Annotated in this window: 55 protein-coding genes (1 of these 55 only partly in view); 37 read left to right on the forward strand and 18 right to left on the reverse strand. The window is 62.7% G+C overall.

Annotated features, from left to right (window positions below; translation table 11 throughout):
* On the forward strand, positions 1-462 hold a 462-nt coding region (locus tag AC1DD7_RS00005; protein WP_477513244.1), incomplete at its 5' end, for an HNH endonuclease signature motif containing protein.
* Positions 463-515: 53 nt separating this feature from the next.
* Here AC1DD7_RS00005 and AC1DD7_RS00010 read toward each other — a convergent pair.
* Positions 516-1,778: an RNA polymerase sigma factor gene (locus tag AC1DD7_RS00010; protein WP_477513245.1), complete on the reverse strand. Its 1,263-nt coding sequence runs from the start codon at positions 1,776-1,778 to the stop codon at positions 516-518.
* A 48-nt stretch (positions 1,779-1,826) separates the two neighbouring features.
* A complete protein-coding gene (locus AC1DD7_RS00015) occupies positions 1,827-2,246 on the reverse strand; it encodes a YciI family protein (RefSeq protein WP_477513246.1) in 420 nt (139 codons plus the stop codon).
* A 184-nt stretch (positions 2,247-2,430) separates the two neighbouring features.
* On the opposite strand from AC1DD7_RS00015, the gene AC1DD7_RS00020 reads away from it, so the two are divergent.
* Entirely contained in the window at positions 2,431-3,519 is a 1,089-nt protein-coding gene (locus AC1DD7_RS00020; RefSeq protein ID WP_477513247.1) for a fatty acid desaturase family protein, read from the forward strand.
* 123 nt (positions 3,520-3,642) lie between these two features.
* On the opposite strand, the gene AC1DD7_RS00025 is transcribed toward AC1DD7_RS00020, so the two are convergent.
* Positions 3,643-4,200 carry a hypothetical protein gene (locus tag AC1DD7_RS00025; protein WP_477513248.1) on the reverse strand — a complete coding sequence of 186 codons (558 nt, stop codon included), beginning with the start codon at positions 4,198-4,200 and terminating at the stop codon, positions 3,643-3,645.
* Between the two features lie 139 nt (positions 4,201-4,339).
* Positions 4,340-5,287: a 5'-3' exonuclease gene (locus tag AC1DD7_RS00030; protein WP_477513249.1), complete on the reverse strand. Its 948-nt coding sequence runs from the start codon at positions 5,285-5,287 to the stop codon at positions 4,340-4,342.
* A 181-nt stretch (positions 5,288-5,468) separates the two neighbouring features.
* Here AC1DD7_RS00030 and AC1DD7_RS00035 point away from each other — a divergent pair, with 181 nt between their 5' ends.
* The 7 genes from AC1DD7_RS00035 (at position 5,469) to AC1DD7_RS00065 (ending at position 16,241) form a co-directional block, all read left to right on the forward strand.
* Positions 5,469-7,457 (forward strand): FAD-binding monooxygenase, encoded by a 1,989-nt coding sequence (locus AC1DD7_RS00035; protein ID WP_477513250.1) that lies wholly within the window; start codon positions 5,469-5,471, stop codon positions 7,455-7,457.
* A gap of 106 nt (positions 7,458-7,563) precedes the next feature.
* Entirely contained in the window at positions 7,564-8,862 is a 1,299-nt protein-coding gene (locus tag AC1DD7_RS00040) for an SWIM zinc finger family protein (protein WP_477513251.1), read from the forward strand.
* On the forward strand, positions 8,859-10,319 hold the full coding sequence (locus AC1DD7_RS00045) for a DUF5691 domain-containing protein (protein ID WP_477513252.1): 1,461 nt from the start codon (positions 8,859-8,861) through the stop codon (positions 10,317-10,319). Before AC1DD7_RS00040 ends, AC1DD7_RS00045 begins: the two co-directional genes overlap by 4 nt.
* Positions 10,316-11,422, forward strand: coding sequence for an ATP-binding protein (locus AC1DD7_RS00050; RefSeq protein ID WP_477513253.1), 1,107 nt, complete (start codon positions 10,316-10,318; stop codon positions 11,420-11,422). Before AC1DD7_RS00045 ends, AC1DD7_RS00050 begins: the two co-directional genes overlap by 4 nt.
* A 3-nt stretch (positions 11,423-11,425) precedes the next feature.
* Positions 11,426-13,675: a DUF5682 family protein gene (locus AC1DD7_RS00055; protein ID WP_477513254.1), complete on the forward strand. Its 2,250-nt coding sequence runs from the start codon at positions 11,426-11,428 to the stop codon at positions 13,673-13,675.
* Positions 13,672-14,868, forward strand: a complete 1,197-nt coding sequence (locus AC1DD7_RS00060; protein ID WP_477513255.1) for a VWA domain-containing protein — start codon at positions 13,672-13,674, stop codon at positions 14,866-14,868. The genes AC1DD7_RS00055 and AC1DD7_RS00060 overlap by 4 nt, the downstream gene beginning before the upstream one ends.
* 116 nt (positions 14,869-14,984) lie before the next feature.
* On the forward strand, positions 14,985-16,241 hold the full coding sequence (locus AC1DD7_RS00065) for an MFS transporter (RefSeq protein ID WP_477513543.1): 1,257 nt from the start codon (positions 14,985-14,987) through the stop codon (positions 16,239-16,241).
* On the opposite strand, the gene AC1DD7_RS00070 is transcribed toward AC1DD7_RS00065, so the two are convergent.
* Entirely contained in the window at positions 16,229-16,813 is a 585-nt protein-coding gene (locus AC1DD7_RS00070; RefSeq protein ID WP_477513256.1) for a carboxymuconolactone decarboxylase family protein, read from the reverse strand. The two genes, AC1DD7_RS00065 and AC1DD7_RS00070, sit on opposite strands and share 13 nt — an antisense overlap.
* 121 nt (positions 16,814-16,934) lie before the next feature.
* Here AC1DD7_RS00070 and AC1DD7_RS00075 point away from each other — a divergent pair, with 121 nt between their 5' ends.
* On the forward strand, positions 16,935-17,192 hold the full coding sequence (locus tag AC1DD7_RS00075) for a hypothetical protein (RefSeq protein ID WP_431115143.1): 258 nt from the start codon (positions 16,935-16,937) through the stop codon (positions 17,190-17,192).
* A gap of 53 nt (positions 17,193-17,245) precedes the next feature.
* Here AC1DD7_RS00075 and AC1DD7_RS00080 read toward each other — a convergent pair whose 3' ends face one another.
* Together AC1DD7_RS00080 and AC1DD7_RS00085 are read right to left on the reverse strand one after the other, a co-directional pair.
* Positions 17,246-17,599: a TraR/DksA family transcriptional regulator gene (locus AC1DD7_RS00080; RefSeq protein ID WP_477513544.1), complete on the reverse strand. Its 354-nt coding sequence runs from the start codon at positions 17,597-17,599 to the stop codon at positions 17,246-17,248.
* Between the two features lie 93 nt (positions 17,600-17,692).
* Complete coding sequence (locus tag AC1DD7_RS00085; RefSeq protein WP_477513257.1) at positions 17,693-18,361, reverse strand: TetR/AcrR family transcriptional regulator; 669 nt, start codon at positions 18,359-18,361, stop codon at positions 17,693-17,695.
* Between the two features lie 92 nt (positions 18,362-18,453).
* On the opposite strand from AC1DD7_RS00085, the gene AC1DD7_RS00090 reads away from it, so the two are divergent.
* The 4 genes from AC1DD7_RS00090 to AC1DD7_RS00105 are packed head-to-tail and all read left to right on the forward strand — an operon-like array spanning position 18,454 to position 20,589.
* Entirely contained in the window at positions 18,454-19,026 is a 573-nt protein-coding gene (locus tag AC1DD7_RS00090; protein WP_477513258.1) for a hypothetical protein, read from the forward strand.
* Positions 19,023-19,715: a DUF4386 domain-containing protein gene (locus tag AC1DD7_RS00095; protein ID WP_477513259.1), complete on the forward strand. Its 693-nt coding sequence runs from the start codon at positions 19,023-19,025 to the stop codon at positions 19,713-19,715. The genes AC1DD7_RS00090 and AC1DD7_RS00095 overlap by 4 nt, the downstream gene beginning before the upstream one ends.
* Positions 19,716-19,774: 59 nt before the next feature.
* Positions 19,775-20,197: a DUF1801 domain-containing protein gene (locus AC1DD7_RS00100; protein WP_477513260.1), complete on the forward strand. Its 423-nt coding sequence runs from the start codon at positions 19,775-19,777 to the stop codon at positions 20,195-20,197.
* A gap of 2 nt (positions 20,198-20,199) precedes the next feature.
* Complete coding sequence (locus tag AC1DD7_RS00105; protein ID WP_477513261.1) at positions 20,200-20,589, forward strand: hypothetical protein; 390 nt, start codon at positions 20,200-20,202, stop codon at positions 20,587-20,589.
* On the opposite strand, the gene AC1DD7_RS00110 is transcribed toward AC1DD7_RS00105, so the two are convergent.
* The 3 genes from AC1DD7_RS00110 to AC1DD7_RS00120 form a co-directional block, all read right to left on the reverse strand.
* Entirely contained in the window at positions 20,561-21,154 is a 594-nt protein-coding gene (locus AC1DD7_RS00110; protein ID WP_431120224.1) for a dihydrofolate reductase family protein, read from the reverse strand. The genes AC1DD7_RS00105 and AC1DD7_RS00110 overlap by 29 nt on opposite strands.
* A gap of 106 nt (positions 21,155-21,260) precedes the next feature.
* Positions 21,261-22,142 carry an NAD(P)H-binding protein gene (locus AC1DD7_RS00115; protein ID WP_477513262.1) on the reverse strand — a complete coding sequence of 294 codons (882 nt, stop codon included), beginning with the start codon at positions 22,140-22,142 and terminating at the stop codon, positions 21,261-21,263.
* Entirely contained in the window at positions 22,139-22,630 is a 492-nt protein-coding gene (locus tag AC1DD7_RS00120; protein ID WP_477513263.1) for a nuclear transport factor 2 family protein, read from the reverse strand. The genes AC1DD7_RS00115 and AC1DD7_RS00120 overlap by 4 nt, the downstream gene beginning before the upstream one ends.
* Before the next feature lie 100 nt (positions 22,631-22,730).
* On the opposite strand from AC1DD7_RS00120, the gene AC1DD7_RS00125 reads away from it, so the two are divergent.
* The 6 genes from AC1DD7_RS00125 (at position 22,731) to AC1DD7_RS00150 (ending at position 27,943) form a co-directional block, all read left to right on the forward strand.
* Complete coding sequence (locus AC1DD7_RS00125; RefSeq protein WP_477513264.1) at positions 22,731-23,393, forward strand: TetR/AcrR family transcriptional regulator; 663 nt, start codon at positions 22,731-22,733, stop codon at positions 23,391-23,393.
* A gap of 98 nt (positions 23,394-23,491) precedes the next feature.
* Positions 23,492-23,911: an alternative ribosome rescue aminoacyl-tRNA hydrolase ArfB gene (arfB, locus tag AC1DD7_RS00130; protein WP_477513265.1), complete on the forward strand. Its 420-nt coding sequence runs from the start codon at positions 23,492-23,494 to the stop codon at positions 23,909-23,911.
* 117 nt (positions 23,912-24,028) lie between these two features.
* Positions 24,029-24,430, forward strand: a complete 402-nt coding sequence (locus AC1DD7_RS00135; protein ID WP_477513266.1) for a RidA family protein — start codon at positions 24,029-24,031, stop codon at positions 24,428-24,430.
* A gap of 37 nt (positions 24,431-24,467) precedes the next feature.
* On the forward strand, positions 24,468-25,367 hold the full coding sequence (locus tag AC1DD7_RS00140; RefSeq protein WP_477513267.1) for an EamA family transporter: 900 nt from the start codon (positions 24,468-24,470) through the stop codon (positions 25,365-25,367).
* Between the two features lie 121 nt (positions 25,368-25,488).
* On the forward strand, positions 25,489-26,535 hold the full coding sequence (locus tag AC1DD7_RS00145) for a homoserine dehydrogenase (RefSeq protein ID WP_477513268.1): 1,047 nt from the start codon (positions 25,489-25,491) through the stop codon (positions 26,533-26,535).
* On the forward strand, positions 26,528-27,943 hold the full coding sequence (locus AC1DD7_RS00150; protein ID WP_477513269.1) for an aldehyde dehydrogenase family protein: 1,416 nt from the start codon (positions 26,528-26,530) through the stop codon (positions 27,941-27,943). Before AC1DD7_RS00145 ends, AC1DD7_RS00150 begins: the two co-directional genes overlap by 8 nt.
* A 124-nt stretch (positions 27,944-28,067) precedes the next feature.
* Here AC1DD7_RS00150 and AC1DD7_RS00155 read toward each other — a convergent pair whose 3' ends face one another.
* On the reverse strand, positions 28,068-28,523 hold the full coding sequence (locus tag AC1DD7_RS00155; protein WP_431115132.1) for an Lrp/AsnC family transcriptional regulator: 456 nt from the start codon (positions 28,521-28,523) through the stop codon (positions 28,068-28,070).
* 199 nt (positions 28,524-28,722) lie between these two features.
* Between AC1DD7_RS00155 and AC1DD7_RS00160 the strand changes: the two genes are divergently transcribed.
* The 3 genes from AC1DD7_RS00160 (at position 28,723) to AC1DD7_RS00170 (ending at position 31,180) form a co-directional block, all read left to right on the forward strand.
* Positions 28,723-29,325: a helix-turn-helix domain-containing protein gene (locus AC1DD7_RS00160; protein WP_477513270.1), complete on the forward strand. Its 603-nt coding sequence runs from the start codon at positions 28,723-28,725 to the stop codon at positions 29,323-29,325.
* Positions 29,318-30,049 carry a B3/B4 domain-containing protein gene (locus AC1DD7_RS00165; RefSeq protein ID WP_477513271.1) on the forward strand — a complete coding sequence of 244 codons (732 nt, stop codon included), beginning with the start codon at positions 29,318-29,320 and terminating at the stop codon, positions 30,047-30,049. Before AC1DD7_RS00160 ends, AC1DD7_RS00165 begins: the two co-directional genes overlap by 8 nt.
* A 240-nt stretch (positions 30,050-30,289) precedes the next feature.
* Entirely contained in the window at positions 30,290-31,180 is an 891-nt protein-coding gene (locus AC1DD7_RS00170; RefSeq protein ID WP_477513272.1) for a trans-sulfuration enzyme family protein, read from the forward strand.
* 3 nt (positions 31,181-31,183) lie between these two features.
* Here the strand turns inward: AC1DD7_RS00170 and AC1DD7_RS00175 are convergent, their stop codons facing one another.
* Both AC1DD7_RS00175 and AC1DD7_RS00180 read right to left on the reverse strand, forming a co-directional pair.
* Entirely contained in the window at positions 31,184-32,437 is a 1,254-nt protein-coding gene (locus AC1DD7_RS00175) for an MFS transporter (RefSeq protein WP_477513273.1), read from the reverse strand.
* On the reverse strand, positions 32,434-33,324 hold the full coding sequence (locus AC1DD7_RS00180) for a dihydrodipicolinate synthase family protein (RefSeq protein WP_477513274.1): 891 nt from the start codon (positions 33,322-33,324) through the stop codon (positions 32,434-32,436). The genes AC1DD7_RS00175 and AC1DD7_RS00180 overlap by 4 nt, the downstream gene beginning before the upstream one ends.
* 124 nt (positions 33,325-33,448) lie before the next feature.
* On the opposite strand from AC1DD7_RS00180, the gene pdxR reads away from it, so the two are divergent.
* Positions 33,449-34,846, forward strand: a complete 1,398-nt coding sequence (pdxR, locus tag AC1DD7_RS00185; protein WP_477513275.1) for a MocR-like pyridoxine biosynthesis transcription factor PdxR — start codon at positions 33,449-33,451, stop codon at positions 34,844-34,846.
* Positions 34,847-34,900: 54 nt separating this feature from the next.
* Here pdxR and AC1DD7_RS00190 read toward each other — a convergent pair whose 3' ends face one another.
* Positions 34,901-36,649, reverse strand: coding sequence for a pyruvate dehydrogenase (locus tag AC1DD7_RS00190; RefSeq protein ID WP_477513276.1), 1,749 nt, complete (start codon positions 36,647-36,649; stop codon positions 34,901-34,903).
* 103 nt (positions 36,650-36,752) lie between these two features.
* Between AC1DD7_RS00190 and ligD the strand changes: the two genes are divergently transcribed.
* Positions 36,753-37,997 (forward strand): non-homologous end-joining DNA ligase, encoded by a 1,245-nt coding sequence (gene ligD / locus AC1DD7_RS00195; protein ID WP_477513277.1) that lies wholly within the window; start codon positions 36,753-36,755, stop codon positions 37,995-37,997.
* Here ligD and AC1DD7_RS00200 read toward each other — a convergent pair whose 3' ends face one another.
* The 3 genes from AC1DD7_RS00200 to AC1DD7_RS00210 all read right to left on the reverse strand — a co-directional run bounded on the left by AC1DD7_RS00200 (position 37,998) and on the right by AC1DD7_RS00210 (position 41,246).
* Complete coding sequence (locus AC1DD7_RS00200) at positions 37,998-38,609, reverse strand: dihydrofolate reductase family protein (RefSeq protein ID WP_477513545.1); 612 nt, start codon at positions 38,607-38,609, stop codon at positions 37,998-38,000. It abuts the gene before it with no gap.
* Positions 38,610-38,721: 112 nt separating this feature from the next.
* Positions 38,722-40,437, reverse strand: coding sequence for a thiamine pyrophosphate-binding protein (locus tag AC1DD7_RS00205; protein WP_477513278.1), 1,716 nt, complete (start codon positions 40,435-40,437; stop codon positions 38,722-38,724).
* On the reverse strand, positions 40,434-41,246 hold the full coding sequence (locus tag AC1DD7_RS00210) for a cyclase family protein (protein WP_477513279.1): 813 nt from the start codon (positions 41,244-41,246) through the stop codon (positions 40,434-40,436). Before AC1DD7_RS00210 ends, AC1DD7_RS00205 begins: the two co-directional genes overlap by 4 nt.
* Before the next feature lie 340 nt (positions 41,247-41,586).
* Between AC1DD7_RS00210 and AC1DD7_RS00215 the strand changes: the two genes are divergently transcribed.
* From AC1DD7_RS00215 to AC1DD7_RS00240, 6 genes are all read left to right on the forward strand, one after another.
* A complete protein-coding gene (locus tag AC1DD7_RS00215; protein ID WP_477513280.1) occupies positions 41,587-42,915 on the forward strand; it encodes an MFS transporter in 1,329 nt (442 codons plus the stop codon).
* A gap of 49 nt (positions 42,916-42,964) precedes the next feature.
* Positions 42,965-44,104 carry a thiolase family protein gene (locus tag AC1DD7_RS00220; protein ID WP_477513281.1) on the forward strand — a complete coding sequence of 380 codons (1,140 nt, stop codon included), beginning with the start codon at positions 42,965-42,967 and terminating at the stop codon, positions 44,102-44,104.
* Positions 44,101-44,418: a zinc ribbon domain-containing protein gene (locus AC1DD7_RS00225; protein WP_431115118.1), complete on the forward strand. Its 318-nt coding sequence runs from the start codon at positions 44,101-44,103 to the stop codon at positions 44,416-44,418. The genes AC1DD7_RS00220 and AC1DD7_RS00225 overlap by 4 nt, the downstream gene beginning before the upstream one ends.
* On the forward strand, positions 44,415-46,031 hold the full coding sequence (locus AC1DD7_RS00230; RefSeq protein ID WP_477513282.1) for an ATP-dependent acyl-CoA ligase: 1,617 nt from the start codon (positions 44,415-44,417) through the stop codon (positions 46,029-46,031). The genes AC1DD7_RS00225 and AC1DD7_RS00230 overlap by 4 nt, the downstream gene beginning before the upstream one ends.
* 60 nt (positions 46,032-46,091) lie before the next feature.
* Positions 46,092-47,066 carry a LysR substrate-binding domain-containing protein gene (locus tag AC1DD7_RS00235; protein WP_477513283.1) on the forward strand — a complete coding sequence of 325 codons (975 nt, stop codon included), beginning with the start codon at positions 46,092-46,094 and terminating at the stop codon, positions 47,064-47,066.
* 143 nt (positions 47,067-47,209) lie between these two features.
* Positions 47,210-47,401 carry a hypothetical protein gene (locus AC1DD7_RS00240; protein WP_477513284.1) on the forward strand — a complete coding sequence of 64 codons (192 nt, stop codon included), beginning with the start codon at positions 47,210-47,212 and terminating at the stop codon, positions 47,399-47,401.
* A gap of 145 nt (positions 47,402-47,546) precedes the next feature.
* Here AC1DD7_RS00240 and AC1DD7_RS00245 read toward each other — a convergent pair whose 3' ends face one another.
* Entirely contained in the window at positions 47,547-48,542 is a 996-nt protein-coding gene (locus AC1DD7_RS00245) for an AraC family transcriptional regulator (RefSeq protein ID WP_477513285.1), read from the reverse strand.
* Positions 48,543-48,870: 328 nt separating this feature from the next.
* On the opposite strand from AC1DD7_RS00245, the gene AC1DD7_RS00250 reads away from it, so the two are divergent.
* From AC1DD7_RS00250 to AC1DD7_RS00275, 6 genes are all read left to right on the forward strand, one after another.
* Positions 48,871-49,665, forward strand: coding sequence for an SDR family oxidoreductase (locus tag AC1DD7_RS00250; RefSeq protein ID WP_477513286.1), 795 nt, complete (start codon positions 48,871-48,873; stop codon positions 49,663-49,665).
* Between the two features lie 110 nt (positions 49,666-49,775).
* Positions 49,776-51,053 carry a styrene monooxygenase/indole monooxygenase family protein gene (locus AC1DD7_RS00255; protein WP_477513287.1) on the forward strand — a complete coding sequence of 426 codons (1,278 nt, stop codon included), beginning with the start codon at positions 49,776-49,778 and terminating at the stop codon, positions 51,051-51,053.
* 50 nt (positions 51,054-51,103) lie between these two features.
* Positions 51,104-52,879 (forward strand): flavin reductase, encoded by a 1,776-nt coding sequence (locus AC1DD7_RS00260; protein ID WP_477513288.1) that lies wholly within the window; start codon positions 51,104-51,106, stop codon positions 52,877-52,879.
* Positions 52,880-52,895: 16 nt separating this feature from the next.
* On the forward strand, positions 52,896-54,473 hold the full coding sequence (locus AC1DD7_RS00265; protein WP_477513289.1) for a phytoene desaturase family protein: 1,578 nt from the start codon (positions 52,896-52,898) through the stop codon (positions 54,471-54,473).
* 30 nt (positions 54,474-54,503) lie between these two features.
* Positions 54,504-55,307, forward strand: coding sequence for a cyclase family protein (locus AC1DD7_RS00270; protein WP_477513290.1), 804 nt, complete (start codon positions 54,504-54,506; stop codon positions 55,305-55,307).
* A protein-coding gene (locus tag AC1DD7_RS00275; RefSeq protein ID WP_477513291.1) for a thiamine pyrophosphate-binding protein crosses the window boundary here: on the forward strand, positions 55,304-56,247 show its 5' portion. The gene runs 733 nt beyond the window's last position; the window shows 944 of its 1,677 coding nt (coding positions 1-944); it begins with the start codon at positions 55,304-55,306; its stop codon lies beyond the right edge, outside the window. Before AC1DD7_RS00270 ends, AC1DD7_RS00275 begins: the two co-directional genes overlap by 4 nt.

Below are 56,247 nucleotides of genomic sequence, written 5' to 3' on the forward strand. Positions count from 1 at the left end.
ACCACTGGACCTGATCCGCAACAGTCCCGGCTCAGCTCCGGTACCGCCACCTTCGTCGGCCCCATGCACCCGAACACCATCCGCAAAATCGCCTGCGACGCGGACATCCTTCCCGTCCTGCTCGGCAGCGACTCCCGCGTCCTGGACATCGGCCGCACCACCCGGATCTTCCCGCCCCACATCCGCAAAGCCATCACCGCCCGCGACGGCGGCTGCGCCTTCCCCGACTGCACCATGCCCGCCCCCTGGTGCGAAGCCCACCACATCACCTACTGGTCACACGGCGGCACCACCTCCACCGATAACGGCACCCTGCTCTGCAGCCACCACCACCACCTCATCCACAAAGAAAACTGGCGCATCGACATCACAACAGGGGTTCCCTGGTTCATTCCCCCACCCCACATCGACCCCCACCAAACACCACGACGCAACCACCACCACACACCCCTCAGAACATAAGAGTGCCCCGGTGCATATTGATGGCTAGTACAGCAGGGCCCCCGATTGCGCGCTTACTGGCGGTGCCTGGGTTGCAAGTCCTTGATTTTCCGTTCAAGGGCCAAACGTTCCGCGCCGTTTGAGCACAGTTCAAGAGCCTGGTGAAATGCCTCGCTCGCTTCTTCATGGCGGCCAAGCCGCGACAGCAGCTCGCCCTTGACCGCCGGCAAGAGATGCGAGCCCTTGAGTTCACCCCGGGCAGCCAATTCGTCAACGAGGTCCAGTCCGGCGGCAGGGCCAGAGGCCATGGACACGGCGACGGCACGGTTCAGATCAATGATGGGCGACGGCGTGAGTCGTCCGAGCGCCTCGTACAGAACCACGATTCGATCCCAGTCTGTGTCCGCCACCGAATGCGCCACAGCGTGGCATTCGGCTATGGAAGCCTGGAGACCGTAGGCGCCGAGTCCACGGCCGGAACCCACCGCCGTCGAAAGTGCTGCGCGTCCGCGCCGGATTGCTGACTGATCCCATCGACGTCGATCCTGGTCTTCCAGCAGGACCGGCTGGCCCTCTGCGTCGAGCCTCGCCGGGAATCGCGCGGCTGTGAGTTCCATCAGTGCCAGCAGCCCGAATGCTTCGGGTTCGGGCGCGACGCGGACCAGCACCCGGGCAAGTCGTCGTGCTTCACTGGCCAGCTCGGTGCGCATCCAGTTTTCTCCTCCGGAAGCGTAGGCCCCCTCAGTGAAGATCAGGTAGAGGACATTCAGCACCGAACCAAGCCGCTCAGGAACCTGATCGGCCTCGGGCACTGCGAACGGGATGCGGGCAGCGGCGAGAGTCTTCTTGGCCCTGGTGATGCGGGCCTGGATGGTTGGCACCGGGACCAGGAATGCCTTCGCGATCTCATCCGTGGTCATGCCGCCCACAACGCGCAGTGTCATGGCAATCCGAGCCTCCTTGGACACCACTGGGTGGCAGGAAATGAACATCAGGGCCAGGACGTCGTCATCTATGGCCTGGGGGCTGAACAGCGCATCCACACCGGCTTCTTTCTCTGTGAGATCACGTGCCAGAAGCGCGTATTTGTCGTCCAAGGCTGCCCGCCGCCGGAAAGCATCGATGGCACGACGACGACCCGCTGTGAGGAGCCATCCCACGGGCTCGGCAGGTGCGCCATTGATGGACCACGACACGAGGGCCTCTGCGAGTGCTTCCTGTGCCAGGTCCTCTGCCAGTGGAAAGTCTCCTGTATAGCGGGCAAGGGCGCCGACGATGCGGGCGGATTCGCTGCGCCACACCGCTTCGACGGCGGCCCTTGCCTCGTTGCTGCTCACGTCAGGTGCTGCTCACTGCAGGTGCTCCCCAAAGCAGTGGCGCCCGGTCTAGAGCTGTCCGGTCTGCTCGCGCCAAGCCCGCTCCTTCTGGATCCATTCGTTGTCTTGGGGGAATTCGTCGATGCTGGTCACCCGTCGGATCTCGGTCTTGGTGCCCTCGGTCATCGGAGCACGCTTGGCCCACTCGATTGCTTCCTGCTTGGATGCAACATCCAGGATGTAGTAACCGGCAAACAGTTCCTTCGTTTCACCGTACGGGCCATCAGTGACCACCGGGGTGTCACCGGTGAAGTCGACCACGACGCTTTCCTTTGCATCGTCCAGTCCTTCAGCAGCCAGCAGCACTCCAGCGCGGATCAGTTCGTCGTTGAACTTGCCCATCGCTTCGAGGATTTCGTTGAAGTCGATGTTCTCGAACTTGGCGAATGATTCGTCGGTTGCCCGCATGATCAGCATGTACTTGGCCATTGCACTCAATCTCCTGTGTTGTGGAAGGTCGCCCTTCGACCTTCTCATCCATGGGTCGAACAGTGCGAGGCGAAATCGACAACCATTCAAAAGAATTTTCCGGGGCCTTCCAGAGACCCCCGGCGTATCCTGAGGGGACAGTGGGAAAACGATGTGTTTTCCCACCGGACTGGTTCGAGGCATCATGGCATCATCACGCTCTTCCGATGACTTTTTTCCGGAACGCGGTGCCGCCGCCCGGATGGTCAACTCTTATGCAGCCCTCCTGAAATCCGTCCGGAGTGCGGGCTTGCTGAAGCGGCGCCGGGGTTTCTACATCACGGTTTTCGTGATTCTGATGCTCGCGTGGGCCGGAACATGGAGTGGCTTTCTTCTCTTGCGGGACACCTGGTTCCAGCTCCTGATCGCGGCCGGCATGGGCATTGTCCTCACTCAATTCGCGTTTCTCGCACACGAGGCTGCCCACCGCCAGGTGTTCAAATCCAAGAGCATGAATGAATGGTCCGCACGCCTCATTGGCACAGGGTTGGTGGGAATCAGTTATGCGATGTGGGCCCAAAAGCATACCCGCCACCACAACTTCCCCAATGTCATCGATAAGGACCCTGATATCCACACGGGCGCCATCGCCTTCCATCCCGAGGCTGCGGCGTCGCGGCGCGGAGTAATGGTGCGTGTTACGCGGAAGCAGGGATGGCTGCTGTTCCCCCTGTTGTTCTTCCTCGGTGCGAGCCTGCACGTTGATTCGTTGAAGTACTTGCTACGCCAACGAAAGGCGGATCACCGCTGGGTAGAAATCCCTGTGATATTGCTGCGTCTGCTCGTGGTGCCGGTATTGGTGTTCTCTTTGCTGCCGCTGGGCATGGCCTTCGCCTTCCTTGGCGTCCAATTAGGCGTCTTCGGCTTCTATATGGGCGCCGCATTCGCACCCAATCACAAAGGCATGCCTATCCTGCCCGCGTCCAGCAGGGCGGATTTCCTGAAACGCCAGGTCCTTACTGCCCGGAACATCTCCGGGGGACGGTTCCTTGACGCACTTATGGGCGGACTGAACCGGCAGATCGAACACCACCTCTTCCCGGACATGCCCAGGCCTTACCTGCAGCGTGCCTCCGGAATCGTCAAGGAATGTTGCCGGGAACTGGACATCCCTTACACGGAGACCTCACTGGCGGCTTCCTACGCAATCGTTGTCAGGTACTTGAACAACGTGGGACTCTTCGCTGGCGAACCCTTTGAGTGTCCTGTCGTGGACAGGTTCAGGCCCGGATAGGGTCGCCGCTGGTGACAAGGGCGACCACACGAAGGATCCCCCGGAACTGTTACTCGAACTGTCCGGGGGATCCTTCGCTGCCAAGTATTGGCGTCGTAATTTCCTTACTGCGGTTACAGGGCCTTAGTGGCCGCCGCCTCCGATAACTCCGGCTTCAACAGCTTTGGTGACGGCGTCTGCCTCGGCCTGTGTGAGTTTGCCGTCCGTGACGGCCTTGTCCAGCCTGGTCTTAAGGGCAGCGGCTCGCTCCTCCTGGGCGGCAGTGCGGATTTCTTCCAAGGCGGCAGTGACCTTGGATTCATCGATGCCCAGTGCTGCGGCCAGGGACTTGGCCAAGGCTGCTTCCTGCGCCGTCCGGTCCGGCTTGGTTCCTTCGGTGCCTTGAGTTGGTGGAGTGGTGGGCTTATTCGCTTCTCTGAAGGCCTTCAACGCGTCGGTGACCTTGGCTTCGTCCACTCCCAACTTGGCGGCAAGGTCCGCTGCGAGCTGACCACGATCGGGGCCGTGGCCTCCAGGCCTTCCGTGGCCCTGTGGGGGCGTGGTGGCATCGGCTGACGACGTTGCGCTCGGCGTCGGCGTCGGCGTCGTGGTGGCTGAAGCAACGCTGGTAACACCCAGCCCCGCACCTAGCGCCAACGCTCCGGCTGTAATGCCCAGCGTGATTCTCTTGGTCTTTGACATGGTGCCTCTCCTCAATCTGCCGCCGCCGTAACGGCTGCTGAGCCGTCCGAACGGCTGGTAACTTCCAGACGATCTGTAACACCGTCCTGTTACTACAATGAGTTGATCACCCAAGCCCACGCTGTTCTGAAGCTGTCAATCAGCTGTGAAGGTGCGGTTGGGTGTCCAAGGCCGCAAGCAATCGCTTGACTGAACCGCCCAGGTTCCACTCAGTAGCCAAGCGCTCAAGCTCAGCGCGCGCCTCGCCTGTCACGGGGCGCAGCTGGGCGGCTGCCTCCTCAAGGGTGGGCACCTTCAAGTCGCGAACCACATTGACGACGGCGGGCGCCACCTTGAGGTACTCGGCCGCCGTGGCAAGTTTGGCGCGTACGGAACTGGACAGTCCGCCGTCGGGATCCTCTGCTGCCTCCAGGAGGCCCTCAAGGGAGCCGTATTCCGCGAGCAGGGACGCGGCCGTTTTCTCGCCGATGCCGGCAACGCCCGGCAGGCCGTCGGATGAATCGCCGCGCAGCGTGGCGTAGTCGGCGTACTGTTGCGGCAGCACGCGGTACTTTCCAACGACGACGACGTCGGTGACCACCTCGAGATTCTTCATGCCACGGGCGGTGTAGATGACGCGGACGTCCCGATCATCGTCTACGAGTTGGAAAAGGTCCCGGTCACCCGTGACCACATCAGTGGGCAGCTGCGCCTGGCTGGCATACGTGCCCACAACATCGTCAGCTTCATGCTCATCGACGCCCACCACAGCAATGCCTGCAAGGTCCAGCACGTGGCGGATCAGCGGGATCTGCACTTCGAGAGGATCGGGAACGATTTCGACGTCGGGGCCCACCGGCACGATTTCGGCCACCCTGTGGGCCTTGTAGCTGGGGATCAGCTCAACCCGCCATTTCGGGCGCCAGTCGTTGTCCCAGCAAGCGACCACGTGGGTCGCTTCGTACTCCGTGGTGAGGCGGGCAATCATGTCCATCAGGCCACGGACGGCGTTGACGGGTGTGCCGTCGGCGCGGCGGATGGAGTCCGGAACACCGTAGAAGGCGCGGAAATACAAGGAGGCAGTGTCCAGGAGCATGAGTCGAGGCATACCTGATCCTGACACGCCCTGCCCGGAATCATAGTGAACCTGGGCCAAACCTCGTCGGCGGGCGGACAAAGACTTGATCCGCACTGTGAGCCGCATTACGATGATGTGAGCGATAATAGAACAAGCTGTTCAACTATAGAACACCTCAGAATTTAGACCCACAAAGAAGTGAGGAAAGCCCGTGCAGTTCCACCACCACGGTTACGTATCCGGTGACCCTCGAGTTGAGCCGGCCGCCGGCGTCGGAATCAACCGCCCGGCCGAGCTTCCTGATGAAGTTGACGTTCTCATCGTGGGCACCGGCCCTGCGGGGATGCTGACGGCGGCGCAACTGGCCCAGTTCCCGGATATCACGACGCGTATTATTGAGCGCCGGCCCGGGCGTCTGGCGATCGGTCAGGCCGACGGCATCCAGGCCCGCAGCGTCGAGACCTTCCAGGCTTTCGGGTTCGCCGAACGCATTACCGCGGAGGCCTACCGCATCACCGAAATGGCGTTCTGGAAGCCGGACCCCGCTGACCACACGCGCATTGTGCGAGCGGCCCGGGCGGTGGATGACCCCACGGGCATCAGCGAATTCCCGCACCTGATCGTGAACCAGGCCCGCGTGCTGGACTACTTCGCGGAATTCATGGCCAACTCACCGACGCGCATGACTCCGGACTACGGCTACGAATTCCGCAGTCTCCAGGTCACTGGTGTTGGTGACTACCCGGTCACTGTCACTCTCGCCCACACCTCCGGACCCAACGAAGGCCAGGAGAGGGTCATCCGTGCCAAGTACGTCGTCGGTGCCGATGGTGCGCGCAGCAAGGTCCGCGAGTCCATCGGGTGCCACCTCGCAGGTGACCAGGCCAACCACGCCTGGGGTGTCATGGACGTCCTGGCCGTCACGGACTTCCCGGACATCCGCACCAAATGCGCTATCCAGTCCGGCGCGGGAGGCAGTATCCTGCTGATCCCCCGCGAGGGCGGCCACCTGTTCCGCATGTACGTGGACCTGGGTGAGGTTAAGCCCGAGGATCACGGCGCCGTGCGGAAAACGACCATCGAGCAGATCATCCAAAAAGCCAACGACATCCTGCACCCGTACACGCTGGATGTCCGCAACGTCGCCTGGCACAGCGTTTACGAGGTAGGCCACCGGCTCACGGACAGGTTCGACGACGTCCTGCCGGAGGAACGCGGCACACGGAGCCCACGGGTGTTCATCACCGGAGATGCGTGCCACACGCACAGTGCGAAGGCCGGGCAGGGCATGAACGTTTCCATGCAGGACGGCTTCAACATCGGCTGGAAACTCGGGCACGTCCTGGAAGGCCGCAGCCCCGAGTCCCTGCTGGACACCTACTCCGCCGAACGCCAGGTGGTGGCGAAGAACCTGATCGACTTCGACAAGCAATGGTCCACCCTGATGGCCAAGAAACCCGAAGAGTTCGAAGACCCCGCAGAATTGGAGACTTTCTACACCAGCACCGCCGAGTTCCCTGCCGGTTTCATGACCCAGTACGCCCCGTCGATGCTCGTGGCCGAAGCGCAGCACCAGGAACTCGCAGCCGGCTTCCCGATCGGCAAGCGCTTCAAATCCGCGCCCGTCCAACGGGTCTGCGACACCAACCCGATGCACCTCGGACACCATGCGAAAGCGGATGGGCGCTGGCGGATCTACGTTTTCGCCGACGCCGCACCGGCAGGCGCCGAGGGCCCGGTGGCGGACTTTGCCCAGTGGATCGCGAACTCGCCGGACTCGCCGCTGGCCGCGACGCCGTCGGACGCTGACCGCGACGCCTGGTTCGACGTGAAGGTGATCTACCAGCAGGACCACACCAACGTGGACATCAACGCCGTCCCCGCGGCGTTCAAACCCACCGTTGGACCGTTCAAACTCACCTACCTCGAGAAGGTCTTCGGCACCGACCCCAACGCGGACATCTTCGAGCTGCGCGGCCTCAGCCGGAACGGCGTAGTGGTGGTCGTCCGCCCGGACCAGTACGTCGCGAACGTACTGCCCCTGACCGCGACGGCGGAGCTCGGCTCGTTCTTCGCCACCGTGCATTCCGGGGACACAGTGCATTCCCGGGCCACCGTGCATTCCGGGGCGACAGTGCATTCCGGGCAGCGGGAAAAGTCGAACACCACAGACGCCGATCTGGTCAGCCACCAGGCGTAAGGATGGATGCAACTGCCGGGAGCGGAACCAGGCTCCCGGCAGCAAATTCGCCCCGCCGCCACGGCGCTCTCCCAAAGCGTCGCAGGTGTCAGGCAGAATATCCCTCATGGGGCGTTGGAGCGAAGAGAGAGTCATCAACGCCGCCCCCGACGCATCGTCTTTGGCAGCGGCGCGGAAACTGGCACATCCCGGCCCGTGGTCGGACTCGGGGAGCAACGACGTCCTGGTTTGGGGCAAATGCCAAGGCAGCGGAAAAACGCCCTATCAAGTAAGCGTGGACATCGTCGCCCCTGCCTACCGATGCTCATGTCCCAGCCGAAAATTTCCCTGCAAACACGCCCTTGCACTGCTTCTTCTCTGGGCCAGGGGCGAGGCAGCAGAGGCTTCGACCGAGCCGGCGGACTTCGCGCAGGAATGGGCAGGGCAACGCGCAGAACGTGCCAACGCCAAGGATCGCCGGCAGTCAGGGGAGGCATCGGATCCCGAAGCGCAGGCCAAGCGCCTCGCTGAGCGCCAAACACTCATGGATGCCGGAATCGCAGACTTCGCCCGCTGGCTGACCGACTTGATCCGGACCGGGCTTGCCGCCGCCCGCAACCAGCCCTACTCCTGGTGGGACGGTGTGGCGGCCCGATTGGTCGACTCCCAGTTGCCAGGCCTCGCCGAACAAGTGCGGACCATGGCTTCGGAAGTCCACGGCAGGACCGACTGGGCAGACCATCTGTTGCTCCATGCAGGCCGCTGGTGGGCGCTGACCAAAGCCTGGGCCGCACGGGAGACGTTGTCCGCCGAGGAATTTGCAGATGTCAAAGCGGCCGTCGGTTGGGCCACTGCATCAGCCGACGTCAAGGATACTGAGGCATTGCCGGGCCCATGGCTGGTACTGGGAGCCCATCGAAGCGACGACGGTCGGCTCCAACAGCAGCGGACCTGGCTCCGGGGTCCCGATGGCACGGTGGTGGTCATCCTGGATTTTGCCGGGCAGGGCCAAGGGCTCGCGACGCCTCAACTCGCTGGCGCCCTGTTGGGGGTCTCGGTTGCCCGCTACCCCGGCTCGGCGCCGCAGCGTGCCATGTTCACCAGTCCCGTTGATTCCCAGGGACTGGCCACCAGCCTTGGTCCTGGCTGCACCATCGCCCAGGCCCTCGAGCAGCAGTCAGCCGCTGTTGCCCGCTCACCGTGGCGCGACCGGCAGCCTGTGCTGTTGGCCCGTGTCACCGTCCTGTCTGAAGACTACGGTTGGCTCGTGGAGGAGAACGGTAATGCGCTTCCCTTGATGGATGCTCCCCTCGATTCGCTGCTGGCACTCACAGGCGGCCGTCCGGTAGATATTTTCGGCGAACTCGAGGATGGCCGCGTGCGGCCGCTGACCGTCGTCGTCGGTGACGCGGTGGTGACTCCATGACGTGGTTGGACGAGCTGACATGGTTGGACGGGCTACGCACTGCCGCGCTCGTAGGAACAGGCCGGCATGCCGCGCCATCTCCCCCAGCCTGGCTGACCGCGCGCCCTCCTGAGGGCTTGTCCCGTGAGGAAGAGGTGCTGGACCAGGCTGCCATGGCGGATGTCGTCATCCGCGCGTCCCGCACGCCCGCCCAGGCGCCTGCCGCTACTCGGCCGCTGCCGGCGCCGCTTGATCCAGAGCCGCAGGCCGCCGGTGAAGCTGCCCGGCTGCTGGAACTCCTGCTCACCCAACCGCCCGTCGGACTGGAGTTGAGGAACCAACTGGTGGTGGACTGGCTGCGGTTGGCAGAAGAATCACGACGCCGGGTCCCGCACCGCCTGCTTCCGGCGCTGTTCGGGTTGGCAGAAACTAAAGCAGCTGTCTTCAGGCGCTTGGAGCCAGCCATCGGAACCCGCGGCCGCTGGCTTCAAAGTCGCTCAAAAACATCGGTTCCGAAGCCCGCCGCTGAATCGTCAGAGCCCGGAATCGAACTCGCCGCGGCCGGACTCGAACGTCTCCGAAGGAGTGACCCTGCGGCTGCACGCGAGAGGCTGGCGACTCAGTGGGATGCCCTCAGCGCCCGGGAACGAGCAAATCATCTGGCCCTGTTGGCCACGAACCTGGGCAATGATGACGAGGAGTTGTTGGAACGCGCCTTGGACGACAAAGCCAAGAGCGTGCGCGAGGTAGCAATCGGATTGTTGGACCGACTCCCTGGCAGTCTCCGTGCCGGGCGCATGGCTGCCCGGCTGCTTCCCCTGCTGCACCTGAAGGGGCTGTTGGCCAAGCGGATCGATATCGACCTTCCCCCGGATCCGGATGAGCAAGCTTTACGCGACGGGATCCCGTCCAACCAACGCGGTGGTGAACCTGACAGACTGGTGCGATTGGACACCATCATCAGGGGTGCACCGCTGGAGGTGTGGACGTCCGTGTCCGGCCGCAGCCCGGCCGCAGCTGTGGAGCTCCTGAAACCAGAGGCCCGGGTCCTGGAGGGCCTCATCACAGCTGCGGTGAGCCGGAAGGACCTTGAGTGGATCCGCGCGCTGCTGACCGTCCGGACCGACGTGCGGCTGCTGGGTTGCCTTCCCCCTGGTGAGCGGGAGCAGTGGCTGGAAGCGTACATCCGCAATGGCATTGACCAGCCCCTGACCCTGGTTCCGCTGTTGCGGGATCTGCCCCAGCCGTGGGGTTTGGGGTTGGCTGATGCGCTGCTCGTGCTGATTGCCGGCAAGAACGGCGGCCAATTGGCGGCCATGCTGGCGCAAGTGGTGCCAACTGCGCTGCCGCCGGAGGCCGCCGAACAGTGCCGACGCCTTCTGGAGCGTTCAGACGAGGACGCTGCCCGGCGCCGGGTGCTCCGCGACGCTGTTCAATACCAAGCATTCCGACAATCCCTCACGGAGGCCTTCCAATGACAGATGCTCCAAACGGAACCGATATTCTGCGGGCTCACGCCGAAAATGCTTACGCCGATGAACTGAGTGTGTTGGCGGCGGTTGACGACCGGCCCCGGCCACCCAGTTGGAGGCTCTCTCCATGGGCAGTCACCACCTACATCCTGGGCGGCACCCTGCCCAACGGCGCCGTGATCACGCCGAAATACCTGGGCCAGGAGCGCTTGGTGGAAATCGCTGTAGCTTCCCTTGCTACGGACCGGGCCCTGCTGCTGTTGGGTGTGCCGGGAACTGCGAAGACATGGCTTGGCGAGCACTTGGCCGCGGCTATTTCGGGCGCGTCCACCTTGGTGGTCCAGGGCACGGCGGGAACCCCTGAAGAAGCGCTTCGGTACGGGTGGAATTACGCACGGCTACTCGCCGAAGGTCCCTCACGGGCAGCCATGGTTCCGGGACCTGTGATGCGTGCAATGGAGGCGGGAAGCCTGGTGCGCGTGGAAGAACTCACTCGCATCCCCTCCGATGTCCAGGATTCCCTCATCACCATCCTCAGCGAGAAGACCCTGCCCATCCCGGAACTCAACGACGAAGTGCAGGCCCGCAAAGGATTCAACGTGATCGCCACCGCGAACAACCGCGACAAAGGCGTCAACGAGCTCTCCTCCGCACTCCGCCGCCGCTTTAATACCGTGGTCTTGCCGCTTCCGGACACCATCGATCAGGAGGTGGAGATCGTGACAACCCGTGTGCGCAGCTTGGGCGAGGCTCTGGAGCTTCCGGCGGACTTGGCGGCCCTCTCCGAAATCCGCAGGGTAGTGACCGTCATGCGGGAACTGCGTGCAGGGGTCACGCAGGATCAGCGCACCACCATCAAATCCCCGTCAGCCACCCTTTCCACAGCCGAGGCCATTTCCGTGATGACCAATGGGCTGTCCCTCGCAGCCCACTTCGGCGACGGAACCGTCCGGGCGGACGACGTCGCGGCGAGCTTGGTGGGTGCGGTGATCAAGGACCCGGTGCAGGACAGGGTGATCTGGCAGGAGTACCTGGAGACGGTGGTGCGGAATCGACCGGAGTGGAAGGACCTCTACCGGGCTTGCCGTGACCTTGAGTCGACGAACTAGGCGATGACTGACGTTCACATCCTGGGGATCCGGCACCACGGACCCGGCTCGGCACACTCGGTGGCCGAAGCGTTGGCTACCCTGCGCCCCGATCTGGTGCTCGTGGAGGGCCCGCCTGAGCTCGACCAAGTCATTGCGCTCATCACCGATCCAGGGATGGTTCCTCCCGTTGCTGGACTCATCTACGCAGTGGACGAGCCGCGGTTGGCTTCTTTCTACCCCATGGCCAGCTTCTCACCCGAATGGGTGGCCATCCGTTGGGCGCTGTCCACGGGGACCCCGGTGCAGGCCATCGATCTGCCAGCTGCGAACACGTTCGGACTCAAGGTAGCTGCCGAAGCCGCTGAGTCGATTTCCACTCCGTCTGATCAGCCGTACCGACCGGACGCAATCGGCATCCTGGCGGAAGCTGCCGGGTACAGCGATGCCGAGCGCTGGTGGGAGGATGCGGTAGAGCACCGCAACTCAAGCCCCGTGGAGCGCTTCGAGGCCTTGATTGATGCCATCGCCGAAATCCGGGCACTGGATGATCGATCCCCCGATCATCCGGACGTCGTGGAGAACCACCGCCGGGAAGCGGCAATGCGGCGGATCCTGAGGGCAGCCATTCGTGAAGGACATGGGAGTATCGCCGTAGTTTGCGGTGCCTACCATGCACCAGCACTGGTGCCCGCTGGCTTTCCCTCCGTTTCCGCGGATAACAAAGTACTCGCCGGCTTGCCCAAGGCCAAGGTGGCCGCCACGTGGGTTCCATGGACCTCGGACCGGCTCAGCCTGCGCAGCGGCTACGGTGCAGGTGTTACGGCGCCAGGCTGGTATCAACATTTGTTCGCGCACTGGATGGCCCAGGATCCGGGCGTTGATGTATCTACCACGTGGCTGGTTCGGGTTGCCCGGGCTTTGCGCAAGGAAAACCTGGACGCCTCGACGGCCTCCGTGGTGGAAGCGAGCCGGATGGCAAAGACCCTCGCCGCCATCCGCGGGAGGCCAAGCCCGGGGTTACCGGAACTGGACGACGCTGCACAGTCCGTACTTTGCGATGGCTCTCCCCTGCCTTTGGCCTTGATTCATCGCGAACTGACTGTTGGGCGGGATTTGGGCAGCGTGCCCGACTCCGTGCCCACGCTCCCGCTGGCGGCCGACCTCGCCGCTACCCAACGCACCTTGAGGATGAGGGCCAGCGCCATGGAAGAGGTCATGGTCCTGGACCTGCGAAAACCCAACCAGCTGGCGCGGTCCGTACTGCTCCATCGCCTGGCACTGCTGGGAGTTGACTGGGGCGTGCCCACTGACACAGGCCGGACCACAGGCACGTTCAAGGAAGCCTGGACCCTTCTCTGGAAACCTGAACTCGCCTTGTCCTTGGTGGAAGCCAGCCGCTACGGCACAACAGTTGCCTCCGCCGCGGCGGCGTTTGTGACCGAAGAAGCCCAGGCCGCCGATAGCCTTCCTGTCCTCAGCGAACTGCTGGCAAACTGTCTGCTCGCGGACCTCCCTGACGGTGTTGCCGGCGTCGTGGCTGCCCTTGCCGAGCGAACCGCGCTGCAGCAGGACGTTCCGCCCCTCCTGGAAACCATTGCCCCTCTTGCCCGCACATGCCGGTACGGAAACGTGCGCGGAGTGGACGTGAGCGATGTTCGAAAGATCCTGGAAGCCACTGTTGTGCGCGCCTACGTGGGTCTGCCCACAGCATGCGCAGCTTTGGACGACGACGCTGCCACTCTCATGCGCCAGGCGATCAATTCAGCCCAGGACGGGCTGTCCTTGCTACCAGACTTGCCTTTGGAGGATTGGCATGCGGCGCTGGCTGCAGTGGCACACTCGGACCGAATCCACGGCTCCGTGGCGGGTCGCGCTCTACGGCTCCTGCTGGACGCCGGACTGGTGGACGCCGACGACGTTGCGGCCAGGCTAAGCCGCCGCTTGTCTGTCGCTGCCCCGGCTCCCGAGGCCGCCGCCTGGTTGGACGGACTTCTGTCCGGCGATGCCACACTGCTGATCCATGACCGCCGTCTCCTTCAGATTGTGGATGAGTGGGTGGATGGCGTCCAGGATGAGGTTTTCGAGGACGTGCTGCCGCTCCTGCGCAGGACGTTCTCGGCGTTCAGCCGCCCTGAGCGGCGCGAGATCGGCGAACAGCTGAGCCATGCGGCCGCGCGGGACACCACAGCAGCTACAAGCGTTGACCTGGCTGTTGCAGGTCCGGCCGTTAGAACGATGGCCCGAATCCTCGGATGGGAGGAGATCGCATGACAGATGCCAACTCCGAGGAGGATCGGGGGCGCGACCGGCTGGGCCGCTGGCGTCTGCTGCTGGGCGGCAACGAAGCAGACGGCATCTCAACAGCCGACGGCGAGCGCGTGCAGCTCGCGGCCGATGATGCAAAGCGCGACCAAGCTCTTGAGGAGCTGTATGGCGAGGGCTCCACTCGACGCGGTGGGCTCGGGGCGTCGAGTCCGCGTGTGGCGCGGTGGCTTGGAGATATCCGCGGATATTTCCCCTCTTCCGTGGTCCAGGTGATGCAGGCTGACGCTATGGACCGGCTGGGGCTGAGGCAATTGCTCCTTGAACCCGAAATGTTGCGCACCGTCCAAGCGGATATCGGTCTGGTAAGCACGCTTGTTGGCCTGGGCAGGGTCATCCCCGAGCAGTCGCGCGAGACAGCTAGGTCTGTGGTTCGCCAGGTGACGAAGGATCTTGAGGATCGTTTGCGTGCCAAGACCGTCCAGGCTGTCTCGGGGGCGCTGAACCGGTCCGCCCGGACCAGGCGTCCACGGCACAGGGATATTGACTGGAACAGGACCATTGCGGCCAACCTTAAGCATTACCAGCCTGAATACCGGACGGTTGTGCCCGAACAACTCCATGGCCATGCCCGTCGCAGCACGGAGATCCAGCGGGAGATCATCTTGTGCATCGACCAATCAGGATCCATGGCGGAATCCGTGGTGTACTCAAGCGTCTTCGGTGCAGTGCTCAGTTCACTGCGGTCCGTGAGCACCCGTTTGGTGGTCTTCGATACCGAAGTGGTTGATCTGACCGAGGACCTGGATGATCCCGTGGATGTGCTGTTTGGGGTGCAACTCGGGGGTGGTACCGACATCAACCGTGCCCTCGCATACTGCCAGGACCAGATCACCAAGCCGACCGAGACCATCCTGGTGCTGATCAGTGACCTCTACGAAGGAGGGATAGCGGAGGAGATGCTGCGCCGTGCCGCATCGATCGTTGGGGCGGGAACCACCATGATCGCCCTGTTGGCCCTGAGCGACAGTGGTCATCCTTCCTTCGACTCCAGCCACGCCGCAGCCCTGGCCGGCATTGGTGTGCCGGCTTTTGCCTGCACGCCGGACCTGTTTCCGGAGATGATGGCGGCGGCCATCGAGCGCCGGGACGTCAGCGAGTGGGCAGCGTCCCAGGATATTCCAACGACACACGGGACTTAGCAAACCGGGACGTCGAAAACTCTTCCCGCTGGCCCTGGTCCCTAGCTCTGGCGGAGGCCGGGCAAGGGGACGAGAATGGGCTTGTGGTCACCCCTGCCAGCGCTGGCGGCGACACGATGAACGACGCCGCCAGAAAGATTCAACGTGTCTATCTCACGCTGACGCTGGGCAACACGGTGGCAGCTTCCTTCATCTGGGGTATCAACACGCTTTTCCTGCTGGATGCCGGCTTGAGCAACCTTGAGGCCTTCGCCGCCAACGCTTTCTTCACAGCGGGCATGGTCCTTTTCGAGGTTCCCACAGGCGTCATCGCGGACGGCTGGGGCCGCCGCACGTCATTCCTCCTTGGTACGATCACGCTGGCTGCGTCCACCTACTTGTACTACGTGCTGTGGCAGATTTCCGCACCGTTTTGGATGTGGGCAGTTGTGTCGGTGCTCCTTGGCCTCGGCTTCACGTTCTTCTCCGGAGCCGTGGAAGCCTGGCTGGTGGATGCCTTGCGCTTCTCCGGCTATGAGGGCGGCCTTGAAACTGTTCTGGGCCGCGGCCAGATGGTGCAGGGTGTGGCGATGCTGCTGGGTTCCGTGGCAGGTGGGGTGATCGCCCAAGCCACCAACCTTGGTGTCCCGTTCCTCATTCGGGTTTTCGTTCTGGTTGCCATGTTCGCCGTTGCGTTCGGGTTAATGCACGACGTCGGGTTCTCACCTGAGCGGTCCACCCACCCCCTTCGGGCCACCCGTGCAGTACTCTCTGCCTCGATCGAGAACGGCCTGAAAAACCCGCCCGTCCGATACGTCATGCTGGCCGCTCCCTTTAGTGCCGGCGTCGGGATCTATGTGTTTTACGCCCTGCAGCCATTCCTTCTTGACCTGTATGGCGACCCGAGGGCCTATTCCATTGCGGGCCTCGCCGCCGCGATCGTGGCGGGCTCGCAAATCCTGGGCGGTTGGCTCGCTCCACATGCCCGGCGTTTGTTCCATAAACGAACCTCGGTGCTGATCCTTGGTGGTCTGGCAGGATTCGTGATCCTGGTGGTCCTCGGCTTCACCCGTGTCTTTTGGGTGGCCCTGGTGCTGCTGGCATTCTGGGCCGTGGTGGGATCCGCGGCAACTCCCGTCCGGCAGGCCTACGTCAATGACATGATCCCCTCGAAGCAGCGCGCCACGGTCCTGAGCTTTGATTCGCTCATGGGATCCAGCGGCGGAGTGGTTGTGCAGCCGCTCCTTGGCCGTGGCGCGGACCTCTACGGCTACCCGGCCTCGCTGGCCATCGCGGGCATTATTGAGCTCATTTCCGTGCCGTTCCTGCTGGCCAGCCGTAGGCAGGGGGCATCCGCAGACCGTGCCAACACCGAAGCCGTTCAGTCACCTTGAACCGGAAGTGGCGTCAACAAGGCGTCCTGAAGCTCCGCGGTCACCCCTGGAGGCACATCGAGGTCCACGGCCAAGGCAAGAAGCGCGCGGCTGAAGTAGTTCCTGGCGGTGGCAGCCAGGGTGATGTCGGCAATCTCCCGGTCGCTGAAGCCCACATCGCGAAGGCGCTGAGTGTCGTCGTCGTTCATTGCAGCCGCATTGGTGCTGAGCTTGACCGCGTAGTCCATCATCGCGACTTCCTCAGGTGGCAGCCCGGCATCCCTGTAGTCCCGGGCAACAGCGAGCAGTTGCTCCTCATCAATGATGGCCAACGTTTTCTTCCCATGGGCCAACCGGCAGTGGGAGGACCCAATAGCCTGGGCGGCCGCGAGCGTCACAAGTTCGTATCGTCGCAGACCCAGCGATGAGACGATTGCCTTAACCAGCGACTGCCACGCCTTGTATGCCTCCGGGTTTATGCTCATGGCCTTTGTATGGCTCGGAACGTAGCCCATCGACTGCAGATCGGCTTGGTAGATTTCGGCGGTCAGACCTGTGGCCTCGGACTCGGATTGCACCTTGAGAATGGACATGGGCGCTATTCTGGTCCCCGGTCAGGGGAATGTAAATGAGGCGGCAGGTCCCTCGGAATGAGAGAGTGAGGCTTCACCGTGAATTGTGGTGGAACCCAGATACTGAAAGCGTGGACAAGCAATGATCTCCCTACGGCAGGATTCCCAAGGCTTCATCCGAATGAGCAGGCATTTTCCCGCCAGCGCCTCTGTGTCCATCACCTTTGCCGACGGCACCCAGAAGGTTTTCCCGGGCCAGCGGCTCAACGAAATCTTCGACGACGCTTTGGCCGCGTTCCGGGCAGGAAACAACCTCGACGCCAAGGGCTTCGACCGCGGACCAAAAAAGAAGGTCCAGCAGGGCATCGACTTCGTGCCCATCAGCCCTGACATGGCGTGAATTGCGCCTGGGCGGGTTTCATATCCGCCCGGGTTTTACTTTTTGCCGGGGGTTTACTGTTTACCTGAGGCGTGACTGACGCAATAGGGCGTCCACGGCCTGGCTTCGAGCCGGCCTTCCGGAATGGCGACACCACAAATCGCGCACATACCGTAGGTTCCGTCCGAAATCCGCTGCAATGCGGCCTCAATCTGCTCCAGGCCTACACGGCTCTGGTCAAGCAGCGCGGAGGCCTGTGAGAGCTCGAAGGCGATGGTGGTGCCTTCAGGATCATGCTCGTCGTCGACGTTCGAGTCCTGGCGGGCAAGGCTGACTGATGTGATGTCGCTACGCAGCGCCTTCAGCAGGGCAAGCTTCCGCTCGCGCTCCTCCGCCAGCAAGACCCGGAACCGCTCGACGTCGTGCATTTGCCCGGACACGTCCGCCTCCTTTCGCCAGCATCGGGAACCTTCCTTCACCTGCACAACATCTTATGTACAGCGTCTTCATGTACCGGGCCTTTATCTACCGGGGCGTCTGCCGGTTCCGGCGGAGATGCCTGCCAGCATCTGCCCAAGCACCGTTGCGTAGTGTTCTTCGCTGCCGTAGCGGCTCATGGGGGCGGCCACTGAAGTAGTAAGCGGGAAAGCCTGTGCCAGATCAGGATCCTTAAGGTCCTCTCGCAGTGACTCCCCCGCCCCTCGGGTCCTTGCAAGAACAAATGATGCCCAGCCATAGTTCAGGGCGATGATGCCACTGAATGTCGCGACTGCGGCGTCGCCCGTGATCCCACCACGAGCCAGAATCCGCAACGCCCATTCCCCGATCGGCAGCGCGTTGGGTCCTGGCAGTGGATGGGCGAAGAGTGACGCGACTGCCCATGGGTGAGTATTCAGCATGTCCCGGTGGTTCCGTGCGAACAGCCCCAGGTCCGTGATCCAACTTGAGCTTTCCGAGGGTGCAACCATGCGTCCCAAAACCCGGTTCAGCAACGCGTCCACCAGTTCGTCTTTGGTACTGAAGTAGCGGTAAAGCGCCATCGGGGAAGATTGCAACTCTGCGGCTACCGCACGGATGGTCAGTGCCTCGATCCCCTCGGCGGCTACACGCTCGGCCACATCCAGAATCTCTTCCACGGTGAGAGAGTTGCGGCGACGTCGACTGCGGCGCTCCGCTATGGTTCCGGGCATGTCTTCAACTTTCTCTCGGTTCCTATTGTGTACACCGTACACTAGGCGTAACGTACAACGTACACAATCACTTCCTCCCCAGGAGATTCACCATGTCAATCCTTCGATGGATACCTTCATTCCTTGGTTTTCCCCTGGGCGGCTGGTTGGCCTTCATGCTGGTCGGGTCGGCTGACAACCCATTGACTGCCAGTTCCGCGGGGGCCATAGCCGGCACGCTGGTTGGCGCCGCCCAATACTTTGCAATGCGACCCGCTGCCAGTTGGCTGTGGATAGCCGCGAGCACCGTCGGGATGAGCGTCGGCAGCGCGCTCGCCGCCATTGCCACGGGATCGTCGACGTCCTTGGGCGCCCTGGCCTTGACCGGCGTCATTGCCGGGGCTGCTGTGGGAATCGCGCAAGGAATGGTGTTTCGCCGAGGCTTGCATGTCGCCGCCTTGTGGGCGGTGACCGCAAGTGCGACGTGGGGGCTTGGCTGGGTGGTCACCGCCAACGTCATTATCGACGCCGACCGTGGTTACGTCGTCTTCGGCACCAGTGGTGCACTTGTGGTGACCGCCGCTACGGGCCTGGTACTCCGTCATATCCTCGGACGCCGAACCAGTCGATCTGCTCCCCCGGCCGCAAGTGCCGTCGTCGGGCAGGTTGCCAGGACGCAGTGGTGAGCAACTCCATCGCGGCGGCTGTGCTGCTGATCGTTATGCCCCTGGCCTTCAATGCCGCATTCGCAGGGCTGGCCGCCACGTTCGATTATCCGGACATCCTCCGCAAGCCATCGCACGAAATTCTGCAACGCTTCCGCGACGGAGGGCCACGGCTTGTACTGCTCTGGTGGTCATTCGCGATGACGGCCGTGTTACTGGCACCTGCATCCATCATGCTTTCCAGCGCGTTGGAAGGTGCGGATTCCACACTGCTGGCGCTTGGGTCAGCGGCGGGAGTGCTGGCCGCCGTCGTGCAGTTCCTCGGACTCATCCGGTGGCCGTTCCTGGTGCCTTATCTTGCACGTACGGCGGCCGATCCCAAGGCTAGCCAAGCCCGCATGGAAGCAGTCGACATCGTGTTCCAGTCGTTCAACCGCTATCTTGGCGTAGCCGTCGGCGAGCATCTGGGTTACCTCTTCACTGGCGCGTGGAGCATTTTGGCTGGTGTGGCAATGACTCAAAGCACCGCTGTTCCGGTCTGGCTGGGGACAGTGGGAATCGTGGTAGGCGGTGTGCTGGCGCTGTGCTCACTGGAATTTGTCGGACCCTTCGAATCCAAAGGGTTCAGGCTAGCTGCGGCGCTGACGCCCGTGACCTACATTGTGTGGTCACTGTGGCTGGTGATGGTTGGTGTGTTCCTGCTGCTCTAAGTAGCAGCCGGGACGTGCTGGTCTGGACAAGCCGTGGGGCGTGGTGCCCTAATAACGTCATGGGGAACTACGTGCATCATCCCGGAGTAGATAGCTACATCAACGCCCTCCCGGAATGGCAACAAGCGCTTTGTGGGGAACTGCGGGATGTGATCCACGAGGCCGAACCGGACATCGTGGAGACAATCAAAAGACGGGTTCAGCCCTACTTTGTCCTGGAGGGAAACGTCTGTGCGTTGCTCGCGGCCAAGAACCACGTCAACCTCTTTCTCTACGATGGCGCTATCGTCCCTGACCCTGCCGGGATCATCACGGCCGGGCACGATAACAAGACCGGCCGAATGATCAGCTTGTACGTCGGTGACAAAGTACCCACCGCACCGCTCATCGCCATGCTGCGACAGATTGCCGCCAACAATCGTGCCGGTGGGTGGCGGAAGATCAAAGCGGGTTTGCAAAACGACAGGAAGTTTGGGGACTGACCATGACGTTGAACGAAACGATTGCCCGCCTCCGGGCCGCGCACCTCATGGTCCGCGACGCCAAGGAGTGGGACGAGCTGTCCGAGAATCTGTGGACGGCCTACCAAGCCAACGACGACGAACTCGTTGAGCAGTTGCGTTCACCGTTCCTGCAGTCGTGGCGAACCGTCACGCGTTACGTGCTCCGGGACACCTTCGACGCTGCCGGCATCACGGTCGGCGAGCCAACGCATCCATGGGGAATAGCAACGCTCACCGCGGATGGAACTACCCGCGAACCACTCCTCTGCCGCGCTGAAGGATTCGAGCTGCTCACGTTTGCCGAAATACTGTCCAGCTATTCGGATTCGCTGGAGCCTCTTTTCACGGCTGCCGGACAGGCGGACCGCTGATCAGCGTGGGTATGTACTCCAGCAGCTGCAGTTGACCATCGAATGTCCTGCTGTTCACCATTTCAAGCGAGACATCAGGATAGCCGTCATAAATCCGCTCCCTGCCGGTGCGGCCTGTGATCACCGGAAAAACCACAATCCTGTATCGGTCCACAAGTCCGGCACTTAACAAAGAGCGGCAAAGGCTGAGGCTTCCCAGTGTGGTCAGGGTGCCGGTTCGGGTCCGCTTCAGCTCCTTGACAGCTTCAACGGCATCCCCGCTTACCAGCTCGGAATTCGGCCAAGCAAGAGGTTCTTGGAGAGTGGACGAGAAAACGACCTTTGGCAGGGCCGCCAGCCCGGTCAGGGCCGCTCCCTCTTCCTCGGAGAACCCGGAGTCTTCGCCCGCGGCTTGCTCCGACATGCTGGACATCACCCGATAGGTGTTGGCCCCCATAAGGGTGGTGAAATCCTTCTTCCCTTCTTCCTCGAGCCAGGCAAGGTATTCCGGGGATTCAAGTCCCCACCAACCCGGCCAGCCCTCCGCTGAGGCATACCCATCCAGGGAAATGATCAAGTCCACCATCAACTGCGCTGATGTCGCTTCTGTAGTTGGCTCGCCCACGGCTGCTCCTCACGAGATTTGGGTTGTGCCTAGCATTGTCCTCCCGAAGGGAGGTTTGCACCACGACTCATGTGCTCCTGATCTGGTCCAAACTCTCACGCAGTCCGATCACGTGAATTTCAGGGAAGGCGGCACGTACCACGGCCGGATCGAAGGCCGCAGCGCCTGATTCCATCCACAGCGCCGCTCTCGCCATCCGGGCCATGAACGGCGAAATCGGACGTGCCACGGCGGCCATCACCCGTAGGGCCGCCATTGGTATCCGCTGGATCGAGCCCTTTCCAGCATCCGCGAGGATAGCTTCCGCGAGCGTGTTGAAGGGGTGGGTTTCGGACCCCCACTCAATGGTCCTTCCACGCAAGGAAGGGTCGGAGAGAGCCAACAAAACAGCGGCAGCAGCATCAGGCGTCGACGTAAAAGTCACAGGTGCCCGTCCCGAACCGAAGACAAGCACCCTGCCCTTCGTATGGAGGGGCTGGCTCATTGAATCGAGGAACTGCTCAAAGTTTGCCCCCATTCGGATCGCCGTCCACGCCATGCCTGAGGCCTTCAACGCCTCCTCCGCTGCGTACTTCATGCGCAGGAAATCCAGAGGGGCATCGGGAGCTGCCCCATGCATCGACATCATGACCACGTGCTCCACGCCCGCCCGGGATGCGGCATCGATGAGCCGAAGTGCGCCGTCGCGGTCCACACTGCGTGGGTTGCCGCCCCTTTTCAGCCCAAAGCCCGACGCCGCGAACACAACTTGGCTGCATCCGGCAACGGCCCGTCCGCAGTCCGTGCCTGAGGCGAGGGTCCCGCGGACAAGCTCGACGCCGTCGATCGGCTTCCCGGGGAACGGCTGGGATTCACCCCTGGCCATGACCCGCACGGAAGCCCCGCGCCGAACCAGCTCCCCGGTCAGCCGCGAACCCAGGCGGCCCGTGCCGCCCACCACGAGGATCATGACCCCTTCGATGTCGGAAGTACGGCCCCAACCTGAAGACCCGCCCCAGCCTGAAGACCCGCGCCCGCAGTGGCCCGCACGGCGTCGTCGATGTCACCTGAAGAACGTTCCACAGGTTCGAGATAGAAATGGACGGAGGCGATCCGCTCCTGGCGCACTGTAAAGATCGCGACGCCGGCAAGTTCTACCGGCGTGGCATCGCGTCCTGTGCCCCGGGCGCCCCATTCCACCCAAACGGTTCCGTGCCTGCCTTCAGCGGCGTCGGCGATTGCCGGTGTGAGGTCAGGGATGCCAGCGAAAAGGCTGGTCCAGTTGGCGCGGACCTGGGCGCTGCCGGTGAAATTCCGTTCGGGATGAATCGGCGTGATGTTGACATAGTCGTCGACGAATTCGGCGACTAAGGCGTCAAGGTCGTGGCGTCCGGAAGCGGCGAACATCCGGCGAACGGGTCCTTCCGGAAGGCGCTCAAGGCCCTCCACGGTTGCCATGGTGACTCCTTGGTGCCCCGCGATTTTCCCCTCACTGGGCGGGCAGGGCTGGTATCTTGAATTCAATACAGTTATCTGTATTGATTGGAGTCTAGAAGTCATGGCAACCGTAATCAAGAGTCCCGATGGAACATCCCGGAGTCAACGCACCTACGATGCAAGCCGTCGCCGCCAAGCGGCCGAGGCATCCCGTCGCACTATCCTCGCGCGCGCCAGGGAACTATTTCTCCTGCAAGGCTTCGGCGCAACCACCATCGCCGAAATTGCCGCTTCATCCGGGGTGTCGGCGGAGTCCATCTACAAGAACTTCGGCGGCAAGGCTGGCCTCGTCCGGGCTCTCCACGAGCAGAGCCTCCTTGGCAAGGGCGGCGCGCCAGCCGAACAGCGCTCAGACCTCGCGCAAGTAAGGGCAGATGACCCGCGGAAACTGATGGAGCAGTTCGGGCGGTTCACCGCAGAAGTCAGCCCCCTTGCGGCGCCGATCAGCCTGCTCATCCGCGACGCCGCCGCAACAGGCGATGCCGACATGGCCAGTCTCCTGAAGGATGTCGACGACGCCCGCCATCGGCGGATGCTGCACAACGCGCGTCAACTGGTGGCCCGCGGCCTGCTCCGTCCCGGCATGTCCCCGGAAGAGGCCGCCGACATCATGTTCGCGTGCACCACCCCCGAACTGTTCGAGAGCCTCGTCCTGAAACGAGGGTGGAACGCAGGGCAGTACGGCCGGTTCATCGCCTCAACGCTGACTGCAAATCTGCTCTGACACGCAAACCTGCTCTGACACGCAAACCCACTCTCACGCGTCATGCCGAAGCACGGCCCGGCTGGGAAGACCCGCCCCCGACGTGCAACGCTTGTCCCATGGACCTGGAAATCTCGCCCTCCCTCACGATTCCGGCCTCGGAACTCAGCTGGCGGTTCTCGCGTTCATCAGGACCAGGCGGTCAACACGTCAACACGACCGACAGCAGGGCTGAGCTTTCCTGGAACGTAGCCACTTCGGAGGCGTTGACTGAAAGCCAACGGGAGATCTTGCTGCGTCGACTGCAGAAGCGACTCATCGACGGAGTCATCACTGTTACAGCCTCGGAGCAGCGCTCGCAGTTACGCAACCGCGAGAGCGCCCTGACCAAGCTCGCTGACATTGTGGTGGCGGGCCTTGCCCCAAGGACTGTGCGCAGGGCAACGAAACCCACACGCGGGTCCGCCCAGCGGCATCGCGCAGCAAAAGTACAGCGGGCGGCAACCAAGCAGCAACGACGGCGGCCCTCGCCCGAGTGACGGGTGCCTGAGTGAGAGCACCTGAGTGACGAGCACGTGGGTGACGAGGCCGGACCAACCGGGGCATTGGGGCGCACCCCCCTTTTGGCAATTGGCTGGGGATGGCAGCATACAGTCATGTCATCCATCCAGCGCATCCGGCCCGAGGGGCTCGTCTCCAGCCCGGCATTCAGCCACGTAGCCATCGTCCCTCCCAACGCCACCACCATCTACGTCGGCGGCCAGAACTCGGTCGACAGCGGCGGTTCGCTCGTCGGCGAGGGTGATGTTGGAGTGCAAGCTGCCCGCGCCCTGGCGAACGCAAAGACCGCGCTCGCGGCTGCTGGGGCAACCCTGCGCGACGTTGTGCAGTGGACGGTTCTCTTCGTGGACGGTGCCGACCTCGCCGCCGGGTATGGGGCCATTGCGTCCGACCTCGCCGCCGACGAGCCGCCCCTCGTGACAGCAGCGTTTGTCTCCCGTTTGGGCGTTCCCGGGGCGCTGGTGGAGATCAGTGCGGTAGCCGCCGTCGAGCGGTAAACAATCTGACTGCACTCCAAGTGCAGTATTATGCCTTATGACCAGATTCAAAGGCACAATCCCCCCATGGCTCCTGACCACCGCGGCAATGTTCTCCATCCAGCTCGGCTCCGCCCTTTCGCTGGGGTTGATGCCAACCTTGGGTCCCCTCGGGACAGCATGGCTGCGCCTGAGTATGGGAGCCCTCATCCTGCTGGTATTGGCCCGTCCACCCCTGAAGACCCTGCGACTTCGTGACGCTCCGGTGGTGGTTGGCCTGGGCGTTGCTACCGCAGTAATGTCGGTGACGTTTCTTGCCGCCATGGAACGCATTCCCATGGGGACAGCAGTTGCCATTGAATTCCTCGGCCCGCTTACGGTTGCAGCCTTGCGCGGCCGCGCGGCCCGTTCCTTGGTCCTGCCGGCAACGGCGCTGGCAGGCGTCGTGCTGCTCACCGAACCGTGGGCAGGAGACGTGGACCTGCTCGGAGTCGGCTTTGCGGTGATGGGCGCGGTTGGGTGGGCAATCTACATCCTTCTGACCCAGCAGGTGGGTGATCGCTTCAATGGAATTGGTGCCCTCGCCCTGACCATTCCGATTGCTGCTGTCGCCGCGGCACCGTTTGGACTGCCGCAAGCCATAGGCCACATCACCTGGGAAACGGTGGCCGTTGCCGCCGCCTTGGCAGTGCTGATACCGGTCCTGCCCTACATCCTGGAAATGTTGGCCCTCCGCCGCATGACACACACGGCATTCGGGACCCTCCTGGCGCTGGAACCGGCCATCGGCCTGCTGCTCGGGGCGATCGTCCTGCATCAGTTGCCATCGATGCTGCAACTCGCAGGCCTCTTGCTCGTCATTGTCGCCGGTGCCGCGGCCCAGCGCGGCGGACGCCGCCAACAGCAACCCGTCATACCGGCTTCTCTTTCAAGGCGGGGCCGCACTACGGGCGTTTGAGCATGGTTGGCAGCTTTTTTGGGCGTTTCGTCATCCTTGGCGGGCGATTCGCGTCTAGGGAACTGACACTCCTGGAACCGAGGCTTAAAGGACAGCACCACCGCCCTACCAAGGAGATCACGTGACTACCTACAACCTGGCCCTCATCGGTTTCGGAGGCGTCAACCGCGCTTTGGCCGAACTCATCCGTGACGAACCCCAGCGATTCGCCTCACTCGGATTCCAGCTTCGCGTCGTGGCCATCACCGATCTTGCCTTCGGCTCGCTCGTCCAGGGAGACGGCATCGACCTGGCTGCCGTGCTGGCGATGCCCCGCGGGTCCTCGTTCGAGGGACTCCCCGGGGGGAGCCCGGATCCCCGCAACGAAGGCGTCATCAAGAACAGCCCGGCCGACATCGTCGTCGAGGCTACCTTCACGAGCCCGATCGACGGCGAACCGGCAGTTTCGCACGTCAAGTGGGCCATCGAGTCCGGCAAGCATGTGGTGACCACCAACAAGGGTCCTGTGGCCTTGCATGGCCGGGAACTGGGCCAGCTTGCTGCCAACAATGGTGTCCGTTTCGAGTACGAGGGTTCAGTCATGAGCGGCACGCCTGTCATTCGACTCGCACATAAGATGCTGGGTGGCCTCGAATTGAACTCAGTTCAAGGCATCCTGAACGGAACCAGCAATTACGTTCTGGGCCGGATGGAGGTCGGGCTGGGCCTGGATGAAGCCATCGCCGAGGCCCAGGACCGCGGATACGCCGAAGCGGACCCCACTGCAGACATCGGCGGCTCGGACGTCCGGTTGAAGGTCGCCATCCTGGCCAACGAGCTGCTCGGTGCCAACATCCACCCCAATGACGTGGAAACCACCGGCATCCAGGACATCAAGAGTGAAGACGTGGCACAGGCCTTGGCAAGCGGCTACCGCTGGAAGCTCATTGGCGAAGCCCGCCGGGAAGATGATGGCCGCATCGTAGCGACCGTCCAACCCATCGCCCTTCCGGGTGAACACCCGCTGGCCGGAATTTCCGGCGCCACCAATGCCGTGTCATTCAGCACGGATTTGCTGGGGGCCGTCACAGTGTCAGGCCCTGGAGCCGGCCGCGTGGAAACTGCCTACGCCCTGATCTCCGACATCATCGCCGTCAACGAATTCGCCAAAGGAGCGGTCCGTGCCTGAGTCAGCCATCGCCGACGCCACTACCGCAGCCGCTATCACTGACCTCATGGTGTACGACAAGTTTGACGGTTCCGTCCTGGCGACCCTTCCCCAGTGCACCGAGGCAGACGTCCGCGTCGAACTCATCCGCGCCGCGGCCTCCGCTCCGGCAGCGGCGGCCATGCCCCGTCATGAGCGCGGGCGGATCCTGGATACCGCTGCAGACCTGCTCCAGCAGCGGGCGCAGAAAGTGGCTGGGCTAATCGTCGCCGAGGCCGGGAAGACCATCACGCAGGCGCTCAAAGAGGTCTCCCGTGCAGTGAATACGCTTAAGCTCTCGGCAGCGGAAACCCGCCGTAACGTTGGCGAAGTAGTTCCCTTCGACTCCTTCGCTGGCTCCGAAAACCGCCAGGGATGGTTCACCCGTGAGCCGTTGGGGCTTATCGCCGCCATCACCCCTTACAACGATGCCCTGAACCTGGTGGCGCACAAGCTGGGGCCGGCGATTGCCGGAGGTAACACCGTCATCCTCAAGCCGTCCCAGCTGACACCCTTGACGGCCATTCTTCTCGTGGACCTGTTGCGCGAGGCAGGCCTGCCTGCGGAGTTCGTCACTGTTGTCCTGGGCGACCGCACCATCGCGCAAACCATCATCTCGTCCAAACTGGTTCGAATGGTCTCCTTCACGGGCGGCTTTTCCACGGGCCGGGCCATCGCCGCCAACGCCGGCATAAAGCGCCTGTCGATGGAACTTGGCGGCAACGCTCCCGTCATCGTGTTCGACGACGCGGACCTTCCTGCCGCCGTCGAGGCCAGTGTTTCAGGTTCCTTCTGGGCCGCTGGACAGAACTGCATCGGCGCCCAGCGGATCCTCGTCCAGCGGTCAGTCTTCGACACCTTCCTTCACGCCTTTGTCGCCCAAACAGCTGCCCTGACCACAGGCGATCCCCGCAGGGAGCAGACCGACGTTGGACCCATGATCAGCGCCGCGTCTGCCGCAGAAGCGAAGCGTAAGATCGACGAGGCAGTGACCGCCGGTGCGCGACTGCTGACTGGCGGGATCCTGGATGGCGCGCTCCTGACACCTGCTGTCCTGACCGGAGTCCCGCGCAGTTGCGAGGCCTGGAGCGAAGAACTGTTCGCACCCGTGGTCCTGGTGGAACCGTTCGACTCCGACGAGGAAGCCATCGAACTGGCCAACGACAGCGACTACGCATTGCAGGCCGGGGTATTCACCAAGGACTTGGCCCGTGCGCTGGCCACCGCCAAGGCCATTGACGCAGGCGGAGTGATGATCAACGATTCTTCGGACTACCGCCTCGATGCGATGCCTTTTGGCGGCTCGAAATACGGCAGCATGGGCCGGGAAGGCGTCCGCTTCGCCTACGAGGAAATGACGCAGCCCAAGGTCATAGCGATCACTTCATGATGATCGTCTGGCGTTACCGTCAATAAAGCAGGCTGTACCGATCCGGCGTTGCGTAACCACTTCGGTTCCGCAGCGCCGGAAGCATTTAAGCCCAGCATGGTTCACGCTGCCTCAGTACGCTGTCTCAGCGAGGCGCCTGTCTGTCGATGACCGTGGAGAGGGACAAGGCTGTGGTGATATCGCGGACTCCAGGAAACTCTGAGACCTGCCTCCAGATTTCCTGGATTCGTGCAGCGTCGGGGGCCTCAACCCTGACCACGATATCCAGTTCGCCGCTGACAACATCGCAAGTGGCGATTTCAGGAATTGCCTTTAGTCCGGCAATCACGTCCCCGCCCCGCATCCTGTCATGTCGTTGGATCAGAAGCACCGCATTGACCGTGGGCGATCCTTCTCCGGCCGATTCCTTGATGGTGTACCCGTGGATATACCCGTCCCGTTCAAGCCGCTCAATCCGTTGCCGCACCGCGTTGCGGGAGAGCAGCACCTTCTCCCCCAGCTGGGCAAGGCTGATACGGGCATTTCGCCGCAGCTCGGCCAGAATCTGCACGTCTATCTCATCACGTGGACTCTTCGGCACGGACGCTCCTGTCTTCGGGGATGTGAACGTGGGTTTGGGCGTCCTTCGATGCAGGAATGCCGCTGCGGCTAGCGTGTCCAGCAAGTTGGCCGGTACAAACATATCCCATTGGGCTGTTGCTTCTTTTGGGCTGTTGCTTCGTTGGGCAGAGTTGGCAAGCATCTTGTTCTGTGCACTTGAAGTGCATTATGCTGCATCTATGGAAGAAAACATCGCATCGCTCGCCTCAGCTATTGGCGGACGGGTTAAACAGGAGCGCCAGGCACGTCACTGGACCCTGGACCAACTGGCCGAAGCTGCCGGCGTGAGCCGACGCATGCTCATCAACGTCGAACAAGCAACCATGAACCCCAGTGTCGGCACTCTTCTGAGGATCAGCGCCGCGCTCGGTGTGGGCCTGCCGGACCTGGTCCAGTCCCCTGAGCCCAAGGGCGTCAAGGTGACACGAAAAGGTGAAGGTGCCCTGCTGTGGAGCAGTGCAGCAGGCGGACGCGGAGTGCTCGTGGCCGGAACGGAACCACCGGAAGTGATGGAACTCTGGGACTGGACCCTCGGCCCCGGAGACAAGCACGCGAGTGAGCCGCATACGCCCGGCACCAAAGAACTCCTGCAGGTTCTGCAAGGCACCGTTACCGTCGTTGCTGCAGAGCAGACGGTCGTCCTCGAGGCCGGCGACTCGCTGTCTTTCCCGGGAGACGTAGCCCATTCCTACGGCAACAACGGCACTGACGCAGCAAGGTTCTCACTCGCTGTCTTTGAACGCGGAGTGGGATCGGCGCATCGGGAGGCGAACAATGCTTAGGGTTGAATCCCTCCAGGAAATTCTCCACGCAGCCCACGTTGAACCTGCCGTCTTCGAACTTCAACCGGACTACCAGGCCCTCTTGATCGCCGTCGATGGTCTCGTTTCGGGTCCCAGCGATGATGCCAGCGATGCCCTGTTATATCAGGCGGAAGCGGCAGCCCGCAGGGCGCTCAGCGAGCAGAAGGTCGAACACCTCCCGCATGTTGCCGCGTGGCGGAAGGCCTACCAATCCTTCGGAGCAAAGCCCAACCGCACCCGCAACAGCCTTGAGGCACTGCTTCGCCGCGCTGATGCCGGCCTGCCCAGGGTCAACGGGCTCACGGACCTCTACAACGCCGTATCTGTACTGCACCAGATTCCGCTCGGCGGCGAAGACCTTTCCAGTTACAGTGGGGCGCCACGGCTGATCCGTGCAACGGGCCAGGAGCCGTTCGACACGGTTGCCAGCGGAGAGCCCATTGTCGAACACCCCGATGAAGGGGAAGTTGTATGGTGCGACGACGACGGCGTCACTTGCCGGCGCTGGAACTGGCGCCAGGGCCGCCGCACGCAACTGCGGGACGATACAACCTCGGCGTTGTTCATTCTTGATGCCCTCGCACCCGTGACCACCGAGGATCTCCTTGCCGCCGGCGAGGACCTCACCACGCACCTGCGCCTCCTGGGACCGGAGGTCGTATCCGCCCAGCGGCTGATTGACGCCCGCACACTCGGGCACTGACCTCTGTCGCTTCAACCACGTCACAGCTTCATCCAAAGGAACCAAAATGAATCGAGCCCCCGACAAACACAACCGTGCCACCGTCCATGACTCCACCTGGGCCGTCCACGGAGGAAACAGCATCGATCAAGGTACCGGTGCGCTCCGGACTCCCTTGGTGTGCCGAAGCAGCAGCCGCCTTTGCCACCGGTCGCAGCCCTCCACGGAGTGTTCTTCGCCCTACTGAAATCGGGAGATCACGTGGTGGTTTCCAACGTGACCTACGAGGCGGTGTACCGCCTGTCCGGGGAACTTCTTCCGCAAAAGTACGGCATCGAGGCTACCTTCGTGGATGCGGATGACCTCCAGACAGTAAGGGCAGCCATTCGTCCCGGCACAAAGCTGATCCACGCCGAAACCATCGCCAACCCAACAACCAAGGTCGCCAATGTGGCGGAGCTTGCCCGCATAGCCAAAGACGCCGGCGTCCTGCTGACGGTCGACGCCACGTTCACGCCAGCACCGTTCTACCGCGCCCTCGACGACGGCGCGGACCTGGTCATCCACTCGCTGACCAAGTACACCAACGGCCACGGTGACGCCATGGGTGGAGTCGTCGTCGGGCGGCGCGAACTCGTCCAGCACATCAGGCGCGATGCGATCGTGGACGCTGGCGGCGTTATTTCGCCCTTCAACGCCTGGATGATCATGCGCGGTTCAGTAACCCTGCCGCTGCGTCTCAAGCAGCAGTTCTCAAGTGCCGAAAAGGTGGCCGCGGTCCTGGAATCCGAACCACCGATCGCTTATGTCCTCTACCCTGGCCTGGCGTCCCATCCGCAGCATGAACTCGCCGGCAAACAGTTCGGAGGCCGGGGTTATGGCGGCGTCATGGCCTTCGCCGTCGAGGGCGACTCACGCACCCAGAACACCTTTGTGAAAAACCTGCAGGTCATCACTTCGGCAGTCTCGCTGGGCCACGATGAAACGCTGATCGTCCACGTTGGCCCGGACGCTCGTGGGGGCTCGGAAAACTACCCGGCGTCGTTCCACAAATACGGACACCTGCGTCTGTCGATCGGCCTTGAGGACCCGGAAGACCTCCTTGACGACATCCTCAACGCCTTGGACAAAACGTTCGGGAAGCAGTGGTAAGCCTTATGGCTGGTCTTTGATTGAGGCGTTTCCTGCCGTTTGGGAACGCTCACGACGGCGGTCAACCAGGGAAGCGCTCACGGCTACGGCAATGAGGGCCGACGCCAAAAGCAAGGGCAGGTGTGTCATTGGTACAACCATGGCCCCAGCCAACGCTGTGCCGGCAGAACCTGCAGTGATCTTCAAGGCTCCAATCCACACGAAGACCTGACCTCGCGCGCCAGCCGGTGCATATTCGCTGCGCGCGGCCAATGTTGCGGCGAAAAAGCAGGAGTTGAGCACTCCGGCGAGGGAGTAGAGCACCACCGCTACCGTGAAGATCCCGGCGAACGCTGCCCCACACAGGGCAACCCCAACAGCAGCTCCCAGCCAGGTCATGAGGTGGTCCGCATCGCTTCGCAACGGCCGGATCATGACACCGGCGGATCCTAGAAGCCCGCCAAGCCCATATGCGGCCGTCAGGACCCCGGCCGCAGCTGGCGTGACCCCCAGTTCTGTAGTGGACGCCACCGCGGTGATAGGCAACGCCGCGACCGACAAGGCGACGATGACCGTCATGTAGAGCGTGCGGCGCAAAGGCCCGGTAGATAGCATCATCAGCAATGTGCGGCCGGGGCGCGGTACCTCCGACGGAACCGTTGCTCGAAGAGAAGAGGGCAAAAGCCTGACGAGGGCGGCGGCGACAAACGTTAATCCGGCAAGGATCAATGCCGCCAGTGCCGGATTCGCCCAGGCCGAAACAGCTGCGACCAAAGAGGGACCAATGGTTCCGCTGATGCCATACGTTGCTACATCCCATCCATGTGCGCGTCGCTGGCTGGTTCTGCTGCCCCCAGCGATCGCCGAGAGCCTGCTGCTGATGCCGCCTGTCAATAATGGACCGACCAGTCCGGACGCAATGAGCAGTAGAGCCGGAACGATGGGAGGAGTCAGCGGGTACAGCAGGACGGCGGCGGCCAGGGTAACGCCGTGCATGAGGCACGCCCAGGCGATCACCGTCCTGCCGTCCCGGGCAGTGTCGAGTGTTCTGGCAACGAACGGACCGAAAAGGTGCGGTGCCGTGATGCAGGAACCCAGTATTCCGGCCAGCCAACCGGGCGCCCCGCTGGTTGTCACCAGCAGGACGATGGCTACGACGGCACCCCCGTCGGCGCTGCGGGCCAGGGTGGCTGCAAGGACATAGCGGGCCAAACCGCCCGGTGATGTCTGCTCACTCGTAGCTGGGCGGCTGGCATTGCGGCCGTTGATGAGGCTCATGTCGCCTCCAATCCACATTGGCGGATGGCCTCGGCAACTCTGCCGCGTCCTTCGGGATCCAAGCCACGCAGCGGCAAGGGCAAGGCTGAGGATGGAATGAGCCCCAGGTCTTCAGCCAGTGCCACTGTGACCCGAAGGCTCCCGTAGGTTCGGAACAGGGACCAGAGTGGTTCCAATGCGGCGGAAGCTGCCATCGCATCAACGCGCCGACCAGCCAGAGCGTGATCAACGATTTCCCGGGCCTGGCGCGGAAGGATCCCGCCGATCACCGAGTACCAGAGATCGCAACCAGCAAGCAGTGCTTCGGCGGCAATCCAATCGCCGCTGATACCCACAAATGTTTGCTCGGGCAAAGCTGCGCGGAGCTTGCCGAGCCTGGTGCCAATGTCAGTGGCAGCCGGCGGCGGAATCTTGATGGATGCGATTCCCGGGATCCGGGCAATCCGGGCATGCAGCTCGTCGGTGAAGGTGAAGCCTGTGGTGCCGGGGTTGTCGTACACAATGATCGGAAGGTCTGACTCCGACGCAACGTCCTGATACAGCCCGAGAACCTCCGCTTCCGACAGGCGTTGATAGGACACCGGGGCCAAGAGCAAGGCCGAGGCGCCAGCCGTATGAGCATCGCCGGCAAGCGTGAAGACGTCGCGGGTACGCAATGCCCCAACGCCGGCCAAAACCGGCACGCCACCCGCAGCTTCCACGGACGTTTCAAGGACCATGCGGCGTTCTTCACGGGAGAGATAGGCGTAGTTTCCCGTCGAGCCAAGAACACCGAGTGAATCCGCACCTGACTTCGCCGCGCGCGCCACCAGCCGGGCAACGGCGTCCAGATCGACACTTTCACCGCTCATGGGAGTCAGGGGGAATGCGCTGAGGCCGTTGAACACTACAGTCCTGCTTTCTTGTGGCTGTGGCCGGGTGCGAACACAGCAAATGGGTGACTACGCGTCTCATGCTGCCAAAGAGCTTGGTCCTACACTAGATCCAAGAATGAACAACTCTGGAGGTCCAATGAGCGAATCGGAAATACCCATCGAGCTCGACAGGAATAGTCCGACGTCCCTGTCCGCCCAAGTTGCAAGCCAGCTCCGTAGCGCCATCCTCAGCGGACTCCTCCAGCCTGAGCACACGCTCCCCGCCACCCGCCGGCTGGCCAAGGACTTAGGGATATCCCGTGGCGTGGTGGTCCGGGCCTTCGAGCAGCTCTCCGGGGAAGGTTTCCTGGAAAGCAGCGGCACTGGTGGGACCAAAGTGGCTGTCCGGCCGGACATCCAACAGCGCCCGAACCAAGCGAAGGCGCATTCCAGCAGCCCTGCCATCGCCGAGGTGATTGACCTGACACCCGGCCGCCCCTCGGGATCGCCGTTCCAAGACAGGGAGTGGCGCAATGCGTGGAAAAAGGCCTTGGCGGAGCAAGGAAACACACATCTGCCACCAGCCCTTGGAACGTTGGACCTTAGGGAAGCCGTGGCCGGTCACCTGGCGGTGTCCAGGGGTCTGGCCGTAGACCCGGAGGACGTCATCATTACGGCCGGCACCAGTGATGCGCTGCACCTGGTGGTGGCCATGCTTCGCGGCAAGAGGAACAATCCGCGCATCCTGGTTGAGGACCCGGGTTACCCCACGGCGCGACGCGTGATGAGCGCCGCTGGTGCCCAACTTCAGCTGCTTCCCGTGGACGAGGACGGCCTGAAGAGCTCCCAACTCGCCGGACTCAACGCCATTCCCGACGCCGTCCTCATCACCCCCAGCCACCAGTACCCCCTGGGGGGCAGGATGGCAGTCCAGGAACGGCTTGGCCTGCTGAAGTGGGCGGACCGCCATGGCGTGCTCGTGTTGGAGGACGACTACGACAGCGAATTCCGTCACAGCAGGATGCCCCTGCCTGCCGTCGCATCCCTACCGACAGCTGCCGACGTCGTACTTCTCGGAACGTTCTCAAAGAACCTGAGTCCTTGGCTGCGCTGCGGATATCTGGTGGTCCGGGGCGATGCCGGCCAACGCCTCAAGGCTGTACGTGAAGCCTTGGACACTCCGGTGGCCGGGGTCCTGCAGTCGGCCATCGCGTATTACCTACAGGGCGGCGGCCTGTCCCGGCATATTGCCCGTGCCCGGAGGGAATATTCGCACCGCCGGTCCCTGCTCATTGAGCGCTTAGGCTCGCGGACAGATGTGGAGCTTGGGGCCCTCGACGGCGGATTGCATGCAGTGATCCGCTTCGAACAGCCTGACGCGGCGGACCTGGCTGCAAAGGCACTGGAACAGGGCGTGCGGGTGATTCCCCTGGCCGGGTATTACGCCGAGCGCCCACCAGTGAACGGCTTGGTCATGGGGTATGGCGCAGTGTCCGACCTCCAACTGTCAAAGGCCCTCACTATCCTTGGCGCCCTGCTCGACGAGCATCCATAAGCCAGGGGATTTTGCCTGCTATCGGTTTGAAGCTGTTGCCGGCAAAGACTCTTCTCAGCGCCGCGGAATATTGCGCAGGTTGCTCCGGGCCATGCTCACAGCTTCACCGGCTCCGCGGTTCAAGACCACTTTGGACATGGCGGTCGCGAAACCGATGACTTGTTGCCCGGAAATCTTCGGCGGGATGGACAGCGCATTCGGGTCAGTGATGAGTTCCACCAGCGAAGGACCCGGGTGGGCGAACGCCTCTCGATACGCTTCCTCAATATTCGCCGGATCTGTCACCCGGACAGCATGGAAGCCCAAGGCCTTCGCAACGGCGGCATAGTTTGCGTCAGGAACGTCGACGCCGAAATCGGGCAGCCCGTCCACCAACATTTCGAGCTTGACCATGCCCAGCGTTGAGTTGTTGAAGACCACGACGTTTACCGGCAGTTGATGTGCGGCCACGGTAATGAGCTCACCAAGCAGCATGGACAAGCCACCGTCGCCCGAGACTGAAACCACCTGGCGCCCGGGATAGGCCACCTGCGCACCGATGGCGTGCGGAAGGGCGTTGGCCATTGATCCGTGAAGGAAGGAGCCGATCAGCCGGCGCGTGCCCAGCGGGTTGATATAGCGAGCCGTCCAGACGTTGCACATTCCGGTATCCGCGGTGAAGATGGCGTCATCCGCCGCTACTTGGTCCAGCAGGGAAGCAGCATACTCCGGATGAATGGGCTGCTTCTTTTCGACCTTCCGCGTGTACGCGCCCACGGCCTTGTTCATCAGGCGGTCGTGCTTCTTCAGCATTTGGTCCAGGAAGCGGCGGTTCTTCTTTGGATTCACCAAAGGCAGAAGGGCGGTCAGGGTAGGAAGGACGTCACCATGAACGGCAATGTCGACGTCGGTCCTCCTCCCTAGGCGCTGCGCGGCCCGGTCAACCTGTGCCGTCCGGGTGTCCGGAAGGAACTGGTCGTAGGGAAAATCGGTACCGAGAAGGATCAGCAGATCGGCGTCCTCGATGCCTTCCGCTGCAGCACCGTAGCCAAGGAGGCCGGTCATGCCGATGTCGAACGGGTTATCGTACTGGACGAAGTCCTTGCCGCGCAGTGAGTGGCCAATCGGGGCATTGACCAGTTCCGCCAAAGCAATGAGTTCCTCGTGGGCTCCCTGGACTCCCGCCCCCGCGAAAATGGCGACCTTTCCGCCGTCGTTGATGGCGTCAGCCAGTTCCTGGACGCTCGACTGGTCCGGGATCAGGCGCGCGGGCCGAAACGTGGCGGGTAATGGCGTCGGCGCGGTGGCCTCAAGTCCGGCGATATCGCCGGGAAGAGTCACGACGGCGACTCCCCCAAGGGCTACAGCGTTCTGGATCGCGCTGTGCATCACGCGGGGCGCCTGCTCGGCCGTGCTGACCAGTTCCGAATACACCGAGCATTCGGTGAAGATCCGGTCAGGATGGGTTTCCTGGAAGAATCCGCTGCCGATCTGCTTGCTGGGGATGTGCGAAGCGATGGCAAGTACGGGCGCCCCGGTGCGGTTGGCGTCGTAGAGTCCGTTGATCAGATGGAGGTTGCCGGGGCCACAGGAGCCGGCACAGACAGCAAGCTTCCCGGTCAGTTGCGCCTCGGCCGCTGCAGCAAAGGCGGCCGCTTCTTCGTGCCGGACATGGATCCAGTCGATACCGCCTTTGGCCGAGCCTCCCGTTTGACGCACAGCGTCCACTATTGGATTGAGGCTGTCTCCGACGATTCCATATATGCGCTGCACGCCGGCAGCCTGGAGTTGTTCGATGAGTTGGGTGGCTAGTTCCTTGGCCATAGTGTGCAGACTCCCGCGATTGTGGTGGTGGACTGACATGGTCAATATAGTCGCCCTCGCCCTTGGTCTGGCTGGGACCGCCGATCGTTGCTAGCGTGGCGGCATGAACCCGTCGAAGACTCCGGCAGAGATTCTGGACATAGGCGGCGCCGAAGTTCGCGTCTCCAATCCGGACAAGGTGGTTTTCCCCGAACCCGGGCTAACGAAGCTGGATTTAGTCCGCTACTACCTTTCAGTTGCGGAGGGTGCGTTGCGGGGCGCCGGCGGCCGCCCCATGGTGCTCAAGCGCTTCCCCAAGGGCATCGACGCTGAGCCGTTCTTTCAGAAACGCGTTCCCGAAAACCATCCGGAGTTCATTGATACGGCGACGTTGCACTACTCATCGGGGACCTCAGCAGAAGAAACTGTCATCCGGGACGCTGCCGGTTTGGCGTGGGTGGTGAATCTTGGCTGCCTCGACCTGAACCCCCACCCTGTCCGTGCCGAGGATCTTGACCATCCCGATGAGCTCCGAATCGACCTCGATCCCATGCCCGGTGTGGATTGGTCGCAAATCGTCGACGTCGCCCATGTAGCGCGCGAGGTGCTTGACGACGTCGGGCTGGTGGGGTGGCCCAAGACGAGCGGGTCCCGGGGACTGCACATTTTGGTGCGAATCGCCCCGCAATGGTCTTATAGCGAGCTACGGCTCGCTGCGGAGACCCTTGCCCGTGAGGTCGAGAACCGCGCACCCGGGCTCGCCACGGCACGGTGGTGGAAGGAAGAACGCGGCGAGAGCGTCTTCGTCGACTTCAACCAGAATGCGAAGGACCGGACTGTTGCCTCGGCCTACTCTGTCCGGCCCCGGCCCGATGCCCGGGTTTCTACTCCCCTGACGTGGGCCGAGGTCACGTCCACGAGGCCCGAACAATTCACCGTCCGCTCAGTGCCCGACCGCTTCGCGGAGCTGGGCGATCCCCATGCTGGCATCGATGACGCCGCGGGGTCCCTTGAGGGCCTGCTGGCGCTGGCCAAGGAACTTGGTCCCGCCGAGAAGGCACCGCGCGCCGGTGACGGGTCCGGGCGCCGGGTCTCAACGATGCCACTCATTGAGGTGGCCCGCACCAAGACAAAGCCCGAAGCGGTGGCCGCCCTCGATGAATGGAAGGCCCGGCATGCTGACGTGGTCCCGGAGCTGCACCCGGCGGATGTACTCATCGACGGGATGCGCGGTTCGAGTTCGCTATGGTACAGGGTCCGGGTGAACCTTCAGCACATTCCCGAAGCAAAGCGCCCGCCCCAGGAGGAGCTCATCGCCGACTACGACCCCTGGGCCGGCAAGGAATGGCCCGGCCGTCCAGGATCCTGACTACCCTTCTGCGATGTCAATGCCAGTAACCGGCACACCCGCGCGCTCGTAGGCAAGGGCCACCGCGCCCGTCGGGAACCCCTGCGGTGGTTGCGCGAACCGGAACGCTGCCGGCACACCGGCACCGTCGGGGAACAACTTCTTTCCGGCTCCAAGCGTGATGGGGTAAAGGAAGAGGTTCAGTCGATCAACGACGTCGGCCTTCAGCAAGGACCGCACCAGCTCGCCGCTGCCTATGACGTGGATGTCCTCGAACCGATCCTTCAGGGCAGCGACTTCCGCCACCTCGGACAACGCCGTAGTGCCCGCCCAGCCAGGGTCCGTCAGCGAGCGGGAGACGACGAACTTCGGCAGGGCGTTGAACGTATCAGCGATCGGGTCATCGGCCCGGTTGGGCCAGTATCCCGCGAAGATGTCGTAGGTTTTGCGTCCCAAGAGCAGCGCATCCATACGGTTGATTCCCTCCACGATCACCCGCCCGGTCTCTTCATCGGAATAGGCCGCCTGCCAGCCGCCGAACTCGAAGCCGCCCTCACGGTCCTCATCAGGGCCACCCGGGCCTTGGTACACGCCATCAAGGGTGATGAACAGGTCGACCGAGAGGATTCCCATCATGTACTCCTTCGTGTGGGAGGCAACCCGATGCTGCCTCGAACCGTACGCCGATCGGGTGGCCCGGGATCGACATCACTGCGAGCCAGACTAGCGACTCCGCCGTTTAGCCTCAATGGTCTTTAAAGGCCTCGGCCAGCCACCACGCGCCGCCGTCGGAAGCGATCCGCGCGTCAATGACCAGCGGCATAGTCCGAGGACCCGCAACCCATTCCTCCACCGGGGCCAGATCCGCGACGCACCGGACCGTCACGGTGGCAGCACCGTAGCCTGCGGCGATGGAGGCGATATCTGTCGTGGGGAATCGAACCACTTCCAGGTCTTCATCATCTGCATCGAAGTGATGGACCTCGGCGCCGTACGCGGAATCGTTGTAGACAATCACCGCCATTGGAATCCGCTCACGGACCAGCGTCTCCAATTCCGAAATGGCCATGAGGAAGCCACCATCGCCGGTGCCCAGGACCGGTACGCGTTCCGGTTGGGCTTTCGCCGCGCCGATCGCAGTGGACAACCCCAGCCCGATCGACTGAAAAGCCTGGGTGAAGCAAAAGCCATACTCATCGGGAACGGACAGGTAGGCGCTTGGGTATCCCATGAAATTGCCGGAATCAACGGAAACAATTCGATTGTCGGGCAAGATGCGGTCAAGCTCGCGGCTCAGCACGCGGGGATCGATGGTCCCCGCAGTGGACAGGTCTTCCGTGTCCACCGAGCTCCAGCGCGCATGGAGGGCTATCCGGTCAGCCATCTGTGGCGTACGCAGGCCAACCCACTGGTGTCCGGCAGAACGCAGTTCATTGAGCACAGCAACGGCTGTCTCGCCGCAATCCCCCAGTACCCCCAGATCGATGGGCCGGTTTGCCCCCAGTGCCGAGTCATCAAGGTCCACTTGCACCACTTTTGTTCCCGGGCCAATGAGCGAACCATGGCGCATCGTCCACATGTTCAGGGCACAGCCCCAACCGACGATCAAGTCCGCTTCCCGCACGGTATCCGCAGTGAATGGCGAGGAAAATCCACCGGAAATACCCAGGTTGAACGCGTCGCCATTGAAGAGGCCGTGGGCGACGGCGGACGTCGCGACGAGCGCGCCCGCGGTTTCGGCGAGCGCCGCGATTTCCGGCCCTGCTTCGCGGCCTCCACGGCCGGCCACAAATACGGGCTTCTTCGCGCCTTGGATGAGCTCTGCCAGCTTCGTGACTGCCGCGGCTGATGGCCTGGTCCGCTGGCGGGGTTCCAAAGGCTCCAAGAGGCCGACTTCTGCCGGTGCCTCTGCACTTTGGACGTCTGTCGGCAGGGAAAGGACCACCGTCCGGCGTTCGTTAACTGCCGTGCGGTAGGCGCGGAGGGTGTCTGCTACTGCGCTTTGCGGTGAGTGGACCCGTTCAGCCACTGCACCGACGCTTCGGACAAGTGCATCCTGATCGATGGTGAAGTTGGACCTGACGGCCGATGCAGGTGTGTCCGCGGTCAGGACGATCATGGGGGTGCGGCTCTTCGCTGCCTCGCCGATTCCTGTTACCGCATTGGTCAACCCACAACCCTGATGCGTAGTGACGACTCCGACCTTGCCCGACATCCTCCCGTAGGCATCAGCCATGGTGGCTGCGCCGCCTTCGTGCCTTGCTGCGGTATAGGGAACTCCCGCCCGGCGCAGCGCGTTTGTCACCACGAAATTCCCGCTGCCCACCACTCCGAAGACGTGGCCGACGCCAAGCCGGGCGAGGGTGTTCCCCACGAGTTCGGCAACATTCCCAGAGCGGGACGCGGGGGCCAGCGCGGTGGAGTCCTCCTTGAGTACCGGGCTGCTGGTGGTGACGGTCATCGTGTTTCTCCTTCTTTGAGCGCGAACACGCGGGCTGGGCTTCCGGTTCCGCCATCTATTGGCAAGGGCGCAACGATGAGGGCTGCTCCGATTGGGGGCAGTTGGTCCAGGTTTTGCAATGAGGTGATTCCGTACTTGTCATTCCCCAGCAGGAAGTGATGGGCCGGAAACGGGGGTTCCTGTCCTCCGGCGGCCCCGGCATCGATGCCAACGGTTTCCACGCCAATGCCGGACAGCGCAGACTCCTCGGCAATCCATCGGGCGCATTCGACCGTGAGCCCGGGAGAATGTGGGCCGTGCTCGTCCTTGTTCAGGAAGCGCTGTCGGTCTTGGGAGCGCTTGTCCCACCCCGTTCGAATGAGGAGCCAGCCGCCGTCGGGCAGTGGTCCGTAGCTTTCCTCCCATCGGCGGATGTGGTGAAGGTCCAGGAGAAAGTCCGGGTCCGCAGTAGCCTCCTCGGTCACATCAAGGACGATGGCCGGGCCCACGAGCCGGGCGGGTTCGATCCGGGCGACGTCTTTGCCGTCACGCCCGGTGAACCAGTGCACGGGCGCGTCCAGATGGGTGCCTATGTGTTCGCCGGTGTGGATGTTGTGATGCTTCCAGAAGGGTCCGGCGCTGTTGTAGGCGGAGACCTCTTCGAGGCTGAAGTCAATGAGGTTTGCGAAGGGCTCCGGCAGTTCGAGAGTTGGAGTGTTGATCGAGAGCCTGGTGGTCAGGTCAATGACATCAATCCGGCCCGTGGCGAGCCCGGCAAGCACCTGGGCTACGCTGCCCTGGCGTACGTCAATATTGCTGCTGGTATCCATAAGAGTTCCTTGGGGATGGGTTCGCCGTCGATGAGGGCGTGGAGGGTCCCGTGGCGGTGCGCAACAGGACTTGTGGCTGCGACATTAGCAGCACATTCATACGCACCGGAACAGCGTTTTTGTGCAAATCGCAAGGGTTACCCGGAAAGGCATAGCCCCTGGCAAAACCGGCATTCGACGTTCCCCTGAGCCCGGGGGAAACTGAAATCAGCAGCTGTAACGCCCATCACAATTGACCGTTTCGATCATGAAGCGGACAACCTGATCGCAGAGTTTCAGCCATAACGATACGTCGAATTGGCCGGACGATTGCCAGAGCTTTTCGCACAAAGGAGCAACAATGTCCCATCCACAGCACACCTTGCCGGGACAACGTCCCGGCGTCCGTCGGTACGTTGTTGCCTCGCTCGTGGGCAATGCGCTGGAGTGGTATGACTTCTTCCTCTACGCCACTGCATCGGCAGTCGTCTTTGGTCGGTTGTTTTTCCCCTCCGACGTCGACCCCCTGGTTGGTACCATGGCCGCCTTCGCCGGTTTCGCCGTCGGGTTCGCAGCCCGTCCACTGGGCGGAATCATTTTCGGTCACATCGGAGACAGGCTGGGGCGCAAGCGCGCATTGGTCATGACGCTATCCATCATGGGAATCAGCACAGCTCTCATGGGCTTGCTGCCCACTTATGCGCAAGTAGGGCTGTGGGCCCCTGCCTTGTTGATCCTGCTCAGGGTCATCCAGGGCATCGCGGCCGGTGGTGAATGGGGCGGAGGCGTCCTGCTGATCAGCGAGAACTCCTCCACTACCCGCAGGGGCATGCTCTCCGCCTTCAGCCAGGGAGGAATTTCGCTCGGCTTCGTGCTGTCCTCCTTGGTCTTCTTTGTGGTCCAGTTGATGCCGGACGCCCAGTTCCTGGCATGGGGCTGGCGCGTCCCGTTCCTCCTGAGCGTGGTGCTGCTGGCAGTAGGTGCCTACATCCGCTTCCGGCTACCGGAAAGCAAGGAGTTCACCGCCGCCAGCCACAGCAAGCAACACCGCCTCCCCGTGCTTGCCGCCATCAAAACCCACCCCCGCGAAATCCTCGTCGCCATGGGACTTCGTGTGGCCGAGAACGGCGGCTCGTACATTTTCCTCTCCTTCTCCATTGCCTATGGAGTTCACGTGGGCGTGGACAAGGGCCTGCTGCTGATGGCAGTGGCAGTATCCATGCTTGTCTCGTTTGGCACCTACATCTTCTTCGGCCATCTCTCAGACAGGATTGGACGGCGTCCTGTCTACGCCCTTGGTGCAGTTGGCATGGGCGCCATGGCTTTCCCGTTCTTTTCCATGATCGATTCCAACACTCCCGCCATCGTCATCCTGGCCTTCCTCCTGGGCAATGGCCTCTGCCACGGCGCAATGATTGGAACGCAGCCGGCATTCTTCCACGAACTGTTCAACGCCGAGGTCCGCTATTCCGCGATGGCGATCGCCCACGAGCTCGCAGCGGTCTTTGCCGGCGGATTCGCCCCGTTGATCGCCACTGCCTTGCTGCTGCAATACGGTTCCTCCATCCCGGTATCCCTTTATGTGATTGGCCTGGTCTTGGTCACGCTCATAGCACTGGGTTTCTCCCGCCATGGCATCAAAGCCGGCCAGAAGGAAAAGGCCGGCCACGCGGCAGAAGTTCTCTCGTAGGCACCTAAAAGTTCTTCTGCTCTGCTTTCATTCTTTGGAAAGGATGGCCATGACGGTCTCCATCATCGGGACTGGACAGTCCCCCTACACCCGGCACCCTTCAGCAGGGACAACGACGTCCCAGGTTATTGCCCGGGCTGTGAGCAAGGCCTTGCGTGATGCCGGCCTCCAAACCAGTGACGTGGATGGGTTTGCGGTATCCAGCTTCACGCTCGCACCCGATCACGCCATTGATCTCGCTTGGCGCATGGGCCTTCGACTCTCATGGCTGATGCAGGACACCAACGGGGGTGCCAGCGCAGGCGGAATGCTCCAGCATGCCGTCCGTGCCATTGAAGCAGGCGACGCAAACGTCATCGTTCTGGCCGCAGGCGACCTCATGGACCAGGCCGCGTTCTCCCGTCTTGTTGACAGTTACAACAAGGCGACTGAAGAGCACCTGGCGCCCTTGCCAATGAACGGACCGAATGCCCTCTTTGCGATGCTCACGTCCCGCCAGATGGAGCACCTCGGACTCTGCCGTGAAGATTACGGCCGCATCGCCGTGGCGCAGCGCCAATGGGCCATGGATAACCCAGCTGCTGTCTACCGCACATCGCTGAGCATGGACGAATACCTTAACGCCCCGATGGTTGCCACCCCCTTGGGCCGGTACGACTGCGTACCTCCCGTTACCGGGGCGGACGCCGTTGTCCTGGTGGCAGATCGGAGCAAGGGAACTCCCCGTGCCAAAGTGCTTTCCGTAAAGGCCTCGTATAACTCCGACCAACAGTCCGACGACGGCCTGGCAACGGGCCTGCAAGCCTGCGCAACCAAGGGCTGGGAGCAGGCCGGGATCGGTCCCAGCGACATAGGACTCGCCTGCGTCTATGACGACTACCCGGCCATGGTGGTGGCGCAATTGGCGGATCTGGGCATTCTTTCAAATCAGGACCACCCGGCCGATTTCATCGAACACCGCATTGCCACGCGCCTGTTGCCGGTCAACACCTCCGGAGGCCAGCTTTCGGCCGGGCAGGCTGGGGCTGCGGGCGGAATGCACGGACTTGTTGAAGCCGCCGCCCAGCTGATGGGGCGGGCTGGGGCCCGCCAGGTCACGGCACGTCACGCAGTCGTCAGTGGTTACGGGATGGTCCTTTACCGTTACGGGGCTTGCGCCACGATGTCGGTGCTGGAGGCAGCCCAATGAGCGCCGCCATCCAAGCCTGCCTTGGATGCGGGAGCCTCCTCTTTCCGGCACGTCTCATCTGTCCCCGCTGCGGACAGGATGACTTTTCAACGGTCCAAGCGGAGCACGCAGACGTCCAGCAGACAACGCAACTGGCCGACGGCACGCTTCTGGCCACGTTGACCATCCCGAACGGGCCTCACGTCATTGCCCGCGTGACCGGCGGCCCAACAGCGCCCGGTGAAAGCCTGCCGCTCACCAACAACCCAAACGCCGGCCCCGGCGTCCACGCCTTCATCCCTGTCCGCTCAAACGTAAATGAGAATCAGCCATGAACCCTCAGGTAACAGACCCAAACCTCCGTCCCTTGACCATCCCGGAAATGCTCCTTGAACGAGCCCGGAAAGCTCGTGCAACGCCTCTGTTCCGCTGCGGTGAAATTCGTCGGGACAGCCAGATGATGGCCGATGCCGCTGCCTGCGCCGGCGGGTTGTTGCGCAGTGCCGGGATCGAGGCTGGTCAAACAGTGGCCCTGATGTCCTCCAACAGGACAGAGTTGCTGGACTTCATCCTGGGCTGCGCGTGGATCGGCGCCGTCGCTGTGCCTGTGAACACAGCGAGCAGGGGCGAACAGTTGCGGCACGTTCTGACCAACTCCCGGCCGGCACTGATGGTAGCTGAAGCTGACCTGCTGCCACATATCGCCGCAGTTGGTCCAATACCGGACCTGCACAAGGTGTGGGTCCTTGATGGTCCGACGGCGGATGTCACCACCGCTTTCGAGGCCGCCCCCGCTTTTGAGGTTATGCCTGTCCCTGAACCGGTTCCCGGAGTGGAACCAGTGGAAGCAGGACCGGCAGACACGGCTGCCATCCTTTACACCTCCGGCACCACCGGGGTATCCAAGGGTGTGCTGTGCCCTCAAGGGCAGTTCTATTGGTGGGCTGAAAATATGTCAGACCAGCTGGGCCTGAGGCCCGATGACGTGCTCTACACCTGTTTGCCGCTGTTTCACACGAACGCCCTCAATGCCTTCATGCAGGCCGTCGCTTGCGGAGGCGAATACGTACTCGGCCCACGGTTTTCGGCCTCGCGGTTCTGGTCAGATGCGTCCTCGGCGGGAGCGACGGTGACATACCTTCTCGGTGCCATGGTTGGAATACTCGCTGGCAAGGAGCCGGGACCGGGTGATCGGAACCACCACATTCGCCTGGCCCTGTCCCCGGCCACACCTGCACGGCTGGTAGAACCCTTCCAGGAGCGGTTCGGAGTGCTCCTCCTGGACGGCTACGGATCCACCGAGACGAACTCGGTGATCGGGTCCACGCCCCATCAGTGGCGCCCAGGGTACGTTGGCCGGGTGCGGCCCGGATTCTCCATACGCGTTGTGGACGCCCACGGAGTGCCCGTTCCCAACGGGCAGCCGGGTGAGCTGCTCATCCGCAGTGACCAGCCCCATGCTCTGGCCACGGGTTACCATGCAATGCCTGAAGCGACAACGAAGGCGTGGCAGGATCTCTGGTTCCATTCCGGGGACAGGGTTGTCCTGGAAGAGGACGGGTGGGTCCGGTTTGTTGACCGGATTAAGGATGTCATCCGGCGCCGCGGGGAAAACATCTCCTCAGTGGAGGTTGAGCAGGTTCTGCGGCAGCATCCCGCCGTCCAGGAGGCTGCCGTGTACGCAGTGGATTCCGAACTCGGTGAAGATGAGGTGATGGCCGCTCTTGTCCTTCGTGAGCCTGTGGATTTTGCCGAGCTGTGCCAGTTCTGTGTTCCCCGGCTCGCTTCCTTCGCCATCCCCCGCTTCCTGCGGGTGGTGGATGAACTGCCCCAGACCGAGAACGGCAAAGTGCGCAAACAAGTGCTCAAAGCCGCTGGTCGGGACGCGGCACAGTGGGACCGGGACGTCGCCTCTCGGCGCAGGGCAACTGCTGTTGCTGCCCGCTGATTGATCACGGCCCGCCGTCGGTGCAGCAGCCCGCAGGAGCAGGACCCGTAGGATGAAGACATGGACCTGCGGGCGCTGCTGACAACCCACGTAAAGCTGCGCCACCTTGTTATTGTGCTCACCGTCGCGGAGCAAGGCAGCCTTGTCCGGGCCGCCGAAGAACTCTATCTGACACAGCCGGCGTTGAGCCGGGCTTTACGGGAAGCCGAGCATGCCATCGGCGCGCCTCTTTTCGAGAGAACAGCGCGTGGGATGGTGCCTACGTTGGCCGGGGAGGCATGCCTTGAGCATGCAAAGGCGATCGTCGGCCATCTCAGCACTTTGCGGCGACGGGTGGACGAACTGGCCGATCCGGCGTCGGGCCTTGTCAAGGTGGGCGCGCATGTCACAGGGGCCAATCTCCTGTTGCCGCGGGCCGTCGCCCGGCTCACCGCCGAAAAGCCACGGGTGGAAGTTCGACTGCGCGAAGCACCTCCCGAAACGCTGATTCAGGAACTGGGCAACGGTGACCTGGACCTGTTGGTAGGGCGGGTTACCGACCATCCCAGTACCGCCCGGCTGCGGCTCGTCCCGCTGTATCGCGAGGACTTTCGCATCGTCGCCGCTCCGTGGCACCCCGCCCACGCCATGCCCGAAGTCTCCCTGCAGGACCTGGCAGATTTCCGCTGGGTGGTACCACTTGCCAACACGCCGCTTCGGGATGAGCTCGAACAGAACTTCCGGAATGCTGGACTGGCCCCTCCTGCGCAACAGGTCGAATCCGGCGCTCCGGCCACCGTTCGTACGCTCGTGGTGGAGGCCGGGTTCCTGGCCCTCATGCCGGAGTCCATGGCCTTGGCTGAACCGGATGTAAAGATCCTCAGCCTTCATCTGAACGGGCTGGCTCAACAAGTGGGCCTGTTGCTCCATCCGGATAGGCCCTTGGCCCCCAGTGCAGCACTCCTGGCAGAAAAGCTCAGGGAAGTCGGAGAGGAGATGGCGCGCGAACTTGCCGAACGAGCGTTGCCTTCCTCCGACGCCGCCAGAGAAGGCTGAGCGAAGACCAGCAACAAACCCTTGTTCATTGTCAACAATTGACGATATTGTTGTTGCATCCGTCTGCGAAAGGCAGCCACCATGCGACAACGTCGTCGTGTATTGCCCTGGAAACTACCCAAGCCAGGGAAAGTTCTGCCGCCATGCTGAGCTTGAGCGTCATCATCGCCGCGGCACTGGTGACCAGCTTCAGTGCAGTCTCCCTCATGCCACTGTCCACGCCAGAAGGGCTGCGGCGTTCCAAGGACGGCTTCCTCCTGCAGCTCGGCGCGGGAATCCTCGCCCTGGCGTCCGTCGTGCTCGCCGTCAACATCCAGCTGGGCGCGTTCCAGTAACAGAAACGCCGCCTCGTACTTTCCCCGGCTGGATCCGGCGTGGGACGCTCGGACATTTGGCTGGATGCACCCTCTGCTGCCAGCATCGGGGTAGATTTCAACGCCACAAACGCGGACTTGGGCGGCGGGATATCGGATAGCAAGGCTAGCGGCGAAGGCTCTCCGATGGCAGCTCGCCGAACGTGTCGAGGTAGAGGGCCGAGAAGCGCCCTTGATGGGAGAAACCGCAGCGCTCGGCGATCGAAACAATGGTCTCCTGTCCGGGGGCAGCAGCAAGAAGCAGTTCCCGGGCCCGGTCCAGGCGCACCCTCCTCAACAACTCCGACGGCGTTGCCCCCACTTCGGAGCGAAGAGCCAGTTGCAGGGTCCGCACCGACACTCCCAGATTCTCTGCGATGTCCGGAACCGCCAATTCCTCAGAGGCGTGCCGTTCCAGCAGTTCCCGGAATTGTCGTATCAACCGGCTTTCGGAAGCTGGACTTGAGTGGTCAGCCTCCGTCACAGGATTCATTGCCAGGAGCAGCCGTGAAACCATCGTGTCCGCGAGAAGCTTCTGGACGAAGCCAGGAGCCGTGCTCTGCTTCTGGCTGATCATGTCGTCGTGGAGTTCGACGACCGACCTCAGGAACGCCCGGCCGGAAGAGCCGGTGAGGTCCATTGCGTAGCCGAGCTTCACGCTCTTCTCCGGATCGTCGCCGTGCGGATCCTCGCCATAGATTTGCGCCGCTACGGAAGCAAGGGCGAGGCGGCTCACGTAGACAATCAAATGCGGGGTTCCGCGATCCCACGTCATGGTGAATGGGCGGTCGATTGGCGGAACTGTGGCGGTTTTGGGGCTGGACTCCACCGAGGATGAGCCCACTTCCATGTGAGCGTGGCCCGCGAGGGGAATCTGGATCAGATGGAAGTTCTCCAGACCTTCCGGACTGATCCGGACGTCGGCGCCATAGTCCAGGAATTCGATGCCAACGTCACCGCGGTGCAGCGAACGCAGCTTCATGTCCACGGACGTTCCCCGGGTCTGCGGAACGAGATCGTGACCGCAGAACAAATCGGCGATTTTCTGGTGCGCATCGTCCACGTCGGTCGTGGTCACTGTCGGGAGGCCCCTGAGGACATCACGGGGAAGGATCCTCACCATTGCGCGTTCCTTCCCCGGTTTTCGTTTTTCGGATGAGCCCTGCGCCAAGCGGATAGACCCGTTTTTCGCCTGTGAATAGAGTCGCTCTTAGAACAAGTATGACGCACGTCATAGAAACGCAGCAACGAAACCGACGGAAGGGGTGAGCAGAGATGAAGAACGTCAAGCTGGTGCATGACCGCCGAATCGAGTGGGAACGGACTCATCCGAAGCCCGCACCCAGGCCCACTGTCAAGTAGGCAGTGAAGCAGCCAGTCCATCGGCAACCACGAGCGTCACGCATACACAAGACTTCCCACCCCAGGGATTCACTACGAAAGGTTTGGCCATGTCAGCACTCTCGGGCAGGACCGCAGTCGTCACAGGCGGCGTCACCAAGATCGGCCAAGGCGTAGCCATGGCGTTGCGGGATGCCGGTGCCACCGTTGTGGTCGCCGACATCGACGCCGACGGCGGCGGCCAGCTCCATACGTTGGGAAGCGACATCAGCTTTTCACTCACTGACATCACAGATGACGCAGCCGTAGCGCGACTCATGGACGATACGGCAGCCACGCACGGAGGCATCGACATCCTCGTCAACCTGGCCTGCACCTACAAGGACGACGGCGCAGCTTCGGACAGGAACGATTGGCTGGAGGCACTGAACGTCAACGTGGTGAGCGCCGTCATGGCAAGCAACGCGGCGCGCCCTTACCTCAAGGCATCCCGGCACGGCGCCATCATCAACTTCACCTCGATTTCGAGTTCCGTTGCCCAGACAGGCCGCTGGCTCTACCCCGCGGGCAAGGCCGCCCTGGTCCAGCTGACCCGAAGCATGGCAGTAGATCTCGCCGACGACGGCATCCGCGTCAATTCGGTCAGCCCTGGATGGGTGTGGAGCAACATCATGGACACCCTGTCCGGCGGCGACATTGATAAAACGGACTCGGTGGCTGCCCCCTTCCACGCCTTGAAGAGGGTGGGACGGCCAGTGGAGATCGGAGCCGTGGTCGCCTTCCTCGCCAGCGACGCCGCCAGCTTCGTGACAGGAGCTGATTGGGCCGTCGACGGCGGCTACTCCGCTTTGGGACCGGAGCGCGCCGAAGAAGCCATTCCCCTACTCGCCGCCGAAAAGAGGTGACGACACATGAATGACATCAAGCTCGTACACATCGGTCTTCCCGGCTGGGAACAAACCCATCCCGAGCCAACGCCTAGGCCCGGCCAAATATCTTCCCCCATCATTTACGGATGCAGAGACAGCAGAAAGACAAGGTCAACACTATGACACAGCGCCACATCACCATCGTCGGAGCAGGGCAAGCGGGCCTGCAACTTGGCATCGGCTTGCTTAAGGCCGGATTTGCGGTCACCACCATCTCCAACCGCACCGCCGAAGAAATCCATGAGGGAAAAGTCTCCTCCAGCCAATGCATCTTCCACGATGCCCTTGAGCACGAGAGGGCGCTCGGCCTGGATTTCTGGCCTGAAGCTCCCACCGTGGATGGAATATCGTTCACGATCCCCCATCCTGAGGTTGCTGGTGAGAAGGCCATCAGCTGGGCATCGCGTCTGGATAACCCGGCCAAGTCCATTGACCAGCGGGTCAAATTCCCGAGGTTCATGGAAGAGTTCGTGGCGCAGGGAGGCGAGCTCGTGTTCGAGGACGCCGGCGTTGATGAACTCGAGCGGTACTCCCTGAACTCCGATCTGGTGATTGTGGCTGCCGGCAAGGGAGAAATTGCGCAGCTCTTCACCCGTGATGCCCAGCGCAGCGCCTACGACGCACCGCAACGCGCTTTGGCTTTGACGTACGTCACGGGAATGGAGCCCAGGGCAGAACACTCGGCCGTTTCCTTCAACCTGATTCCAGGGGTGGGCGAGTATTTTGCCTTCCCGGCGCTCACCACCACCGGTCCGTGCGAAATCATGGTTTTCGAGGGCATCCCCGGCGGACCCATGGATTGCTGGAAGGGCCTGACTCCCGGGGAACACCTGGAAACGTCCAAAAATATCCTGAAGCAGTACTTGCCGTGGGAAGCCAGCCGGGCTGCCGACGTCGAGCTGACCGATCCCAACGGGTTCCTGCAGGGCCGGTTCGCACCCACTGTCCGCCATCCCATCGCCACGCTTCCCAGCGGCAAGAAGGTCCTGGGCCTCGCCGACGTCGTGGTCCTGAACGACCCCATCACCGGCCAGGGCTCCAACAACGCCAGCAAATGCGCGGCTTCCTACTTGCAGAGCATCGCGGCGCACGGCGACGGCGCCTTCGACGCAGCGTTCATGCAGGCCACTTTCGAAACGTATTGGAACTATGCACAGCACGTAGCACAGTGGACGAACGCGCTGCTGGCTCCGCCGCCCGCGCATGTCCTCTCGCTTCTGGGAGCGGCCGGTCAGTCGGCCGAAATCGCGCACCGCTTCGCCAACGGATTCAACAACCCGCCGGACTTCCAGGAATGGTTCATGGACCCGGATAAGGCAGCTGCATACCTTGCAAGCGTGAACTCCGCCGTATCCGCGACCTGACAGTCGCTCCACTACTCCTGGCAACAATGTTCCTCGAAGGAAAACCAGACATGCGAAAGATCGCAATCATCGGAGCCGGCGAATCCGGCGCCCAACTGGCCTTGGGCCTGCAACGGGAGGGGTACGAAGTCACCCTGTTCTCGGACCGTTCGGCCGCTCAAATCCGCACCGGCAAGGTGATGTCCAGCCAATGCATGTTCCCCACAGCCCTGGCCGCCGAAGCGCAGCTAAGTTCCGCCCTGACCAAGCTCTATGACGATGAAGCCGTGCCGGGTATCAGTGCCATCCGATTGCGCGTGGAAGGCGAATCCGGCTCAGGCGCCATTGAGTGGGAGGCGCCCCTTGAGGGGACCGCCCACTCGGTGGATCAGCGGATCAAGAGTGCGGCATGGATCGAGGCCTTTGTGGCTGGCGGCGGTGATTTCCGTATAGAGAAAGTCACCCCGCGGATGCTGGAGGAGCTCGCACGGGACTACGAACTGGTTATCGTCAGCACCGGAAAGGGAGAGATCGCCCAGATCTTCCCCAAGGACAGGTCCAAGTCCCCGTTCGACCGGCCGCAAAGAGTCCTCGCCCTGAACTATGTGTCACTCGATACGGTGTCATTCGATGCCGTTGCACCGGATTCAGCCACAGGGCCGGCCGAGCAGTCCAGTGACAGCATTCGCATGTCCGTAGTCCCCGGTGTCGGGGAGTTCTTCACCTTTCCCGGACTCACGGTTTCCGGGCCTTGCCAGATGATGGTCTTTGAAGGCGTCGTGGGCGGCCCGATGGATAAGTGGACCGATGTTACAAGTCCGGAAGAACAGCTGAGTCGATCACTGGAAATCCTGGAAGAGCATTTTCCCCACGAGGCGAAGAACTTCGCCAACGCAACGCTCACCGATGAGGGCGCAACACTTTTGGGCCGAATCACCCCGACCGTTCGCTCAGCAGTGGGCGAACTGGGCAATGGCAACCTTGTCTTTGGCCTGGGCGACGCCGTCCTGCTCAACGATCCCCTCACCGGCCAGGGATCCAACAACGCGACGCTGGCCGCCAAGTACTATCTGGATTCCATCATCCGGCGGGGGCAGCAGCCTTTCGACAAGCAGTGGATGGAACGCACCTTTGACGAGTTCTGGCGCGGCTGGGGCCAGTGGGCAGTGGCGTGGACGAATGACATGCTCAAACCCCGGCGGGAACACCAACAGGCCGTCCTGGCCGAAGCAGCTGACCACCCGGCGCTGGCCGCAAGCATCGCTGGAGGATTCGATGATCCGCGCACGTTCTACCCATGGTGGTTCGATCCCGCAGCTGCCACCGAGTTCGTGCAGGCACGCAAGGACGAAGATTCGTCAGCTTTTGACCTGAGGGACTTCCGGGGCGCCCTGGGACAATTCGCCACGGGCGTCACGGTGGTCACCACCCTCGGAGTCGACGGGCGGAAGGTGGGCATGACCGCCAACTCCTTCACGTCCGTTTCCATGGAACCTCCGCTGGTGTTGTGGTGCCCCAGCAAGCGGGCTCCGAGCCTTGTGGACTTCGAGGACGCCACGCACTTCGCCATCAACATCCTTGCCAGTGACCAGCACGTCCTCTCGCGCCAGTTCGCAACACCGGCCACAGACAAATTCGCCGGCGCGGAAACCACCGAGGGAATCGCCGGAATTCCATTGCTGGACGGCGCAGTTGCCACGTTCCAGTGCCGGACCGTCTCACGACACGATGCCGGCGACCATGTCATCTACGTAGGCGAGGTGGAGAAGTACGAGAATGCTGGAGGGGAACCACTCCTGTTCCACAGCGGCAAATACCACGCCGCAACCAACCACCCGGACTTCTGAGATGACGGTACCCTCCATGACGGACTCGACCGATATCGCCATCATTGGTTCGGGGATCAACTCCCTGGTAGCCGCCGCGGAGCTTGCCATCGCCGGGAAGCGCGTCTGCCTCATTGAACGGGCCGGCAGGCTGGGCGGCTTCATCCATTCAGGGGAACGCACGCTGCCCGGGTTCATCCACGATTCCTTCTCTTCCTGGCACCCCCTGTTCGTTTCCGGAGGCGCATACCAGGCTTTGGGAAGTGAACTGCATGCGAGGGGATTGGAATACTGCAATTCCGACGGCGCGGTGACGGCCAGCGTGGCAGCCGATCCAAAGACAGGTCACCACAGGGTGGTCGTGGCCCATCGCGACCCGGCACTCACTGCTTCGGCTTTGCAGGAGAGCGGAGACGAAGGCGCCTACCTCGCCATGCTGGAGGACCTCGGCCGCAATGCAGGGACCATTTTCGGTGCCTTCGGTGCAGAACTGCGCTCCTTCAAGGAGGTGCTGGCGATCGCCGCCGGCGCTTTGAGGCGAGGAAAAGTCAAGGGTACCGAGGCTTTCGTCCGCGATTCAGTCATGAGCGGACGCAACTACCTCCGCAGCCGCTTCAACGGATGGCAAACCGACCAGCTGTGGTCCCCTTGGCTCCTTCACGCCGGCCTCGGCCCGGACCAAGCGACCGGCGGCGTCATGCTTCCGGTCATGGCCTTGAGCATGCACAGCTTTGGCCTCCCTGTGGTGAAAGGCGGAGCCGGGAACTTCATCGCTGCTTTTGAGGCCCTCCTGAGGGACAAAGGCGTCCGGATCATGCTGGACACAGAAGCTGAGGAAATCCTCGTCGACTCCAAAGGTGCAACGGGAGTGAAAACCTCCAACGGACTGGTCAGCGCACCGACCGTCCTGGCAAACGTGTCACCCCAGGCCCTGTTTTGCAGGCTGTTGCGCAAGCCACCAGCCGGGTTGGCCGAAGCCGCCGCGCGTTACCAGAACGGCCGCGGAGCCATGCAGATCCACCTGGCCCTGGACAAGCCGGTCCAATGGCTCGATCCCCGATTGGATTCCGTGCCCCTGGTTCACGTGAGCAACGGTTCGGACAGCACTGCAATTGCTTGTGCCCAAGCGGAGGCGGGGCTGTTGCCCACGGAACCTACCGTCGTCGTCGGTCAACAGTGCGCGCTGGATCCTTCCCGGGCACCCGCAGGCAAAGCGACACTATGGCTGCAGTTACAGGAAGTGCCCTTCTCGCCGGTGGCGGATGCCGCAGGGGCGCTCGAGGTGGACGGCGGCTGGACACAGGAACTTAAGGAACAGTACATGGAACGCGTCCTGACCAGGCTCGAACAATTCGCGCCGGGCACCAGGGCGTCCGTCCTGGCCTGGGACATCCTGGCACCGACCGATCTGGCCGCGGAAAACCCCAATGCCGTCAACGGCGATCCGTACGGTGGATCGGCCGAACTCTTCCAGAACCTCCTCTGGCGGCCCTTCCCCGAGGCCGCAAACCACAAAACCCCCGTCAAGGGCTTGTGGCACATCGGCGCGTCCACCCATCCCGGCCCCGGGTTATCCGGCGGATCGGGGCATTTGGTTGCTCAGAAATTGAAATGAACCCACACACATCAACCCGACAGGAGAACCATGTCTGTTCTAAATGAGCTCACCGCAGCCTTGTCATCCGGCGCCATCGACGTCGTGGACCTCACCACGCCGCTCAGCGGTGATACCCCGATTCTGAATCTTCCCCAACCCCTGGCCAACACGGTTGGACTCTCGCTGACTCCCGTCAGCAATTTCGACGACGCCGGACCGGCCTGGGCGTGGAACGACGTCACGGTGGGCGAACACGCCGGGACGCATCTGGACGCTCCCGTTCACTGGATCACGGGCAAAGACGGGAAGTCCGTGGACCAGATAGAGGCGCACCGCCTGGTGGGGCCGGCCGTGGTGATTGACAAGACCGCCGAAGCCGCACAGGACCCCGACTTCCTGCTGGAGCCCGAACACTTCGAGCAGTGGCAGCAGGAGCATGGCCCTTTCCCGGAAAATTGCTGGGTCATCTTCCGCACGGGCTGGTCCGCCCGCGGCGGTAACGCCGCGGACTTCATGAACGCTGACGACGCCGGCCCCCACACTCCCGGGGTCTCCGCGGCTGGTGCCAAATGGCTTGCCGGAAACGCCTCCATCAGCGGCTTCGGCGTGGAAACGGTCGGCATCGACGCCGGCCAGGCCGCAACACTGGACCCTATGTTCCCCGTCCATTCGTTCCTGCTCGGCGCTGACAAATATGGTGTGACATCGCTGCGGAACGTTGATCGCCTCCCGGTCACCGGCGCGACGCTGGTGGTTGCACCCCTGCCCATCGTTGGCGGGACGGGAAGCCCCAGCCGCGTTTATGCTCTGGTTGACAGCTCAGCAAGCTCAGTATCGGAGCCCGGCGCATGAGCGAGCAGGTAAGGGTCTCTACCCTGGTGGGCCAGACACTGGCAAAGCTGGGAGTAGGCCACGTCTTCGGCGTGGTGGGCAGCGGCAATTTCGACGTCACCAGCACCCTGATGAACGCCGGCATTCCCTACACCGCGGCCCGCCATGAGGGCGGCGCTGCCACCATGGCCGATGCTTACTCCAGGATGTCCGGCAAGGTGGGCGTGGTGACCACGCACCAAGGATGTGGCCTGACCAACGCGATCACCGGCGTCGGAGAAGCTGCCAAGAGCCGCACACCCATGATCGTGCTGACGGCCGATACGCAAGCGGCGGCTATCCGGTCCAACTTCAAGATCGACCAGGATGCCCTGGCGCGCAGCGTCGGGGCCGTGGCCGAACGGATCCACTCCCCCGAAACGGCTGTAGCGGATACCGTCCGGGCCTTCCGAACAGCGGTGAACGAGCGCAGGACCGTGGTCCTCAGCTTGCCGCTGGATGTCCAAAGCGGAACCGCCGCAGACACGGTGAGTAGCGTCGTCGTGCCCGTACCGGCGCGGCTTCGTCCGGATACCAGCGCAGTGAACCACCTGGTGGAGCTGATCTCGAGCGCGAAACGTCCCGTGTTCGTCGCGGGCCGCGGTGGCAGGGGCGCCCGGGATTCCATCCTGGCCCTGGCCCGGCATGCGGGGGCGCTCGTGGCGACTTCGGCTGTGGCCAATGGGCTGTTTAACGGCGACTCCCATAACTTGGGTATCTCCGGCGGGTTCTCCTCTCCCTTGACCGCGGAACTCATCACCTCAGCAGACCTGATTATCGGGTGGGGTTGCACCCTGAATATGTGGACCATGCGTCACGGCCGGCTGATCTCGGCCGGAACAAAAGTAGTCCAGATCGACGTCGAAGATTCCTCGTTGGGCGCCAACAGGCAGATCACACTGGGAGTGCTGGGTGATTCCGC

This window comes from Paenarthrobacter sp. 10L412, assembly GCF_056395565.1.

Excerpts from the sequence above, each read along its gene's own strand:
- AC1DD7_RS00165 (WP_477513271.1), top strand. The coding sequence starts at position 29,318 with ATGCTTAGGGTTGAATCCCTCCAGGAAATTCTCCACGCAGCCCACGTT.
- AC1DD7_RS00255 (WP_477513287.1), top strand. The coding sequence starts at position 49,776 with ATGCAGAGACAGCAGAAAGACAAGGTCAACACTATGACACAGCGCCAC.
- pdxR (WP_477513275.1), top strand. The coding sequence starts at position 33,449 with ATGAGCGAATCGGAAATACCCATCGAGCTCGACAGGAATAGTCCGACG.
- AC1DD7_RS00140 (WP_477513267.1), top strand. The coding sequence starts at position 24,468 with ATGACCAGATTCAAAGGCACAATCCCCCCATGGCTCCTGACCACCGCG.
- AC1DD7_RS00270 (WP_477513290.1), top strand. The coding sequence starts at position 54,504 with ATGTCTGTTCTAAATGAGCTCACCGCAGCCTTGTCATCCGGCGCCATC.
- AC1DD7_RS00230 (WP_477513282.1), top strand. The coding sequence starts at position 44,415 with ATGAACCCTCAGGTAACAGACCCAAACCTCCGTCCCTTGACCATCCCG.
- AC1DD7_RS00235 (WP_477513283.1), top strand. The coding sequence starts at position 46,092 with ATGGACCTGCGGGCGCTGCTGACAACCCACGTAAAGCTGCGCCACCTT.
- ligD (WP_477513277.1), top strand. The coding sequence starts at position 36,753 with ATGAACCCGTCGAAGACTCCGGCAGAGATTCTGGACATAGGCGGCGCC.
- AC1DD7_RS00210 (WP_477513279.1), bottom strand. The coding sequence starts at position 41,246 with ATGGATACCAGCAGCAATATTGACGTACGCCAGGGCAGCGTAGCCCAG.
- AC1DD7_RS00175 (WP_477513273.1), bottom strand. The coding sequence starts at position 32,437 with ATGAGCCTCATCAACGGCCGCAATGCCAGCCGCCCAGCTACGAGTGAG.
- AC1DD7_RS00115 (WP_477513262.1), bottom strand. The coding sequence starts at position 22,142 with ATGATCCTCGTGGTGGGCGGCACGGGCCGCCTGGGTTCGCGGCTGACC.
- AC1DD7_RS00190 (WP_477513276.1), bottom strand. The coding sequence starts at position 36,649 with ATGGCCAAGGAACTAGCCACCCAACTCATCGAACAACTCCAGGCTGCC.
- AC1DD7_RS00040 (WP_477513251.1), top strand. The coding sequence starts at position 7,564 with ATGGGGCGTTGGAGCGAAGAGAGAGTCATCAACGCCGCCCCCGACGCA.
- AC1DD7_RS00135 (WP_477513266.1), top strand. The coding sequence starts at position 24,029 with ATGTCATCCATCCAGCGCATCCGGCCCGAGGGGCTCGTCTCCAGCCCG.
- AC1DD7_RS00030 (WP_477513249.1), bottom strand. The coding sequence starts at position 5,287 with ATGCCTCGACTCATGCTCCTGGACACTGCCTCCTTGTATTTCCGCGCC.
- AC1DD7_RS00025 (WP_477513248.1), bottom strand. The coding sequence starts at position 4,200 with ATGTCAAAGACCAAGAGAATCACGCTGGGCATTACAGCCGGAGCGTTG.
- AC1DD7_RS00020 (WP_477513247.1), top strand. The coding sequence starts at position 2,431 with ATGGCATCATCACGCTCTTCCGATGACTTTTTTCCGGAACGCGGTGCC.
- AC1DD7_RS00240 (WP_477513284.1), top strand. The coding sequence starts at position 47,210 with ATGCTGAGCTTGAGCGTCATCATCGCCGCGGCACTGGTGACCAGCTTC.
- AC1DD7_RS00100 (WP_477513260.1), top strand. The coding sequence starts at position 19,775 with ATGGGGAACTACGTGCATCATCCCGGAGTAGATAGCTACATCAACGCC.
- AC1DD7_RS00090 (WP_477513258.1), top strand. The coding sequence starts at position 18,454 with ATGTCAATCCTTCGATGGATACCTTCATTCCTTGGTTTTCCCCTGGGC.
- AC1DD7_RS00050 (WP_477513253.1), top strand. The coding sequence starts at position 10,316 with ATGACAGATGCTCCAAACGGAACCGATATTCTGCGGGCTCACGCCGAA.
- AC1DD7_RS00220 (WP_477513281.1), top strand. The coding sequence starts at position 42,965 with ATGACGGTCTCCATCATCGGGACTGGACAGTCCCCCTACACCCGGCAC.
- arfB (WP_477513265.1), top strand. The coding sequence starts at position 23,492 with ATGGACCTGGAAATCTCGCCCTCCCTCACGATTCCGGCCTCGGAACTC.
- AC1DD7_RS00075 (WP_431115143.1), top strand. The coding sequence starts at position 16,935 with ATGATCTCCCTACGGCAGGATTCCCAAGGCTTCATCCGAATGAGCAGG.
- AC1DD7_RS00205 (WP_477513278.1), bottom strand. The coding sequence starts at position 40,437 with ATGACCGTCACCACCAGCAGCCCGGTACTCAAGGAGGACTCCACCGCG.
- AC1DD7_RS00120 (WP_477513263.1), bottom strand. The coding sequence starts at position 22,630 with ATGGCAACCGTGGAGGGCCTTGAGCGCCTTCCGGAAGGACCCGTTCGC.
- AC1DD7_RS00160 (WP_477513270.1), top strand. The coding sequence starts at position 28,723 with ATGGAAGAAAACATCGCATCGCTCGCCTCAGCTATTGGCGGACGGGTT.
- AC1DD7_RS00200 (WP_477513545.1), bottom strand. The coding sequence starts at position 38,609 with ATGGGAATCCTCTCGGTCGACCTGTTCATCACCCTTGATGGCGTGTAC.
- AC1DD7_RS00070 (WP_477513256.1), bottom strand. The coding sequence starts at position 16,813 with ATGTCCATTCTCAAGGTGCAATCCGAGTCCGAGGCCACAGGTCTGACC.
- AC1DD7_RS00260 (WP_477513288.1), top strand. The coding sequence starts at position 51,104 with ATGCGAAAGATCGCAATCATCGGAGCCGGCGAATCCGGCGCCCAACTG.
- AC1DD7_RS00065 (WP_477513543.1), top strand. The coding sequence starts at position 14,985 with ATGAACGACGCCGCCAGAAAGATTCAACGTGTCTATCTCACGCTGACG.
- AC1DD7_RS00055 (WP_477513254.1), top strand. The coding sequence starts at position 11,426 with ATGACTGACGTTCACATCCTGGGGATCCGGCACCACGGACCCGGCTCG.
- AC1DD7_RS00085 (WP_477513257.1), bottom strand. The coding sequence starts at position 18,361 with ATGCCCGGAACCATAGCGGAGCGCCGCAGTCGACGTCGCCGCAACTCT.
- AC1DD7_RS00250 (WP_477513286.1), top strand. The coding sequence starts at position 48,871 with ATGTCAGCACTCTCGGGCAGGACCGCAGTCGTCACAGGCGGCGTCACC.
- AC1DD7_RS00015 (WP_477513246.1), bottom strand. The coding sequence starts at position 2,246 with ATGGCCAAGTACATGCTGATCATGCGGGCAACCGACGAATCATTCGCC.
- AC1DD7_RS00080 (WP_477513544.1), bottom strand. The coding sequence starts at position 17,599 with ATGCACGACGTCGAGCGGTTCCGGGTCTTGCTGGCGGAGGAGCGCGAG.
- AC1DD7_RS00045 (WP_477513252.1), top strand. The coding sequence starts at position 8,859 with ATGACGTGGTTGGACGAGCTGACATGGTTGGACGGGCTACGCACTGCC.
- AC1DD7_RS00245 (WP_477513285.1), bottom strand. The coding sequence starts at position 48,542 with ATGGTGAGGATCCTTCCCCGTGATGTCCTCAGGGGCCTCCCGACAGTG.
- AC1DD7_RS00265 (WP_477513289.1), top strand. The coding sequence starts at position 52,896 with ATGACGGACTCGACCGATATCGCCATCATTGGTTCGGGGATCAACTCC.
- AC1DD7_RS00225 (WP_431115118.1), top strand. The coding sequence starts at position 44,101 with ATGAGCGCCGCCATCCAAGCCTGCCTTGGATGCGGGAGCCTCCTCTTT.
- AC1DD7_RS00110 (WP_431120224.1), bottom strand. The coding sequence starts at position 21,154 with ATGGTGGACTTGATCATTTCCCTGGATGGGTATGCCTCAGCGGAGGGC.
- AC1DD7_RS00215 (WP_477513280.1), top strand. The coding sequence starts at position 41,587 with ATGTCCCATCCACAGCACACCTTGCCGGGACAACGTCCCGGCGTCCGT.
- AC1DD7_RS00060 (WP_477513255.1), top strand. The coding sequence starts at position 13,672 with ATGACAGATGCCAACTCCGAGGAGGATCGGGGGCGCGACCGGCTGGGC.
- AC1DD7_RS00105 (WP_477513261.1), top strand. The coding sequence starts at position 20,200 with ATGACGTTGAACGAAACGATTGCCCGCCTCCGGGCCGCGCACCTCATG.
- AC1DD7_RS00125 (WP_477513264.1), top strand. The coding sequence starts at position 22,731 with ATGGCAACCGTAATCAAGAGTCCCGATGGAACATCCCGGAGTCAACGC.